Raw genomic sequence first — 57671 nt, 5'->3', positions numbered from 1 at the left:
TCCCAGGGATCCATGTAGTCGGGTGGGCCGCCGCCGGCGCTGTACTTGTACGCGTCCCAGGTGCCGGCGCCGGTGTTGAACTGCATGGGACCGTGACAGCAGCCGGAGCTGGGCCAGTCGGTGTCGAGGGGCTTCCAGGTGTTGCCGTTCTCGGTCAGGTAGATGGCCGCCAGATACGCGGGGTCGATGCTGAACTCGTCGCCGGCGGCGGTGAAGATCTCCGCCCACGGCTCCGGCACGTTCGCCAGCGTGGCGCCGCCGCTGCACACCTCGCCGCCGGGGGTCATCGTGCACTCGGCCAGCGGCGCGCGCTCGGTGAGCTCGCACCAGACGGCCATGACGGTCGCGACCGGGATGAACGCCAGGGACACCGCACCGGCCACACCGAGCAGCGTCACCAGCGCGATGCCGAGGACCCACTTCTTGAACCCGCTGGAGCCCTTGCCGCCCGGCGTGCGCGCGGGCTTCGCCTTCGTGCGTCTGGCGACGACGGCCCCACCGGCGGCGACCGAACCCTGTGCCATACCCCGCCCTCCATCCGGGCGTCCACCACGGCGGCCGGAGGTGGACACCTGTGTAGGTCGGCGCGGGGGTGGTTCTGTGACAGCTGCTAGCGGGTCCACTCCGGCTCGGGCCGGCGCCGGTCGATCAGCGACGAGGTCGCGTACATCGCGCCGACGTGCCCGGCCCAGGCCAGGGCGACCAGGCCGAAGAGCCAGCGTTCCCCCGTCGTCGCGATGTCCCAGTACGCGAGCGGCCAGGACAGCACCGCGACGGCGACCGGGGCGTAGAGCAGCTCCAGGCCGCTGCGGTGCCCGATCGAGATGTAGGCGAGATAGCCGTAGGCGGCCACGACGACCGCGACGGCGACCGGATAGCGCAGTGCGACGTCGAGCGCGTCGGGTCCGGCCGCCGCCGGCCGGATCAGCCCGTGCGCCGCGACCAGCACCACGGCCAGGAACAGGAAGGTCGCGCCGATGACGACGTAGCCGGCCCGGACCGCGCGGGCGCCGGCCTCACCGCGGGCCCACTGCGTCACGTCGCTGACGCCGGACGTGCCGGAGGTCTGCTCGAACATCCGCGCCTCGTCCCACCGCCCGAGAGCCGAGGCCAGGGCCACGAGCACGCCGTTGTACCCGAGCCAGGCGAGCACGCCGAGCAGGTACGTCCACCGCTCGGCGCCGGAGGCGAGGTCCCAGTAGGCGATCGGCCAGACCAGGAGCAGGAGCACGGTGCACACCGCGTGGACGACGACGAGCCCCTGGACGACTCCCGTCCGCGCCGACCAGAGCAGCACGACGTAGCCGAGCGTCGCCGCCAGGCGCGGCACCGGCTGCCGGTCCCACCAGCCGATCAGGTCCGAGCCGGCCTCGCCCGGCCGCAGGAACCCCGGGTCGTAGAGCACGACGAGGGCGCCGAGGACGAAGAAGACGGCCGTGGCGGCGAGAAGCGTCACCAGGGTCACGCGCCGCGGCCGGCGGCGGCGCCACATCTCGGTGTCGGCGAGCGACGGCTCCGGCCGGCCCTCGGCGGCGGTCCACCTGGTCTCCTGGCCCCAGTCCGCCTCCGCGTCACCCGGGTCGTCCGGCGTGACGCCGGGCTCGTCGTGCCAGCCGTCCGCGGGCTCACCGGCTCGGCCGAGCGTCGCGTCGTAGGCGGCCCGCCGGTCCGGATCGCTCAGCGTCTCGTACGCGACGGTGATCAGCCGGAACATGCCGCTGGTGCCGCCGACGTCGGGATGCGCGGTCCGCACGGCCCGGCGATAGGCCTCCCTGATCTCCGCCGCCGTCGCCGTGGCCGGGACGTCGAGCAGGTCGTAGTAGTCGAGGTCGGTCACGGGTCAGCCGATCTGCCGGCGGCCGCCTCGCGCGCCGGGACCGTCCAGCGCCGTCCCGTCACCGCCGAGCAGCCGCGCCTCCGACCGGCCGAGGGCCGCCGTCAACGCGTGCACCTGCCACGGCGTGGCCGCCAGCGCCGCCGCCGCGGCCGCCGCGTCCTGACCGCGGGCCGGTGTGATCGCCCGGGTCGCGACCACCGCGATGACGATCCGGGCGGTGGCGCGGACCAGGCAGACCTCCTCCTCGACCGGCCGCCCGCGCTCGGACGTCTGGACCAGGCGCTCGTCCTCGAAGTCCGGGTCGGGGACGGTGGTGAGGAGCTGCCGGCGCACCGGCGCGGGCAGCACGTCGAGCGCCCCGGGGTCGTCCGGCCCGGCGGCCGCCGGTCCACGCCTGCCGGTGGGCGCGTCCGGCGCGACCGTGCCCCGGCGCTCCTTCACCTGGCCGGCGAACGGATGCCGGTAGGTCGTGAGCCGCCACGGCCCGCGGCCGCGCGCGTCGAGCGGACGGACGGCGTCGACGACGGTCAGCGCGGTGTGGTCGACCGTCCAGGCGTGGCCCAGTTCGACCTCGACGCCGTCGCGCACCGCGGGTTCTGGCGGCACGGCGCCGGACGCGAACGCCCGCTCACCGGCGTGGCCGGCCCGGTCGAGGACGGCCCGGACGTCGATGGGCAGGTAGCGCCAGCTGGACCAGTCGCCGGCTGCGCTGGCCACGAAGTCGACGTCGAGCGTCGAGCCGGACGGACCGGTGTCGACCTCCGCCCGCGACGTGCGGCGCCGCTGCGGCACGGACCCGCCGCCGCGTTCCAGTTCCGACATCTGCTCCGCCCCGTCCCGCTCCTGACGTGCTCAGACACACCCTAGGTCGATCAAGGTCGGGCTGTCACTCGGTCTCGTCCAGGTCGTCGCCGCCGAGCAGCCGGGCGTCGGGGAAGGTGACCTCGGCCGCGTCGAACACCGCGAGGCTCGCGATGATGCCGGTGTTGACGGCGAGCTCGACCCGGTCGACGTCCGGCTCGGCGCCGAGGTCGGCCGTGAACTCGCCGTGCAGGCCGAGCCACCCCTCGTCGTCGGGCAGCACGAACACCTTCGGCCAGACGTGCTCGGCGTTCCACTCGTTCGCGAAGAGGACCGCCTCCTTGAACCGCTGGTCCGGCAGCATCCGCTCCCACGACCCGTGCACCTGCAGCACCTCGGCGCGGCCCTCGTCGTCGGGCAGGACGCTGAAGTCGAAGATGCCGTTCTCCCAGGCCCCGACCAGGTCGTCGCCGTCCACGTCGTAGACCGCGGCCATGCCGTCGAGCACCTCGCGGACCAGTTGCGGCAGCCGGCCGGACGGCTGGGCCGGCAGCGCGGGCGGCTGGCTCACCGCCGGGCGGGCGCGCAGCCGGTCCAGTTGGCTCGCGGGTGCGTTCTGCCGTAGGCCGGCGCCGTCGGATCGATCGTTCATCAGGACTTGCCCTTCCTCGGGCGGCGGATCCGCCGCTCCTTCTCCTGATCCTCCCTGATCCGCTGCCATTGGATCCGGTGCGCCTCGCGGCGATCGCGCTCGTAGGCCTCGCGCCGCTCCCACGGACTGAGCCGGCTGCGTTCGGCCTGGTGCCGCCGGCCGTACGCCTGGGCCCGGGTCTGGCGGGCGCGCTGCATGTCGGCGACGAGGCGGCTCCGGCCGGCCGGCGCGTTGTTCACCCGCTCGGCGCCGTAGCGTCCGCGGGTCAGCCGGGCCAGCCGCTCGGCCCGGCGCGTCCCGCCGTCGTACCGGCTCAGCCGAGCCTGGTCGGCGCGGTCGGCGCGGGCCATCTCGGAGCCGCGGATGCGGCTGTTGATGCGGTTGACGGCCGCGTGGTCGCCCCGGCGCAGGTAGTGCTGGACGCGTTGCCGCCGGGCGAACTGGACGGTACGGCCGGCGCCGTTCGCCATCGCGTTCCGGGCCGCCCGCCCGGCGCCCCGGACGGCGGCGCTCTTGGCGGCCACCGCGCCGCCCTTGACGGCGAGGGAGCCGCCGCCGGTGGCCCAGGCGAGGCCGGCCTGGCCGACCAGGCCGGATGTGCGCCGGATGATGCCCTGCAGGCGGCCGGACCCGCCGACCACGCCGGAGTTGCGTGCGGCATCGCTGACCATGTTGAAGTTGCCGGTCATGCGCTTCAGGGCGGCGCCACCACCGCCGGTCGGGGCCAGCGGCGAGCCACCGAAGCCGCCGCCTCCGCCACCACCGCCGCCGGCGCCGAACTTGGAGGCCATGGCGGCGGCGACCCGGTCCTTCGTCTGATGCACCGCGCCCCGGCCGCGCCAGAACAGGACGATGCCGGCGATCAGCAACAGGTCGATGAGCAGGAACTTGCCGATCTCGGCCCACCGGATCGAACGGTCGTCGGGGTTGCCGGTGGGTGCGCGGCCGGCCGCCATGACGTCGGTGATCACGTGCAGGAACACGCCCAGGAAGACGATGCAGAACATCAGCATGAGGACCGTGGCGAACAGCTGGCCGATGTTGCGCCACAGCGTGGTTCTGGCCCCGCCGGGCAGGATCGCCAGCAGCAGCGTGACCAGCAGCTTGATGCACTGGAGGAGTGCGGACAGGCCGGCGATGAAGACGACTCCGGCGATGATGAGGATGAGCACCGCGAGGATCGTGACGGCGGGCTGGATCGCGAACTGCGCCATCCAGCTGTCCGGCCGGGCCATCTTGGCGAACGTGTCCACCTCGTCGTTGAGGCAGCTGCCGACGACCTTCCAGACCTCTGGGTCGTAGTCGACCGGCTCGTCGCCGGTGCCGCCCCACCAGGTGCCCGGGTCGGTCAGCTCGGACCCGGTGTCGACGCCCTCGGCGGCCGAGCCCTCGCCGGCGAGGTCGCGATCGTTCAGGTCGTCCTTGAGGTCGTCCTTCGACGTGTTGTTGCCGGCGTGCGACAGCGCGACGACGTAGGCCTCCTCGCAGTCGCCGTCGAGGATGTAGCCGAAGTTCACCAGCATCGCCGGGTGGTACAGGAACGTGTTGAGGATGCTCTCGCCGGGACTGACCTGCTGGTTCTCGGGGTTCGTCAGGTCGTCGAGATAGTCGTCGTCGTTGACGATCTGGCCGACCAGGTACTGGGACGTGTCGCGGGCGTCGTAGAGCAGGCCGTCCTGAGCGTCGTTGTCGCCGATGAGCCAGCTGATCGGGTTGATCGGCGCGAGGTTGTTGTCGGGATGCTGGCTGTCGTAGCTGATCGTCGCCACCGCGTAGTTCGCGATGACCAGTGAGAGGAAGAGTTGCGCGAGCCCCTTCCCCCACATGCCTCTGGCCATCCAGAGCATGCAGACGAACGCGGTGATCGTCAGCATCGCGACGTAGATGTTGAGGTTGGACAGCATGCCGGCGATGGAGTCCTGGAAGTCGCCGGCGATGCCGGTGAACCAGTCCAGCCAGGTCATGCCGAGCACGAAGTCGGTGATCCACGCCAGCGCGATCACCTGGAACTGGTAGATCGCCCAGGTGATCGTCATGAGCACCTTGAAGATCAGGTGGAACGGGTCGGTGATGCCGCCGGCCAGCGACAGTTGCACGTGAAACGCCGACAGCTCGCAGTTGCCGGTCGGGTTGATGAACTGGTCGCCCAGGCCGTCGCCGCCGGCGACCTGGCAGGCCTCGGCGGCGATCGTGACGGCGCCGGCGGCGAGGCTCATGCGGGCCTCGACCCGACGGTCCGGTCGGTGCGGCCGGCGGTCAGCTCCGGCGGGCCGTCGACGGCCTCGAGCTCGGCGACGCCGGTCCGGGCCGGGATGCCGGCGCGCGCCGGCCCGCCCGGACGGCCACCGATCAGGACCTCCGGCGGCGACGTCTTCATCGCCTCGAACCGTTCCGGCCGCGACGGCGGCATGACCTTGATGCGGGCGACGTTGCCCAGCGCGTCGCGCATGAGCGCCTCGCCGCGCCGCATCTCGGGCACGCCGTCGGGGCCGACCGGGCTGGTGTGCTCGGTGATCAGGGCGACCAGCGCCTCGTCGTCGGGGTCGAGGTCGAGCCACTTGAGGCCGCGTTTGGCCAGCGTCTTGTCGCGGTGCCGCATGAGGATGCGGGTCGGGATCAGGCCGCGCAGCGTGGCGTCGCCGAAGTCGCTCTCGGGATCGTGGCTGCCCAGCGCGACCGCGGCCTGGTGCTTGCGGCCGTCGCGGACGAACACGGTGATCTCGCGCTCGCCCTCCGGCGAGGCGGTGACGTGGTGCGCCTCGTCGACGATGAACAGCGCCAGCTCGGAGCGGTCGCCGAAGCAGACCTGCCGGCCCATGCTCGCCATCAGCGCGTACATCGCCCGGCCGAAGATCTTCTCCAGCTTCAGCTGCTCGAACAGGTGCGCGTGCTGCAGCTCGTCGCGGTCGGGCAGCTCCAGTGTGCGGGTCCAGAACACGATCGCGCGGTCGCTCAGCTCCACCGGCGGCAGCGACGTGTCGAAGATGACCCGGCCGAACTCCTTGCGGGCGAACACGTTCATCACGCGGCCGAGCTCGTAGGCGCCGTCGAGGGTGCAGCTCTCCAGCAGGTGCTTGGTGAGGTCGCCCAGGCCGCGGATGCCGTGCCGGGCCAGGTAGCCGACCTCCAGCACCTCCGACAGCAGCACGCCCCGCTCTGACGTCGGCGAGACGTTGAGCAGCGGGGTGAGGAACGACTGCGCGACGCGGGAGCCGGTGTGCCGGTCGAAGACCCGGAGCGGGTCCATGCTCATGGTGGGGTCGACGACGGAGACGATGGTCGGCGTGGTGAGCGCGCGGGCCATCGTCACCCACTCGCCCGACTCGGTGCGGTCCAGCGCGATGAACCGGCCGCCGCGGTCGACGGTGTCGGCGGCGATCTTCTTCAGCGCGACCGACTTGCCGGCGCCCAGCTCACCGGCGATGGCCAGCGAGCCGGAGACGTCCAGCCGGGTCGTGGCGCCGGCCGGGTCGTGGTGGACGACGCCGGTCTGGCCGGTGGAGATGTTCAGGCCCAGCAGGGTGCCCTTGTTGTCGCCGACGTCGCAGGTGACCACCGGTACCGCCGCGGAGAAGGAGTGCGACGTGGTGATCTGCGCGAACTCGCGGACCGACTTGGACAGCGGCGTACCGGGCAGCATCGCCCACCAGAGGTCCTCCTGGTTGCCCAGCGGGTGCGTCAGCTTGAAGCCGGAGCCGCCGTAGAACGCCTGCAGCTCCTTGGCCTGCTCCATGACGTGCTCCCCGGTGGGGCCGGCGACGCAGAAGATGACCGTCGCCTCGACCTCGACCTCCAGGTCGTCGGCCGACAGCAGCGCCTCGTACTCGGCGAGGTCGCGGGCGGACCGCTCGATGGCGTGCATGCCGGTGCTGAGCTGGCCCTCCTGCTGGAGGAACTGGTCGTTGAGGTTGGCGACGGCGCGGCGGTTGCGCGCGATGACCTCCTCGCGGGTCCGGGTGTGCAGCCGAACCGCCCAGTCGACGTCGAGGCCGGCGTCGTCGACCCGGCCGAGGTACTCGCCGCCGGGGAACACCATGCCGTCGGCCGGGGTGTCGGCCAGCGCCAGCAGTCCCTGGTAGGACACGGCGTCGGGCTGGTCCGGCTGGGTGATCTTGACGTACTTGCGCCGCAGCGGGTTCCAGCTCTTGAGCTGCCGGCGGTCCAGCTCGGACTGGCCGCCCTCGTCGATCAGCGCGTCGGGCCACAGCACGCCGTGACGGGGCACGACGGCGGCCTCGTGGTCGGCTCGCGTCTCGGGCAGGTCCATGTCGGCGAACAGGCCGCGCTGCAGCGTGTGCTGGTAGAGCCACACCAGCTGGGCGACGGTGGCCTGACGCGGCCGGAACACCGCGGGGATTCCGACCTCGACCTTGTGCGCCTGGTCGGTCCGGATCTTCAGCTCGGCCGGCGAGATGCCGTGACGCGGCAACGCCAGGTGGTCGCGGAAGTCGTCGAGGCCGGCCCGGAAGGACTCGCCGAGGTTGCCGAACCGACCGCCGTTGCGCAGCGGGACGCTGAGCCAGAAGGTCCGCTGACCCAGCGCGAGCTCGTCGAGCGTGTCGAGGGTCGCCTCGCACTCGGCCGCCCACTCGGGGCAGTGCTCCAGCGGGATGCCGGTGATCATCCGCTCGACGATCGCCGCCGGGTCGAGTGCCGCGCAGGCGCCGACCAACAGCGCCTCACCGGGCAACGCCCGCAGCAGCGCCTGGTGCGCCGCGCGCACGCCGTGCTTGTCCTTGTCGGGACGGAAGCCGTACGGCAGCGCGTTCAGCCGCCACGTCGCCCACACCGTCCCGCCCCGCGACCACAGCAGATGGCCGGCCATGGCCCGCGCCGGACTACGCATCGTCCTCACCCCACGAATCGCTGACCGCGCCGCTCCCGTGCCGGAGGGCGGTGCGCTGCTGGCCCCGCGGACGCGGCGCCGGGCGCCGTCCGTTCGCGGGCTGATCCTGCTGGTCGGCCGGGAGCAGGGCCAGCAACGCCTGCACCCCGCTCAGTGGCCGCCCGGCCGGCGCCGCTGCCGGTTCGGGTATCGCGACCGGTTCTGCCGCGGGTGGCGCGGCCGGCGTGCGCTCCAGGCGCTGGCGCAACCCGTCGGGCAGCTCCGCCACCGCCGCGGCGAGCACGCCCGGTTCGAGCTCGGCCCACGGATCGGTGCCGGGGAGCGGGCCGAGATAGACGGTCGTCCGGTGCCGGATGCGGCGCGGCCGGCGGAACCGCACCGGCCGGCCCTGGTAGCGGCCCGATGCGGGCGCGTTCAGGCTGCGGTACAGGCCGATCAGCGCGTAGAGCGGGTTGCGGCCGTTCATCGGCAGCCGGCCGATGAGGAAGACCGCGGCGAACGCCGTCCCGAACAGCAGCGCGATGTTGCCGAAGACCCCGAAGACGCCCCAGGTGTCGATCGTCAGCCCGCCGACGACGATGATGAGGATCGCCGCGATGAGTTGCTGGACCGTGTACGGCCCGCCGGGGATCTTGGTGCCGTCGGGCATCCGCCCGAGCAGCTGCGGGAACTTGCGCGCCCGCGTGTAGTACTTGACCGTCTCCAGCTGCTCCGGATCCTCGGCCATCGATCGTCACCTCCGCCCTGGGGTCTCGTGGTCTTCCGGCTTGCCGCGCGGCTAGGTCAGATCGACGTGCTGTGACACCGGCGCCGACCCGGGCAGGTCCTCGCCGACGGTGTCGCGCAGCGCCGTGACGTTGTAGACGATCCAGATGAAGACGCCCGCCGCCAGCGCGGAGACGATGATCGTGCCGATGGCGAACTTCGACTGGACCGCCTTGTAAACGACGAACACGATCGCCACCGTGATGGCGACGACGCGCAGGACCGTCTGCAGGCTCGACGCGGTGTCGGTGGTCCAGTCGAGCAGACCGGCCTGGATGGTGATGGACGAGCTGGCGAGGTCGGGCGCCGCCGCCGTGAGTCCGGTGATGAGGCTCATGGCTCCTTCTCCTTGTGAACGGCCGCGTGAATGCGGGTTGGGCTACGGGTCAGGGGGTCTCGGTGGTCGAGCCCTCGGGTGCGTCGGTTCCGGCCTCCCTCGTCGGTTCCGTGGAGGGTGGGCCCTGGGACGAGGAGGTGCTCGTCCCAGGAGTCGGTGTGGTGACCGGCGCCGGCTCGGGCAGCGGGACCGGCTCGGCCAGCGCGGGCGACGTGCGCAGCCGCGCGACCTCCCACCGTCCCTCGCGGGCCTGGAGCGCCAGCGCGTACTGGGCGCCGATCTGCTCGCCGTTGGAGCCGCTGAGCGTGACGTTCGCCTGCACCTCGACGGTCTCGCCGTCGGACGGCTCCGCGCTGGGCGCCTCGCCGCCGGCGGCGACGATCGTGTCGACGCGGACCGCCGCGTACGGCACCGGGTTCAGCACCCGGAACGACGTGCCCGGGCTGCTGTACGCCTCGAGCGAGGCCTGGTCGCCGCTGACGAGCATGGCGCTGAGGAAGTTGGCTACCCGGGCGAACGCCGGGTGGTCGGCGGCCAGTCCGTGGTCGTAGGCCGAGGCCAGCTGATCGAACTCGGCCGGCGCCGGCACCGGCGCGGGCAGCGCCTGCGCGATCATCTGGCCGTCGACGTAGAGGACCGGGAGCTGGAAGTAGAGCCGGCCCGACGTGATGCGCTGGACCGGCGTCGCCTCGGCGTCACCGTCCTCGCCGCTCTCGTCCGTCTCCGCCGCCGGCGTCTCGGTGGCCGCCGGGGTCTCCGCGGTCTCCGGCGTCTCCGCGGGCGCGGCGTCGGGCGGCGGCGTCCCCTCGGCGGCGTCGACGCCCACCGTCACCGACCACAGGCCGGTGTCGTCCTTGACGATCTCCGCGACGGCCGACCCGGAGGTGGTCCACGGGATGTCGGGGCGGCTCTGGCCGAGGTCGCCGAAGTAGGCGCGCAACAGGTCGGACTGCTCGCCCGGCGTCTCGAGCCAGGCGACGACGGCGCGCTCGGCGAACTCGCTGACCGCGGCCGCCTCGCCGATGCGGTCGACGTAGCCGTCCTGGCGGACCACGGGCCGGCTCTCGGGCACCAGCACCTGGAGTGCCAGCGCCAGCGGGCCGGCGATCAGCGCGGCCCAGAGCAGCCCGACGACGACCCTGGTGGCGAGCTGGGAGCCGCCGGTCCACGTGTGCTGCTCCGAGTTCGACTCACCGCCGGGCGCGGTGTCGCGTCCGCCGCCCTTCTCCCCGGGTTCCTTGGGCGGGCCGAAGCCCCAGTTGATCTTCATGGCGCCGGTTCCTCGTGGGTCGCGTCGTACCGGTGCGGGCTCGAGGACGGCGGAGCCACCTCACCGTTCGAGCCCGCACCGGGGTCGGTGCCGAGCTCCCAGGGCTCGCGCAGCTCCGTCACGTGCACGAGGCGCTCGAGCGCCTCTTGCGCGCGGTCCGCGTTGGCGCCCACCGCGTCGTGCAGCCGCTTGGCCGCGTCGCGGTCGAAGGGGTCGGCGATCAGGTGCGCCAGCTCCCGGTCGATGGCCCGCCGCGCTGCCAGCACCGTGGCCGCGTCCATCAGCGACTGCCGGTTGCTGAAGCGCTCTGTCATGTCGGGCTCCTCGGTCGGCGGGTCGGTTGTCTGCGTAGGTGCCGGCGGGCGGCGTCTTGTGACGGGGCGATCGGCGCGGGTTGCGGCGAAGATCGGGCATTCGTGTCATCACGGTCAGTGGGCAAGCCGCTGACCTGCACACTCCGCGTCAGGGCAAGAAGTTTCTCCGGCGTCGGACCGCTCCGGGCAAGAAGCCGGGCAAGCCCCGGCGGCGACGGTGGACGGGTCGATCCACCCCGGAGGAGCAACCCCGATGCCGATCCCAGCCACCACCGCCCAGGACGTCACCTGCACCGGCGCCCGGCGCCGCGCCGACGACAGTCTCGTGGGCCGGTTGAACGCCGAGTGGGCCCGGCTGCGCGCCGACCCGCGCACCGAGTCCGCCGTCGCCCACTGGGCCGGCCGGCACCCCGAACTGGCCGGCTGCCTCGCCCTCGAGGACGTCGAGCTGGCGGTCGCGGCGGCTGACGCGGAGCAGGCCGACCGGATCCTGCTCGCGCTGCTGCGCCTCGCCCGCGCCGGCGACTCTCTGGCCGGGCGGACGGTGCTGCAGCTGATGCTCGGCAAGGCCGTCCGCATCGCCATGACGCGCGCCGGCCGCGACACGAAGCCGGCGCTGGAGCACACCGCCGTCGCGGCCCTGTGGACGATCGTCGCGACGTACCCGATCGAGCGCCGGCCGGCGAAGGTCGCGGCGAACATCGCGATGGAGACCCTGCGCGCCGTCACCGGCGAGCTCACCCATCAGCTCAGCGAGACGCCCACCCCGCCCGACATCCTGGCCGCCGATCTCGTGCCGCCGGCCGCGTCCGGGCGGACCACCGCCGACCACGAGCTGCTGAACCTGCTCACCTGGGCGGTCGACGAGGGCACGATCACCGCGGCTGACGCGACGCTGGTCCTCGACATCTACTCGCCGGCGCCCGGCAGCGAGGGCGGCGCCGCGGCGGCGGAGCGGCACGGCCTCAGCTGGCCGGCCGCGCGGCAGCGGGCCAGCCGGGCCATCCGCAAGGTGGCGCGCCAGGTCCGCGCCGACGTCCCCGCGGCAGCGTGACCCGGCGACGCAGGGGGCGACGCGTACAACGATGCGGCCGGCGACGGCTGCACATCGAGATCAGGACGAGGTGCCGGCTTCCGGCCCGGCGCCGCACGGAGGCCGGCCACCGCTGCCGCCGCCCGAGGTGAGCCGACGCCGGACCGTGTGCGACCGTCGTCTGTGGGCGGACGCGAGCGCGCGACGCGATCCGCGAAGCTCGCGGGCTTGGCACGCTCCAGCGGCGTGCTCGGCACGCTGGAGGCGACCAGGAGCGCCCGAAATGCCGCGTTTGTGGAACACTCCGGCGTGCCAAGGCTGGGCACGTCGCGCGGCGGGGACGACGCCGCTCGGCCCTGCGGCCTGACTCGTCGCGCGGGTACATCGCCCCCGGCGCGCCGGATGGCCGTCGCCGTCGGTGATCATGCGGTGCTGACGCGGGTGAGGTACCTCCGGCGCACGTGGGGGCACCCGCCGCACGTGCGGCCAGATCACGTCGCCGCGTGGGATGCCACGCTGGATCCGGACCACGGCAGCAGACGCCGGGAGCGTGCCCGCCCGCGCCCCCTGGCAGCTGCCCGATCCTGGTCCGCGGCGCAGCACGCTTGGCACGCTCCAGCGTCGTGCTCGGCACGCCGCAGGTCACCTGGCACGCCCGAAATGCCGTGATTGTGGAGCACTCCGGCGTGCCAAGGCCGCCCAACACACCACCGCAGGAGCGGATGCACCCACGCCAGCGCGGCGGCGGCGGTTGCCGGAGGCCGCAGAGCACTCAGCCAAGCGCGGCAGCGGCCTGGGCACCCACCCCAGCGCGGCGGCGGCGGTTGCCGGAGGCGGCGTAAGAAGTCCGCCCGGACACAGCACCCCAATCCCAGGCCAGCGCAGCCGCCGTAGGCAACCGCCGCCGCCGCGCGACCCCACAGCACCCGCTTTCGCCGCACGAGGCCCGTCGTCGCGGCACCAGATGCCCGTATCACGGGCATCCCGGCTCACATCGTTCACGTCCGCCACTTGGGCCACTCCGTGATCCTCCAACTGACCGATTCGGCTTGCGCAGCCGCAGGTCAGCGGTGAAGATCGGCTGAATGGCCGAGCCGGCAGGGCGGTTCGGGCCACCCCGGATGGAGCCCATACATGGGTCATACAGTCACCAGACGCTCGCCAAGTCTTAACCATGCACGCTCTATGCAGGTGTGGCGGCGGTCACCTACCCTCATGCCACGAGATCGCCCGTGCAGGGCGCGGTCTCGCACCTGAGGCGAGGAGGCCGGCGTTGACCGAGAGCACTCCGACCACTGAGTTCCTGCAACGGAGCACGACCCCAGTGGTGGACACAGCGGACCTGGACACCGTCCTGGCCCGCCGCTCGGTCGGGTCCGGCACCGTCGCCGACGACGCGCCGGTCATCAAGCCGAGCGTGGTGCACGTCCCGTCGTCGCTGCTGTCGCTGGTGGCGGCGGAGCGGCAGCGGTCCGGCCGGTCGAACGGCCAGATCCTCATCGACGCGATCGAGGCCGGACACGAGCACCTGACACAACTCCACAACCAGTCCAGCAGCATCGGAGGCCGCCTCTTCACCGCCCGCACGGCGAAGCCCCAGCTTCCCGTGGCCGAGCCGCTCTCACCCCTCAACGTCCGCCTGTACGAGCAGGACTACGAGGTACTGGACCGGCTCGTCACCGAGCTCGGCGCGGGTTCCCGCAGCCGGCTGGCCACCCTGGCCCTCGCGCACTACCTCGACAGCACCACCTGAGCGACCAGCCCTCAGCACCATTCCCCGGAACAACGCAGGACGGCAGCGATGAGTTCGCCCCCCACCCATCAGCCGGCGCCCGACCACCTCGACGACGAGTTCGACATCGCCGAGGCGAAGCTCGAGCCCGCCGTCGCAGCACCGCCGAAGCAGCGCCGCCGACCGGCGTTGATCGGCCTCGGCGTGGCCCTGGTCGCGCTCGGCGGCCTGGGCGCGGCCTGGCTGGCGACAAGCATGAGCGACACGGTTCGGGTCGTCGCCGTCCGCGAGGACGTCGCCCGCGGCGAGCAGATCACCGAGGACGACCTGACGACGGCGAACATCAACACCGATCCGGCGCTGGATCCGATCCCGGCGGCGCGGCAGAGCGAGATCGTCGGCCAGTACGCGTCGGTCGATCTACCGGCTGGCACGCTGGTCACCGAGGGCTCGTACAGCAGCGACGTCCGGCCCGGCGAAGGCGAGGCGATGGTCGGCGTGGCGGTCACCGCCGCCCAGCTGCCGGGCGAGGCGCTGCGCCCGGGCGACATCGTCCGCATCGTCGACACCCCGAACCCGCAGGACGACCCGCCCGGCTCGACGCCGGACTCGATCGAGGCGACCGTCGTGTCCACGACGACCGACGAGGAGTCCGGCCAGCACATGGTCAACGTCATCGTCCCGGAGGTCCGCGCGCCCGACCTCGCCGCCCGCGTCGCCACCACCCGGATCGTCGTCGTCCTGATGTCGCGCGCGGGAGGCCAGTGATGGCGGTCGTCGCGCTCACCTCGGCCCGGGGCGCCCCCGGCGTCACGACCACGGCGCTGGCCATGGCCATGCTGTGGCCGCGGCCGGTCGTGCTGGTCGAGGCCGACGTCGCCGGCAGCAGCAGCATCCTCGCGGGCTACCTGCGCGGCACCGTTCCGCCGGACCGCGGGCTGGTCAGCCTGGCGGTCGCGCACCGGCGCGGCGTGCTGGACAAGAAGTTCTACGACCAGACCATCGCGCTCATCGAGGACCGCGTCCGGCTGGTGCCCGGCCTGGTCAACGCGCAGCAGGCGGCCAGCATGGACAAGCTGTGGTCACCGCTGAGCATCGTGCTGGCCAACCTGGAGCGCACCGGCACCGACGTCATCGTCGACGCCGGGCGGCTGGGCATGCGGCACGGGCCGATGCCGCTGCTGCGCTCCGCCGACGCCGTCCTGCTGGTGACGCGGACGACGCTGCCCGCCGTCAGCGCGGCCCGGGCCCGGGTCAACGTCCTGCGCGAGGACCTCGTCGAGCTCGGGCAGGGCGACGACACGCTGGCGATGCTGCTGATCGGCGAGGGCCAGCCGTACCGGGCCCGCGAGATCCACTCCGCGCTCGGCGCGCCGGTGCTGGCCTCGATGGCATGGGACCAGGCGGCGTCCGACTCGCTGAGCGTCGGGGCGCCGTACGGACGGCGGTTCGCGGCGGCTCCGCTGTTCCGCAGCACGCGGGTCGTCATCGGCGCCGTGCACGAGCTGATCGACCGCCATCGCACCCGGCTGGCCCCGGTCGCCGAGTCCATGATGGAGGAGACCTATGGCTGACCCCACGAACGCCGCGGCGAGCCTGGAGAACCTGCCGCTGTTCGCCGAGCCCGACGGCGGCAACGGCGCCGGCGACGAGTGGGGCGACGGGCACTCGCTGAGCGGGCCGGCCGGCCAGAGCGACCTGCGCCGGTCGCTGCAGGCGCGGCTCGCGTCGGCACAGCGGGGCCCCGGCGGCAGCGGGCAGCACGCCCGGCGCGCCGAGGTCCTCACCGCGCTGGAGCGCAACGGCGACACCTTGCGTACCGCGCCCAACGGCGAGGTCGACTGGGGCCTGGTCCGCGCCTACCGCGAGCAGGCCGCCGACCAGCTGGCGCACGCGCTGCGCACCCGCGAGGGCCTCGACGATGCCGGCCGGCGCGAGCTGGGCCGCAGCATCGTCGTCGAACTGCTGGCCGACCACGCCGAGCGGGCGCTCACCAAGGGCCTGCCGATCATCACGCCGGACGAGCAGATCCAGCTGGCCGAGGCGATCATGGCCGCGCTGTTCGGCCTGGGCCGGCTGCAGCCGCTGGTCGACGACCCCGGCATCGAGAACATCGAGATCAACGGCCACGACAACGTCCACCTGATCTACCACGACGGGCGCATCGTCGAGGGCCCGGCGGTGGCCGACAGCGACGAGGAGCTGATCGAGACGCTGTCGTTCCTGGCCACCCGCACGGGCACCAACGAGCGGCCGTTCTCGCCGTCGAACCCGCGGCTGCACCTGCGGCTGCGCGACGGGTCCCGGCTCGCGGCCACCGCGTGGATCACCCCGCGGCCGGTCGCCGTCATCCGCAAGCACCGGCTGACCGACATCGGCATCAAGGAGCTCGTCGATCTCGACATGCTCAGCCCGGCCGCGGCGGCGTTCCTGGCGACGGCCGTCCGCGCCCGCAAGAGTCTCGTCGTGTCCGGAGCGCAGGGCGCGGGGAAGACGACCCTGGTCCGGGCCCTGACGAACGAGCTCGATCCGATGGAGCGCATCGGCACCATCGAGACCGAGTACGAGTTGCACCTGCACGACATGCCCGAACGGCACAAGCGGATCGTGGCCTGGGAGGCCCGGCCGGGCAGCGGCGAGCGCGGTCCCGACGGCCGAGCGGTCGGCGAGATCACGCTCGACGACCTCGTCTTCGACTCGCTGCGGATGAACCTGTCACGGCTGATCGTCGGCGAGGTGCGCGGGCGCGAAGTGCTGCCGATGTTCAAGGCGATGCAGTCCGGCGCCGGCTCGTTGTCGACGACGCACGCGCATTCCGCCCGGGCGGCGATCGAGCGTCTGGTCACCTGCGCCATGGAGGCCGGTCAGCACGTCACCGAGTCGTTCGCGTACCGGCAGATCGCCGAGCACATCGACCTGATCGTCCAGATCGAGCTGGTCGACAACAGCCACTCCGGCGGCAAGCGCTACCGCTATATCAGCGAGATCATCGCGCTCGAGCCCGGCGAGCACGGCCTGCCCGCCGTCACCGACGTGTTCCAGCCCGGGCCCGACGGCCGCGCCGTCCCCGGCACGCCGCCGATCTGGCTGCCGGACCTGGAACGGGTCGGCTTCAACCCGCGGCTGCTCGACCACGGCGGTGTGCCATGACCCCGTTCGCCGCGGCGCTCGCGGCGATCCTCGTGCTGGGCGGGATCCTGCTGGTCGTGCTCGGGCTGGTCCCGCAGCCGGTGCGGGCCCGTCCGGCCACGTCCGGGCAGCGGATCAAGGCCCGGTTCGTCAGCATGACCGGCGGTCGCAACCCAGCCGCCCGGCAGCTGCGCATCCTGCTCGGCATCGGCATCGCCGGCGGCCTGGTCGCCTGGCTGCTCACCGGCTGGCTCATCCTCGTCCTGCTGGTGCCGGCCGCGCTGATCGGCCTGCCCGCCCTGCTCGCGCCGCCGCCGACGGCCACACCTGTCGCCAAGCTCGAGGCGATGGAGGAGTGGACGCGGTCGCTGGCCGGCGTGCTCACCGTCGGCGTCGGGCTGGAGCAGGCCATCACCGCCACCATGAAGTCGACCCCCGATGCGCTGCGTTCGGAGGTGACGACGCTGGTGGCCCGGCTGCGGGCGCGCTGGCCCACGGTCGCGGCGCTGCGCGCGTTCGCCGACGACCTCGGCGACGCCACGGGCGACCTGATCGCGTCGTCGCTGATCCTGGGCGCGACGCGGCGCGGCGCCGGGCTCGCGGCGGTGCTGGAGGGGCTGGCCGCGACGGTGGCGCAGGACGTCCAGGTGCGGCGCAAGATCGAGGCGGACCGGTCCAAGCCCCGCACGACGGCGCGGATGGTCACGATCATCACCCTGGTCGTGCTCGGCTTCATGACGTTCAACAGCTCCTACATCGAGCCGTACGGCTCGGCCATCGGCCAGATCGTGCTGATCGTGCTGCTCAGCTGCTACGTGCTCTGCCTGCTGTGGATGCGCCAGATCACCAAGCCCCGGCCGCTGCCGCGGATCATGGGCTGGGACCTGCGCTCGTCCGCCGGACCGACCCGGGCGGAGGCGCGATGATCTGGGAGCTCGGCATCCTCGCCGGCGCGCTGGCCGGCCTCGGACTGGCACTGGTCGTGCGCGAACTGGTCCCGGCGCAGCCGCACCTGCGGGCCACGCTGGTCCGGCTGCACGACACCGGCACCGAGTCGACCCGGTCGCTGGAGCCGCAGACGACGCAGTCCGGCTCGCTGTTCCAGGACCGTCTCGGCCGGTTCCTGGAACAGCGGTTGCCGACGCTGGTCGGCTTCCGGCTGCCGCGCCAGGAGCTGGACCTGCTGCGCATCCCCGCCTACCGCTACTACGGCGAGAAGGCGCTGTGGGCGCTGCTCGGCCTGGCGTTCCCGGCGATCCTGACGCTGACGCTGGCCATCACCGGCGTCTCGCTGCCGTTCACGGTGCCGGCCTTCGTCGGCCTGATCCTCGCCGTCGTCATGTGGTTCCTGCCCGACATCGAGACCCGGTCGAAGGCCGGTAGCGCCCGCGAGGAGTTCACCCGGGCGCTCGGCGCCTACATCGACCTCGTCGCGCTGGAACGCGCCGGCGGCGCCGGGTCCACGCAGGCGCTGGAGAACGCCGCCGAGGTGGGCGACTCCTGGGTGTTCCAGCGGCTGCGCGAGGAGCTGGCCCGGGCCCGGTGGTCCGGCACGACCCCCTGGGAGGGGCTGCACACGCTGTCGGTGCAGCTCGGCCTCAGCGACCTGGACGACCTCGCCGACATCATGCGGCTGTCCGGTGAGGAGGGCGCCACGGTCTACGAGAGCCTGCGCGCCCGCGCCAGCGGACTACGCGACGCCACCCTGTCGGCCGAGCACGCTCGCGCCAACGCCGACAGCGAACGAATGGTCATGCCCGTCGCACTTCTGGGCGTGGTTTTCATGGCTCTACTCGCGGCTCCCACGGTGATGCGTATGCTCGAATAGCCAATTGTCCGTAATTTCCTCAGTCAGGAATTCCCCCGACCCTGACGCGTCACAAAAGGCTCCCCCGACATGCCTACAGCTGTGACGGGTCGGGACCAGCCCGCACCCCCGAGAGGAACACGACAATGCTGCAACTCCAGACATGGATGACGGTCCTGTCCGCAGAGCTGCGCGACCGCTTCTCCGAACTGGCCGGCCGTCGCCGCGAGCAGGGCGCCACGACGCTCGAGTACGTCGTGATCGCCGCCGCGGTGTTCGTCGCCGCCGTCGCGCTGGTGGGCATCATCATCGGCGTCATCAACCGCGAACAAGCGAAGATCCAGTAGGCCATGAGCCGCCGGCCACGTGACGGGCAGCGGCGTCGTCCCCGGCGCCGCCTCCCCGGACGTCCCGAACGAGGCGCGGCGACGCTGGAGCTCGTTGTCCTGTTCCCGGTCGTCCTGCTCATCACGTTCGGCGTCATCGAGGGCGCGCTGTGGTACCACGCGCGCAACGTCGCCCTCGCCGCCGCCGAGGAAGGCGTGCGCGTGGCCACCGGCAACGGCTCGACGCTCGCCGACGGCCTCACCGAGGCGCGCTCGTTCGCCGCGGAGGCCGGCGCCGACGGCGTGCTCAGCGCCGTCACCGTCACCGGCAGCGGTGGCGAGGTCGAGATCACCATCACCGTCGAGGGCTCGTCGCAGAGCCTGTTCCCCGGCTGGTCCGGGCACCAGGTCTCGCAGACGGCCAGCGGCCCCGTCGAGCGCTTCACCGGGCCGGGCTGACATGGCCACCCGGACACGCAGGGAGCGTGGGTCGGCCACCGTCGAGCTGGCGGTGGTCGCGCCCGGCCTGCTGATGATCGTCGCCCTGCTCGTGCTGGGCGGCCGCATCACCATCGCCGGCGGCTCGGTCGAGCACGCGGCGGCGGAGGCGGCGCGGACGGCGTCCATCGCCCGGAGCGCGAGCGACGCGGCGATCCAGGGCCGCGACGCCGCCGAGGCGTCGCTGGCGCAGCAGGACCTGCTGTGCGTCGGCGGGCCGAGCATTCAGATCGACACCAGCCAGTTCAGCCGCCCGCCGGGTGAGCCGGCCACCGTCACGGCGACAGTCACGTGCCGGGTCCAGCTCTCCGACGTCGCCATCCCCGGGCTGCCCGGCTCGCGGGAGATCACCGAGACGGTGCAGAGCCCGCTCGACACCTACCGGATGCGCGGATGACGGCCCGGCGGCACCGGGGGCTCCGGCGCGACGGTGAACAGGGCGCCGTCGCGGTGTTCGTCGTGGTCATCGTCATGGCGTTGTTCCTGGCCATCGGGCTCGTCGTCGACGGCGGCGCGAAGGTCCGGGCCATGCAGCGGGCCAACGCGATGGCCGCCGAGGCCGCCCGCACGGCCGCCCAGGCGGTCATCATCGACGGCAACGGCGCCGGCCACCCGACCATCGACTTCACCCGGGCCTGCTCGGCGGCCGCCAGCTACGTCACGGCGGCGGGCGGGCAGGCCACCGACTGCCGCCGGGTCGACGACACGACGGTGGAGGTCGACACCACCGTCACCTACGACCACGTCTTCCTTTCGCTGATCGGTCCCCCGACCGCTCAGGCCACCGGCAGCGCACAGGCCCGGCTCGCACGCGGCGTCGGCACGGAACAGTGAGGAGTACTCCAGTGCCTCGAACTCATCGCAGCACCCGCTCCCGGCGCACGATCGGCTCGGTCCTGCGCGGCCTCGGCGCGCTGGTCGTGATCCTCGCGGTCCTGGTGGGCATCCCGCTCGCGCTGCTCGCCGTCGCCGGCAACCCGCTGCCCGACTCCATGCCCAGCTGGGACGACGTCAGCAGCGCGCTCACCGAGCCCGACGACGGCTCGCTGTTCCTGCAGGCGCTGGTGTGGATCGGCTGGCTGGGCTGGATCAGCTTCGCCGTCGGCCTGGTCGTCGAGATCCCGGCCGCGCTGAGCGGACGCAAGGCGCCACGGCTGCCCGCGCTGCGGTTCCAGCAGCGCGCCGCCGCCGGCCTGGTCGCCGCCGTGGCCGCGGTGTTCGTCGTCGGCCCGGTCGGCGTCGCCACCGCCGCGGAGCCCGTTCAGGCGCCGGCACCACCCCCGGCCCCCGCCCCGGCGACGACGGCCGAGGCCGCGCCCGTCGCGGAGGCCGAGACGGCGCCCGCGGCCGAGGCCGCGCAGCCGGCGATGGTGCAGCGAACGCACATCGTCCAGCGCGGCGAGTCGCTGTGGCGGATCGCCGAGCAGGAGCTGGGCGACGGCATGCGCTGGCCGGAGATCGCCGAGCTCAACTACGGCACGCCGCAGCCCGGCGGCCGGTCGCTGGACAACACCCACTGGATCGACCCGGGTTGGCAGCTGCTGCTGCCGCCGGAGCCCGCGCCGGCCGAGCCGGTCGCCGACACCGGTGCGACCACGCACGTCGTCGTCGAGGGCGACACGCTGTGGGGCATCGCCGAGCAGCGGCTGGGCGACGGCGCCCGGTACCCGGAGCTGGTCGAGGCCTCGCGCGACACCGTCCAGCCCGACGGCGCCCGCCTCACCGACCCGGACCTGATCCGGCCCGGCTGGACCATCACGGTGCCGGGGACGGCGGGCGAGCCGCCGGTCGTCGGCGACCCGGTGGCACACGACCCGGCTCCGCCACCCGCCGAGGAGCCGGCGCCACCCGCGGAGCAGCCGGCTCCGCCGGCGGAGGAGCCCGTGCAGCCGCCCGCGGAGGAGGCTCCGCAGGAGCAGCCGCCGGCCGAGGAACCGGTGCAACCGCCGGCGGCCGAGCAGCCCGGCGACTCCGAGGCGGGTGACGCAGCCACTCAGGCCGTCGGCGACGACCTGCCCGTCCGCACCGCGGCCGGTGTCGGCGCGCTGATGGCGGCCGGTGTGCTGGCGTTCCTCGCCGTCCGGCGACGGGGTCAGCAGCGGCGACGCGAGCCGGGCGAGCGGATCGCGATGCCCGAGGGCGCCCTGGCCGGCGCCGAGCAGGAGCTGCGCGGCGTCGCCGACCCGATGAGCGTCGAGCTGGTCGACCTCGCGCTGCGTGGGCTGGCCGCCGACTGCGCCGCCCGCGGCGTCTCGCTGCCGCCGCTGCGCATCGGCCGGCTGACGTCGGAGCAGTTCGAGCTGTACCTCGCCGACGAGTCGGAGCTGCCGCCGCCGTTCGTCGCGACCGACCAGGGCCACGTGTGGCTGCTGCCGGCCGCCGCCGCGCAGGGCTACGACGCCGAAGCGCTGCGCGAGGTGCCGGCGCCGTACCCGAGCCTCGTCACGGTCGGGCACGGACCGGAGAACGGTCACCTGCTGCTGGACCTGGAACGGCTCGGCACGCTCGCCGTGGTCGGCGAGCGGGAGGCGTCGCGCGAGGTGATGGCCGCGCTCGCCGTCGAGCTGGCCACCAGCCCGTGGGCCGACGACCTGCAGGTCACGCTGGTCGGCACCTGCCCCGAGCTGGCCGGTGGGCTGGACACCGGGCGGATCCGGTACCTGCCGACGATCGGCAGCCTGCTCGGCGAGCTCAGCAACCGCGCCCGGCACGACCGAGCGGCGATGGCCGAGTCCGGCGCCTACTCGCTCGACGACGCGCGTGCCCGCGGTGTGGCCGTCGCGGCCTGGACGCCGGAGATCGTGCTGCTCGGCGAGCCGCTCGGCCCGGATCAGGACGCGCAGCTGGCCGAGCTGGTGCAGTCACTCCCCCGCGTCGCCGTCGCGGCGGTGACGAGCGGGACCGGCGCCGTCGGCCAGTGGTCGCTGGAGCTGGGCGACGCCGCGGTGCTGCAGCCCGTCGGCGTCGACGTGCAGCCGCAACGCCTGGACCAGCACCAGTACCACCAGATCCTGGAGCTGCTGGGCATCACGACGCAGCCGGCCCGGCCGTGGGCCGACGCCGGGTCGCCGGCCGTCGAGCCGCCGCCCGAGGACGCCGACGCCGACCTGCTGGAGAGCCTGGAGGCCGAACTCGACCCGGTGCCGCCGCCGCCCGCCGCCGACGCCGTCCCCGAGACGTCGCCCGCGCCGGCGCCCGACGGTCCGACCATCCTGCTGCTCGGACCGGTCGAGGTCGAAGACGCCGAGGGACCGGTCGAGCAGTCCAAGTACCGGCAGCTCACCGAGATCGCGGCGTTCATCGCGCTGCACCCAGGCCGCGGGCACGCCGCCCTCGACGACGCGATGTGGCCGGGCAGCCGGGTCACGCAGAACACCCGGAACACGGCGATCTCGAAGCTGCGCCGCTGGTTCGGCAGCGACGCCGCCGGCGAGGACTACTTGCCCCGGGTCGACTCCGGCTACCGCTTCCAGCCCGGCGTCACCACCGACTGGGACGAGTGGCGCTCCCTCGTCGGCGACGACCCGGCGCTGGCCGGCACCCAGCAGCTGGTGGCGGCGCTCGAACTGGTCCGCGGCCAGCCGTTCACCGGCGTGAATCCGCGCCGCTACGGCTGGGCCGAGCACCTCAAGCAGGAGATGATCTCGGCCATCGTCGACGCCGCGCACGAGCTGGCCCAGCGCGCCCTCCGCGCCGGCGACGCCCACCTCGCCCGCAAGGCGTCGACCATCGGCCTGCAGGTCGAGCCCGGCATGGAGCTGCTCTGGCGGGACCGGATCAAGGCCGAGCACCTGGCCGGCAACCGGCCCGGCATCGACGACGCCATCGCCCGCATGACCGCCATCAGCGCCGACCTCGGCGACGACCTGGAGGACACGACGGTGCAGCTGATCGCAGAGCTCACCAGCCCGGCGCCGCAGCACTCCGGCGTGCCGGAGCGGCTCTAGCCGACCACACAAAGGGCGCCGCTCCGGGATGGCCGGGGGCGGCGCCCTTCGTCTGTGCCGACGTGCTCAGCGGTTCTGCACCAGCGCCTGGATCTCGCCGACCGGGATGACGGTGCCGTTCCACGGGCTCTCCAGAGTCTCCGGCACGCCCGGCAGGTCCACCTCGGCGCCGCTCATGGTGAACGTGACGTCGTAGACGAGGCGGGCCTGGGCGGGGAAGCCCGGGCGGCCGTCGATGTCGAGCGACGTCTGCTCGTGCGACATCAGCAGGTAGACGTGCTCACAGGCGTTCGTCCGCAGGTCCGGCCGGCATTCGATGGTCGGGGACCCGTCGGCCGGGTCGATCTCGACGTGGCTGAGGGTGCCGGTGGCCTGTAGCGGACCGGCGACGCTGCCGATGATCTCACCGTCGCCGATGCCGTCGATGAGGAACCGGGTGTCGGCGCCGACGTAGGTCATGCCGGCCGGCTCGAAGCTCATCGTGAACGCGGGTGTCTGCAGCCGGCCCAGCGCCTGCCAGCCCAGTTCGGGAAGTGCACCGTCGTACGGCTTGATCCACCGCCACCGCTCATAGAGCTCCTCCTGACCGGGCACACGGCACCGGACGAACGTGAAGATGTAGTCCGGCCCGGGCATGGTCTCTTCCGGCGGCCACTTCGACTCGTCCAGCGGCGACGGGATGTCGGCCTGGCATGCCTTGATGCCGAGACAGAACTCGTTGTACGGCTCCTCGGTCAGGTCGCAGCGCGGCCCGCCGCCACCGCCACCGTTGCTGCCACCGTCCTCCTCGTCGGGATCCGGGCAGATGTTGACGTACTCGAACTCGCCCGGGCGAACCTCGAGCGACACCCAGCAGGGGTCGGACGCCGGCTCGGCCGCCTGGCTCGACGCGACCGCTCCGAAGAGGCCGGCCAGCAGGACGGCCACAGCCAGCAGGACCTGGGACATGCGTCGGGGGGTCAGCATGTGATGGTGCCTCCAGGCTCGATCGGATCGCCGACGAGCCAGGACCCGTCGGACTGGACCATCTCGTAGACCACGGGGTGCGGCTCCAGCTGCTCGGGCGCGGGTGGGATCTCCTCGCCGCTGGTGAGCTGGGGCAGCCACTCCGACTCGTCCATGCAGGCGCTGACGACGCCGGAGCGGTCGACGACCTGCACGTTGACATCGGTGATGACCGGGGCGCCGACTCGGACGATGCCCTGGGCGGCATAGCGGCTGGCAATGCCGGCGTTGACCTCGATCGTCGACTCGGTGGCCAGGCCCTCGAAGAGCGCGGCAGGGTCGTCGGAGGCGCCGCTCTGTGCCTCGACCACCGCGTCCACATATCGCTCGAACACCGTTCGAATCTCCTCTTCATCCTGCGAAGCGGTGGTCTCCGAGACGGATGCCGTCGGCTCCGGGGCCGCCGGGTCGGTGGCGTCGTCGTCACCACTGCACGCGGCGACGATGGTGATGCACGCCAGACCGATCACGAGGCGCCGGCCCGTCCGGGGAAACGAGCCGCTCATGCAGGGACAATAGCGATCAAGACGTGACAGTGGCAACACGAACAGCATGAACGGCAGGCGTCATTTCCGCTGGCCGCGCCGGGAAACCCGGTCCGGACACGGGGCGGTTGGAGCCGCCCGCTGTGGGTAGAATCGGGCGCGACACTGCCAGGAAGGAACCACCCCCGGATGACCTCGCTTCGTTACCAGTTGGGTGATACCGGCCCGGCAATCGCGGAGATCCGCTCCAAGCTCACGCAGCTCGGACTCCTCGACGACACCGCGCCCGGCCCCCACACGTTCGACGAGGACGTCACCCAGGCGGTCCGGCAGTTCCAGCAGGAACGCGGCCTCACCGCGACCGGGGTCGTCGACGCGACGACCTACCGGGTGCTCGACGAGGCCCGCTGGCGGCTGGGCGACCGGCTGCTGTCCTACGTGGTGGGCAACCCGCAGGCCGGCGACGACGTCATCGCGCTGCAGCGACGGCTGTCCGAGCTGGGCTTCGACGTCGGCCGCATCGACGGCGTGTTCGGCGCGCGCACCGGCGATGCGCTGCGCGACTTCCAGCGCAACATCGGCCTGCCCGCCGACGGCACCTGCGGGCCCAGCACGTTCAAGGCGCTGGGCCGGCTGGCCCCGATCGTCACCGGCGGCCGGCCCGAGAGCCTGCGCGCCGTCGAGGCGCTGCGCCGGGCCGGCAAGCGGCTGCCTGGCAAGGTCGTCGTCATCGACCCGGGCCACGGCGGCGCCGACCGCGGCCACCAGGCAAATGGGCTCGACGAGGCCGCCGTCGTCGAGGACCTCGCCGCCCGCATCGAGGGCCGGCTGACCGCCACCGGCGTCCAGACGTACCTGACCCGCGGCCCCGGCGCCGACGGCTCGCCCACCGAGGCCGAGCGCGCTGCGTTCGCCAACGACTCCGGCGCCAACCTGCTGATCTCGCTGCACGTCGACTCCCACCCGAACCCCGAGGCGGCCGGCGTCGCCACCTACTTCTACGGCAGCCACGAGCCGGGCACCGCGAGCGCCATCGGCGAGCAGTTCGCCGGTCTGGTCCAGCGCGAGATCGTCGCCCGCACCGACCTCGTCGACTGCCGGGCGCATCCGAAGACGTGGGACCTGCTGCGGCACACCCGGATGGCCGCGGTGCGGGTCGAGCTCGGCTACATCACCAACGACGGCGACGCCGCCCGGCTGGCCGACCCCGACTTCCGTGACGTCGTGGCCGAGGCCATCGTCGTCGCCATCCAGCGGGTGTACCTGCCCTCCGGCGAGGACGCCGCCACCGGCGTGCTGCGGTTCCACGATCTGGCCGCGAACTGACCGAATCGCGGGCAATCGATTCGCCACCACCTGCCCCGATGAGGCACAGTTGACCCTGGGGTATCGGAGCTGTCCGGCCCCGTCGTCTGTGTCGGTCCGTTTCCGGGAGGTGTGTACGTGAGCCAGCAGTCCAGCCCGCACCGGAAGACGACCGACGCAGCAGCCGCCACCGGCTCACGTCTGGACTCATACGTCGACCGCTACGCCACCCGCACGCACGGCATGACGGCGTCGGAGACGCGCTCGCTGTTCGCGGTGGCCTCCCGGCCCGAGGTCGTGTCGCTGGCCGGGGGCATGCCGAACATCTCCGGCCTGCCGCTCGACGTCGTCGGCTCGATGATGAACGACCTGGTCACCAAGCGCGGCATGACGGCGCTGCAGTACGGCTCCGGCCAGGGCGATCCCACACTGCGCGAGCAGATCTGCGACGTCATGCGCCCGGCCGGCATCAACGCCCACCCCGACGACGTCACCGTCACGGTCGGCTCTCAGCAGGCCCTCGACCTGCTGACCCGCATCTTCATCGACCCGGGCGACGTCATCCTGGCCGAGGCGCCGTCCTACGTCGTGGCGCTGGGGACGTTCCGGTCGTACCAGGCCGACATCGTGCACGTCGAGATGGACGACCACGGCCTGGTCCCCGAGCGGCTGCGCGAGGCCATCGCCGCGGTGCGAGCCGCCGGAAAGACCATCAAGTTCCTCTACACCATCCCGAGCTACCACAATCCGGCCGGCGTGACGCTGCCACAGCAGCGCCGGGCCGAGGTGCTGGAGATCTGCCGCCAGGCCGACGTCCTGATCGTCGAGGACGACCCGTACGGCCTGCTCGGGTTCGACGGCGAGGTGCCGCGCGCCATCCGGGCCGACGACGCCGAGCAGGTCGTCTACGTCGGCTCGTTCTCGAAGACGTTCGCGCCGGGCTTCCGGGTCGGCTGGGCGCTCGCGCCGCACGCCGTCCGCGAGAAGCTGGTGCTCGCGTCGGAGAACAGCGTGCTCTGCCCGCCGGCGTTCAGCCAGCTGGCCGTCTCGGAGTACCTGTCCGGCCACGACTGGATGGCGCAGGTCAAGGACTTCCGCGAGATGTACCGCGAACGGCGCGACGCCATGCTCGAGGCGCTGGACGACCTCATGCCGGCCGGCGCGCACTGGACCCGGCCCACGGGCGGGTTCTACGTGTGGCTGACGCTGCCGGAGGGCATCGACGCGAAGGCGATGCTGCCCCGCGCCGTCACCAACCGGGTCGCCTACGTCCCCGGCACGGCGTTCTTCGCCGACGGTTTCGGCGCGCGCTCGATGCGGCTGTCGTACTGTTACCCGACACCCGAGCGCATCCGCGAGGGCGTGCGCCGGCTGGCCCAGGTCATCGAGCAGGAGATGGAGCTGCGGGCCACGTTCGGAGCGTGGGGCTCCGCACAGCGGCCCGGCCTCGACGCGCCGGCGCCGGACCAGAGTTGAGGGGTTTCGTTCCAGCATGAGTGATCTCGGCCGCGTCCTCGTCCTCGCCGGCGGCCTGTCGCACGAGCGCGACGTCTCGCTGCGCTCGGGGCGGCGGGTGGCCGAGGCCCTGCGTGAGGTCGGTCTCGACGTGGAACAGCGCGACGCCGACGCCGACCTGCTCGCGTCTCTGCGCCAGGATCCCCCGCACGTCGTGTTCCCGCTGCTGCACGGCGTCTCCGGCGAGGACGGCGCGATCCAGGAGGTGCTGTCGCTGGCCGGGCTGCCGTACGTGGGCTCGGCGCCGGCGGCGTGCCGGCTGGCCTTCGACAAGCCGGTCGCGAAGGCGATCGTGCGCCGGGCCGGCATCGCCACCCCGGAGTCGACGGTGCTGTCGCAGTCGACGTTCCGCGAGCTGGGCGCCGGCGTGCTGCTGGACGCGCTGGTCGCCCGGCTCGGGCTGCCGCTGGTGGTGAAGCCGGCTCGCGGCGGCTCCGCGCTGGGCACGACGGTGGTCCGCTCGGCAGCCGAACTGCCCGCGGCCATGGTGGAGTGCTTCGCCTACGGCGAGCGGGCGCTGATCGAGCGCTGGGTCGACGGCACCGAGGTCGCCGTGTCCGTGCTCGACACCGGCGACGGGCCGCGCGCGCTGCCGGCGGTCGAGATCGTGCCTGAGTCCGGGACGTACGACTACCACGCCCGCTACACGGCCGGCGCGACGGAGTTCTTCGTGCCGGCCCGGCTCGACGAGGTCGCGGCGAGGGCCGTGGCGGAGGTCGCGGTGGCGGCGCACCAGACGCTGGGCCTCAGCGACCTGTCCCGCACCGACCTCATCGTCGATCGCGACGGCGTGCCGTGGTTGCTGGACGTCAACGTCGCACCGGGCATGACGGAGACCTCACTGCTGCCGCAGTCGGTCCAGGCGGCCGGGCTCGACCTCGGCGTCCTGGCCCACGAGCTGCTCGCTTCTGCCGTTTCTCGCCGACACGACGGCTGACCGCAAGCCGACAGACCAGCCAGGTCGGCGGGCGGGGATGCCGTCAGGGGTAGGCGCGGGCGTCCGAGCGAGGAACGAGCGAGGCGGGCGGGGACGGCATCCCCGCCCGCCGACCGGACGTCAGTCGGACGCGGTAGCGCCGTCGGCGTCGCGGACGGCCTTCGCCATCCGGGGGTCAATGGTGCTCACGATGCGCTCGAGGTCGTCGAGGCTGGCGAACTCGATGGTCACCTTGCCCTTCGAGCGGCCGAGGTCGACCTTCACCCGGGTGTCCAGCCGCTCGGAGAGGGCGGCGGCGATGTCGCCGAGCCGTGGCGCGACCGGGCGGGCGGAACGACGAGCGCGTGACTTGGGCGTCTCGGCGTCGTCCAGCGAGACGATCTCCTCGACGGAGCGGACGCTGAGGCCCTCGGCGACGATCCGCTGGGCGAGCCGCTCCTGCGCCGCGCCGTCGCCGAGACCGAGCAGAGCGCGTGCATGCCCAGCCGAGAGGATGCCGGCGGCGACCCGGCGCTGCACCAGGGGCGGCAGCTTCAGCAGCCGCAGCGTGTTGGAGATCTGCGGCCGGCTGCGCTTGATGCGCACCGCGAGCTCGTCGTGCGTGCAGCCGAAGTCGTCCAGCAGCTGCTGGTAGGCGGCCGCCTCCTCCAGCGGGTTGAGCTGGCTGCGGTGCAGGTTCTCCAGCAGCGCGTCGCGCAGCATGTCGTCGTCGCGGGTGGTGCGGACGATCGCCGGGATGGTCGGGAAGCCGGCCTCTTTGGTGGCCCGCCACCGTCGCTCACCCATGACCAGCTCGTAGCGGCCGGTCTCCAGCTGCCGGACGACGATCGGCTGCAGCAGGCCGACCTCCTGGATGGACGACACCAGCTCGGCCAGCGCGTCCTCGTCGAAGATCTGCCGCGGCTGCCGCAGGTTCGGCACGATCGAGTCGACCGGGATCTCCGCGAACGTGGCGCCGTCGACGGGGAGCAGGTCCCCACCGTCGTCGTCCGTCGTTTCACGTGAAACGACGGACGAGCCGTTGCTGGGGAAGAAGACGTCCACCGGCGCCTTGCGCAGCGCGTCGCCGCTTGCCGGGTCCCCCGTCGGGATCAGGGCGCCGAGACCGCGCCCCAACCCCCGCCTCTTCTCAGCCATCACTCGTCTCCCCAGATGTACTGCCCGATGCTCCCCGCTCCGCGATCTCGCGCGCGGCTTCCAGATACGACAGCGCGCCACTGGACGCGGCGTCGTACGTCATCACGGTCTGACCGTAGCTCGGCGCCTCGCTGATGCGGACCGAGCGCGGGATCGCCGTCCGCAGCACGGTGTCACCGAAGTGCCGGCGGACCTCGTCCGCCACCTGCGCGGCCAGCCGGGTGCGGCCGTCGTACATGGTGAGCAGGATCGTCGAGACCGCGAGCTCGCGGTTGAGGTGGGCGCGGACCATGTCGATGTTCTTGAGCAGTTGGCTCAGGCCCTCCAGCGCGTAGTACTCGCACTGGATCGGAATCAGGACTTCGTCGCCGCCGACCAGCGCGTTCACCGTGAGCAACCCGAGCGACGGCGGGCAGTCGATGAACACGTAGTCGTACTCGACGCCGGGCGTCTGCAGGTGCTGGTCGAGAGCTTTCCGCATGCGCGACTCGCGGGCCACCATCGAGACCAGCTCGATCTCGGCGCCGGCGAGGTCGATGGTGGCGGGCACGCACCAGAGGCCGTCGATCTCCTCGACCTTCTGCACGACGTCGCCGATGGGGGTCTCCTCCACCATGACGTCGTAGATGCTGGGGATCTCGGCGTGGTGGTCGATGCCCAGGGCCGTCGACGCGTTGCCCTGCGGGTCGAGGTCGATGACGAGCACGCGCAGCCCGCTGACGGCGAGCGCGGCGGCCAGGTTCACCGTCGTCGTGGTCTTGCCGACGCCGCCCTTCTGGTTCGCGACGACCATGATGCGCAGCTGGTCCGGCTGCGGCATCGGTGCCGTCCGCCGTCCGACCGCCATGAGTGCGACCGCCGCCTCACGGGCGATCGGGGTGTCCAGGTCGGCCAGCGAGCCTGACATCGCGAACTCCGCCAGATCTGCCGTCGAACGTACGTGGGTGCTCGCGGCCGGTTCGGCCGGTCGGTCGCCCGCATTCACCGAAATCTCACGCTCCAGGTTCGACGGTCCGCCCGTCGTATCTATGGTCCCACTGAGCCGCGGCCAGCCGTTGGCCGACCGCCGTTCCCCCGTAGCGCTGTCGACTGCGACGACCCCACCGGCTGCGGGCCAGCCCAGGCCCGCCACGACGGTGGTATCGGTCATCTCTTCGTCCTCCGTTGTCGTACGTCCTTCTTCGGCCCCGTCCCCGAACTGCCGGCGACCACGACGGCCACCCGCGTCACCGGGTCGACCACACCTGCACCGGCCTCCTCAACTCTCCACGACGCCGCGCCCATTCTCGCCAATGACGCGGCGGAATCGGCCAACTCTTCGGAAACCGACCGGCCCTTGAGCGCCAGCAGCACGCCGCCGGGCCGCAGCAGCGGCAGCGTCCAACCGGCCAGCCGATCCATCGGCGCGACCGCGCGGGCCGTCACGACGTCGAACCGGGCTCGTGGCCGGACGTCCTCCGAGCGCGAGCGCAGAACGCTCACGCCGTCCAGCCCGAGCGCGGCGACGGTCTCCGTCAGGAACTCACTGCGCCGCAGCAGGGGCTCGATCAGCACGACCTCGAGATCGGGTCGGGCGATCGCCAGAGGTATACCCGGCAGCCCCGCACCGGAACCCACGTCCGCGACGACGCGGCCCTCGTCGACGAGCTCGGCGACAACGGCCGAGTTCAGGATGTGCCGATCCCAGATCCGCGGGACCTCCCGCGGGCCGAGCAGGCCGCGTTCGATGCCGGCGCCGGCGAGCTGTGCGGCGTACGCCACCGCCAGCTCCAGCCGGTCCCCGAACACGGCGGAGGCCGAGTCCGGCACGGCGAGAACGTCGTCCAAGACTCGGCCTCCAGAGAGTTTCAATCGTGTTGTTTCACGTGAAACACGCACCACTAGGCGGGCATCACCACGACGTAGCGCCGGGGCTCCTCGCCCTCCGACTCGCTGCGCAGGCCCGCGTCGGCGACGGCGTCATGGACGACCTTCCGCTCGAACGGGGACATCGCGCCCAGCGACTCCGGCTCGCCGGACGTCCGGACCGCCTCGATCACCCGCTTCGCCAGCTCCAGCACCTCGGCCCGCCGGTTGGCCCGGAAGCCACCGACGTCGAGCATGAGCCGGCTGCGCTCGCCGGTCTCGCGGACCACCGCCAGCCGGGTCAGCTCCTGCAGCGCCTCGAGCACCTTGCCGTCCTCGCCGATCAGCGCGTCGAGGCCGTCACCGACGATCGAGACGACCGCGCGGTCGCCCTCGACGTCCATGTCGATGTCGCCGTCGAGGTCGGCGATGTCGAGCAGTTCCTCCAGGTAGTCCGCCGCGATGTCGCCCTCGCGTTCGAGCCGCTTCGCCGTGCCCTCCCCGGCCTCGGTCTCGCGTTCCTGCGCCACATCCAGCTCCGTGCCAGCGTCGCTCACCATCGACTCCTTCTACTTCTTCTTGCGCTGCGAGCGCGAGGTCTTCTTGGGTTGCCGCCGGACCACCTGCGTGTTCTCCGGCTCCTGCTCGGTCTCGCCGGTGTCGGGTGTCGGCAGTGCGACGCCCTTCTTGCGGGCCTTCTCCTCAAGCCGTCGCTGATGCGCCTTCTCGGCCTCCGTGCCGGGCGCCGGCATCCGCCGGATGACGTACAGCTGCTGGCCCATGGTCCAGAGGTTCGACGTGAGCCAGTAGAGGACGGTGCCGAGCGGGAAGTAGACGCCGGAGAACGCGAACACCAGCGGCAGCACGTACAGCAGGATCTTCTGCTGCTGCGCGAACGGGCCCTCCAGGGCCTCCTTCGGCATGTTCTTGCGCATGATCTGGCGCTGCGTGATGAACTGCGTGACGACCATCAGCACGACCATCACCGCGGCGATGATCCGGGTGTTGATGGTGTCGGCGTTCAGGAAGGTGTCGGCGAGCCGGGCGCCGAAGATCTCGGCCTGGCCGGCGGACTCGAACAGCTCCGGCTGGCTGGTGAAGGCGCCGCGCTCGTGCCCCTTCGCGACACCGTCGAGCACCCGGAACAGGGCGAACAGGAACGGCGCCTGGAGCAGGATGGGCAGGCAGGACGAGAACGGGTTGGTCCCGGTGTCCTTGTAGAGCTTCATCATCTCCTGCTGGAGACGCTCGCGATCGCCCTTGTACTTCTTCCGCAGCTCGCGCAGCTGCGGCTGGAGGATCTGCATGCGCCGCTGCGACTTGATCTGCCGCACGAACAGCGGGATGAGCAGGATGCGGATGACCACCACAAGGCCGATGATGGCCAGCGCCCAGTTGGCGCCGTCGTGGCTGATGCCGAGCAGCTCTGAGAAGAGCCAGTGCCAGCCGATCATGATCCAGCTGACCAGGTAGTACAACGGCGCGAGGATGGTATCCACGGGTGTATCAGACTCCTCGGAGAGAGGTCGGTGCGCCTGGCGGCAGGTCCGCCCGCGGCGCGGAAGCTCGATGCGACGGGGCCGCGTGCGGCTCGTCGTCGCCGTCAGTCCCGGCGGCCCGGCCCCACCAGCGGTAGTTCTCGCGGGTGGGCACGAGGTCGACGCCGCCGGCGCACCAGGGGTGGCAGCGGCCGAGCCGGCGCAGGGTCAGCCAGCTTCCGCGCAGGGCACCGTGCCGCTCCACCGAGCTCAAGGCGTACGCCGAGCAGGACGGGTAGTAGCGGCAGGTCTGCCCGTACAGCGGGCTGATGACGAGGCGATAGCCCTTGAGCAGGGCCACCAGGATGGTCTTCATCGCCGTTGCTCCGCCCGGGTCACGGCGCGGTCGATGGCCGCGTCGAGCTCACGCGCGAGTGCGGAGCTGGGAGCGCCGGCGATACCGGGCAGCGCGCGGACGACGAGCTTGGAGCCGGTGGGGAGCCGGTCGACTCGCTCGGCGAGGAGGTGGCGCAGCCGGCGTCGCACGGTGTTCCGCACCACTGCACCCCCAACCGTGCGCCCGACGACCAGACCCACCGACGCGGGGCCGGCATCGGCCGCGGCGGCGGAATCGCCGGCCGGCAGCAGATGCACGACCATGGTCGGCCGCCCGACGCGGACACCGCGGCGCACGATCACCCGGAAATCGGCTGAGCGCCGGAGCCGGTGTTCGGCCTTCAGCACCTCTGATCGTCGAGCGAGCGCAAGCGTGCCGGCCGGATCAGGCGGACAGCTTGGCACGGCCCTTGCTGCGGCGGGCGGCGAGGATGGCACGGCCGGCGCGCGTACGCATACGCAGCCGGAAGCCGTGAGTCTTCGCACGACGGCGGGTGTTCGGCTGGAAGGTGCGCTTGACCACGTCCGGGCTCCTGTGTCGTTCGATGAGAGATGTGCGTGCTTCGGGGTGCCGTGCGGGATCCGATCATCCACGGGTAGCTAACGCCCGGGCATGACAAAAGGAGCCCTCGTCGGACCGATTTACGGTACGCGGTGGCCGCGTCTCAGGTCAAACTCGGTGGCCCGGGCCTGACCGGACGGCCGCAACCGCCCATCATGGCACCCGCGATTACCACGAGTCCGGCAACGACACGCCGGTATCTGGGGGCAACCTGTGGACATCAGTTGAAGCGCTGGCCGCATGTTGTTAGCGTCACGTGCTCCAGCACGCTGTCCGTCCGGTCCGGCAGGCCCGAACCGGCTCCGCGTTCGCGCAGGTCACAATGGAGCGGATGGAGACAAAACGCACGTGTCGACACCCTCCACACCCTGTGGACGACCGTGTGGACAACGACAACGGGGGTGGCCAGCCAGTTGCCGCCAGTTTGGAGTGAACTGTGGCAGACGAGGCCGGAACCGACTTCGCCACCGCCTGGGCCAAGGCGCTGACCGACCTGGAGTCGATCGAGATCGGGCCGCAGCAACGGGCCTTCCTGTCGCAGGCCCGGCCGGTCACGCTCGTCGAGGGCACCGCGGTCATCTCGGTCCCCAGCGACTTCGCCCGCGCCCAGGTCGAGCAGCGGCTGCGCTCGCACATCATCGACGCCCTGTCGGCGGTGATCGGCCGTCCGGTCGGCCTCGCCGTGAGCGTCAGCCCGCCGCCCGACGGGGTCCCCGGCGCGCTGCTCGACCCCGTCCCGCCGCCGCCCCCGCTCGGTGGCACCGACCCGGGCCCGTCGTCCTCGGTCGACACCGAGGAGATCCCGCTGGTCAGCGCCGCCATCGAGGCGCCGTTCCCGCCGCCGCGGTCGCAGCCCGACGTCACCCGGCGCGGTGACGTCGAGCCGCACCTCAACCCGCGGTACACCTTCGACACGTTCGTCATCGGCTCGAGCAACCGGTTCGCGCACGCCGCCACCGTCGCCGTCGCCGAGGCGCCCGGCAAGGCGTACAACCCGCTGCACGTCTACGGCGAGTCCGGCCTGGGCAAGACCCACCTGCTGCACGCGATCGGGCACTACACGCGGACGATGTACCCCGGCACCCGGGTGCGCTACGTGAGCTCGGAGGAGTTCACCAACGACTTCATCAACTCCATCCGCGACGACAAGGCCTCGGCCTTCCAGCGCCGCTACCGCGACGTCGACGTCCTGCTCATCGATGACATCCAGTTCCTCGAGGGCAAGATCCAGACGCAGGAGGAGTTCTTCCACACGTTCAACACGCTGCACAACGCGAACAAGCAGATCGTCATCACGTCCGACCGGCCGCCGAAGCAGCTGTCGGCGCTGGAGGACCGCCTGCGCAACCGGTTCGAGTGGGGCCTGACGTGCGACGTGCAGCCGCCGGACCTCGAGACCCGCATCGCGATCCTGTCCAAGAAGGCCACCCAGGATCACCTCAACGTCTCGCCGGACGTGCTGGAGTACATCGCCAGCCGCATCGCCACGAACATCCGTGAGCTCGAGGGCGCGCTGATCCGGGTCACGGCGTTCGCCAGCCTCAACCGGCAGCCGGTCGACCTCTCGCTGGCCGAGATCGTGCTGCGCGACCTGGTGCCGACCGACTCCGGGCCGGAGATCACCGCCGCCACGATCATGGCGCAGACGTCGGCCTACTTCGGCCTGACCATCGAGGACCTACAGGGCACCAGCCGCAGCCGCGTGCTCGTCACGGCCCGGCAGATCGCGATGTACCTGTGCCGTGAGCTGACCGAGCTGTCGCTGCCGAAGATCGGCCAGCACTTCGGCGGCCGCGACCACACGACGGTCATGCACGCCGAGCGGAAGATCCGGACGCTGATGGCCGAGCGGCGCAGCGTCTTCAATCAGGTCACCGAACTGACCAACCGGATCAAGCAGCAGGCCCGGCAGTCGTGATCCACTTCTCACAGGCTGTGGACAAGTTTGTGGACATGAGTGCCACCGCCGTGGACCGGCACGGGGAAAGTGTCACCCATCGGTGGACAACCTCGGACCGTCCACGTCACCCACTGGCCGTGCCCACAGCCTCCGTGGACAACGGTAGCGGCGCTCACCTGCGACGTTCATGGTTTTCCACACTTTCCACCAACGCTATGAACCTGACTGACCTATCCATGGATCAATGGGCAGCGCACAAGCCTGGCGGGCCGGTTCCTGTGGATCGTGTGATTCACGGCCGGCGTTTGACGCCTCTGGCAGTCACTGTCGGCGGCCCGTGGAAGGATGACGTCGAACCACAACGACCCGGGCTGGCGCCCGAGGGGAGGACGGACCGGTGAAGTTCCGGCTCGATCGCGATGTACTGGCGGAGGCGGTGGCCTGGACGGCCCGCACCCTGCCCAACCGGCCGACGGTGCCGGTCCTGGCCGGCCTGCGCATCGACGCGTCCGACACCCAAGTGACGTTCTCGTCGTTCGACTACGAGGTGTCCGGGCGGGTGTCCGTCGACGCCGACGTCGCCGACGGTGGCACCGTCCTGGTGTCCGGCCGGCTGCTGGCCGACATCGCGAGGTCGCTGCCGAACAAGCCGGTCGACCTCAACGCCGACGGCTCGAAGGTCACCATCACCTGTGGCAGCGCCCGGTTCACCCTGCTCACGCTGCCGGTCGAGGAGTACCCCGACCTGCCGGTCATGCCCGCGGCCTCCGGCACCGTCGACGGCGCGGTCCTCGCCGAAGCTGTCACCCAGGTCGCCGTCGCCGCCGGCCGCGACGACATGCTGCCCACGCTCACCGGCATCCGCATCGAGATCGAGGGCGAGACCGTCACCCTGGGTGCCACCGACCGGTACCGGCTGGCCGTCAAGGAGTTCACCTGGAACCCGGGCACGCCCGACCTCTCCGCGGTCGCGTTGGTGCCGGCCCGCACGCTGGTCGACGCCGCCAAGACGCTGGGCCCGGCCGGCGAGGTCACGCTGGCGCTGGGTACCGGCACGCAGGACAGCCTGCTCGGCCTGGCCGCCGGCGGCCGCCACACCACCAGCCGGCTGATCGACGGCGAGTGGGTGCCCAATTACCGCCGCCTGTTCCCGGCCGAGACCGCCACCGTCGCCCGGGTGGAGATCTCGGCGCTGGTCGAGTCGGTCAAGCGCGTTGCGCTGGTGGCCGAGCGCAACACCCCGGTCCGGCTGGCCTTCGACGAGGGCCAGGTCGTGCTCGAGGCCGGCAGCGGCGAGGACGCGCAGGCCTCCGAGGCGCTGCCCGCCGACGTCCAGGGTCCGGCCATCGCCACCGGCTTCAACCCGACGTACCTGCTCGACGGCCTGCAGGCGCTGGGCACCCCGTTCGTGCACCTGTCCTTCACCGACACCCCGCTGAAGCCGGTGGTCATCCAGGGCGTCGACAGCGCCGAGGCCGAGCCCGGCGGCGGCTACCGCTACCTCGCCATGCCGATCCGGCTGTCCGGCTGACGACCGTTCGGCGGCACCCGGTCGCGGACCGCGAGTCCGGCGAGCGAGGATGGTGACATCGCGACGGGGAGGAACTCTGGTGGCCACGGAAGGAAACGTCATGGAGCTCGGGCTGGTGGGTCTCGGCCGTATGGGCGGCAACATGCGCGAGCGACTGCGCCGGGCCGGCCACACGGTGGTGGGCTACGACCGCAACCCTGACGTCAGCGACGTCGCCAGCCTCAAGGAACTGGTCGGGCGGCTGTCCGCGCCGCGGGCGGTGTGGGTCATGGTGCCGGCCGGCGAGCCGACCCGGGCTACCGTCCAGGAGCTGGGCGAGCTGCTCGACGAGGGCGACATCGTCATCGACGGCGGCAACTCCCGCTTCACCGACGACCGCGCGCACGCCGACATCCTGGCCGCTCAGGGCATCGGGTACGTCGACTGCGGCGTGTCCGGCGGCATCTGGGGCCTCGACGTCGGCTACGGGCTGATGGCCGGCGGCGACAAGCAGCACGTCGAGCACCTGATGCCGATCTTCGACGCGCTGCGGCCCGAGGGCCCGCGCGACGAGGGCTTCGTGCACGCCGGCGGCGTCGGCGCCGGTCACTACGCCAAGATGGTCCACAACGGCATCGAGTACGGCCTCATGCAGGCCTACGGCGAGGGCTACGAGCTGCTCGCGGCCTCCGGCGTCGTCGAGGACATCCACGGCACGCTCAAGGCGTGGTCGCGCGGCACCGTCGTCCGCTCCTGGCTGCTCGACCTGCTGGTCCGAGCCCTGGAGCAGGATCCCGCGCTGGCCGAGATCGAGGGCTACGTCGAGGACTCCGGCGAGGGCCGCTGGACGGTCGAGGAGTCCATCCGCAACTCCGTGCCGGCGCCGGTCATCACGGCCGCGCTGTTCGCCCGGTTCGAGTCCCGGCAGGACGACTCCCCCGCCATGAAGGCGGTGGCGGCGCTGCGCAACCAGTTCGGCGGGCACGCCGTCAAGGCGGCCGAGGCCGGGCCGACGTCCGGGGCCGGCGACACCCGCTCCTGACGCGCGATGCACGTCGCCCATCTGTCCCTGGCCGACTTCCGGTCCTATGCCGAGGTCGAGCTGCCGCTGCGGCCGGGGGTCACCGCCTTCGTCGGGCCCAACGGCCAGGGCAAGACCAACCTGGTCGAGGCGCTGAACTACCTCGCGACGCTGGGCAGCCACCGGGTCGCGCAGGACGCTCCCCTGGTCCGGCTCGGCGCCGAGCGGGCGGTCGTGCGCGGCAGCGTCGTCGAGACCGTGGGCGGCGAGGACCGCAGCACGCTGCTGGAGATCGAGATCACGCCGGGCCGGGCCAACCGGGCCCGGCTGAACCGGTCCCCCGTCCCGCGGCCGCGCGAACTGCTCGGCGTGCTGACCACGGTGCTCTTCGCGCCGGAGGACCTCGCGCTGGTGAAGGGTGACCCGTCCGAGCGGCGCCGGTTCATGGACGAGCTGCTGGTCGCGCGGGCGCCCCGGTTCGCCGGCGTCCGGTCCGACTACGAGCGGGTGCTGAAGCAGCGCAACGCCCTGCTCAAGTCCGCCGGCATGGCCATGCGGGCGAGCCGCGGCGGCGGGTCGTCGCGCGGCCCGGACCTCAGCACGCTCGATGTCTGGGACACCCACCTGGCGCAGGCCGGCGCCGAGCTGCTCGCCGCCCGCCTGGACCTGGTCGAGGCGCTGCGGCCACTGGTCGCGAAGGCGTACGACGCGGTGGCCGGCGGCTCGGGCACGTCCGGCGACCGCGAGGCCCGGCTCACGTACAAGTCCTCGCTCGGCCCGGACGCCGAGCTGCCGCCGTCGCGCGAGGCGCTGGCACCGGTGCTGCTGGAGGCGCTGGCCGGGGTCCGGCGCGACGAGCTGGACCGCGGCGTGTCACTGATCGGGCCGCACCGCGACGACCTCGTGCTCACCCTGGGTCCGATGCCGGCGAAGGGGTACGCCAGCCACGGCGAGTCGTGGTCGTTCGCGCTGGCGCTGCGGCTGGCGTCCTATGAGCTGCTGCGTTCCACCGGCAGCGACCCTGTACTCATCCTCGACGACGTCTTCGCCGAGCTCGACGGCGGCCGGCGCGACCGGCTGGCCGAGCTGACGGCCGACGCGGAGCAGGTGCTGGTCACCGCCGCGGTCGCGGCCGACGTGCCGCCGGGGTTGTCCGGCGACCGGGTCGACGTGCTCGGCGGCGAGGTCCGGCGGGTCTAGGCTGGGTGTGGCGGGAGGGGTGACGACGGTCCATGAGTGACGACGACGATGTCACCGTCCCGGCGCCCGGCGTCGATCTGCCGGCGCCGGCCACAGCCCCCGTCGGGCCGGCAGACGGTTTCACGTGGAACCCCGACGGCGAGGACCTGGCCCAGGCGCTGGTCGCGCGGGCGAAGGCGGCCGGGCGCAAGGGCGGCCGTGCACCTGCCCGCAAGGGTGGCCGCTCGGGCACCGGGACCTGGTCGTCCCGCTACCGTGCACCCGGGGCCGGCTGGAGCGGCCCGGGCAAGGACGACCGCGACCCGCAGGCCGTCGGCTCGGCCGTCGACCGGCTGATCGGCGAGCACGGCTGGGCCGAGGACCTGGCGGTGCACGGCGCGGTGGCCCGCTGGGACCAGATCGTCGGGCCGGAGGTCGCGGCGCACGTGCAGCCGGAGCACTACGAGGACGGCGTGCTGACCGTCCGGGCCGACTCCACCGCGTGGGCCACCCAGGTGCGGCTGTTCGCGGCCGAGCTGGTGCGCCGGTTCAGCACCGAGATCGGCGACGGCTCCGTCACCAGGGTCGACGTGCGCGGACCACAGGCGCCGAGCTGGCGGCGGGGGCCCCGGAGCGTACCCGGCCGCGGTCCGCGCGACACCTACGGCTGACCGAAATCTGTCGATCCGCTCCGCGGCGCCAGACGGCCCTCAGTGTGCCCGCGGCGCCCGGTGCGGGTATGGGGACACAGGCGAACCGGTCTGTGCGGCTCCACGGGGCATTCAGGGCCGCAGAACGCGCATTCTCGCGTCGGCACAAGGTAGACTGAGTGCTGTCCATCCAGGCCGCACGGTCTCCTGGGCCTCTGAAGCGGCCTGCAGGGGCATGGTGCGGCCTGATCCCTGGCAGGAGGTCCACCGCTCGTGACGGACACTACGTCCTACGACGCCAGCGCCATCACCGTACTCGAAGGTCTCGAAGCGGTACGCAAGCGTCCCGGCATGTACATCGGCTCCACCGGCGAGCGAGGCCTGCACCACCTGGTCTACGAGGTCGTCGACAACTCCGTCGACGAAGCCCTGGCAGGGGTCTGCGATCTCATCGACATCACCCTGCTGCCCGGCGACAACGGCGACGGCGTGCGCGTCATCGACAACGGCCGCGGCATCCCTGTCGACATGCACGCGATCGAGAAGCGGCCGGCGGTCGAGGTCGTCATGACGGTCCTGCATGCCGGCGGCAAGTTCGGCGGTGGCGGCTACAAGGTCTCCGGCGGCCTGCACGGTGTCGGCGTCTCGGTCGTCAACGCGCTCTCCCGCAAGGTCGACCTCGAGATCCACCGCGACGGCTATCGGTGGACCCAGTCCTACTCGCTGGGCGTGCCCGACGCCCCGCTCGAACGGCACGAGGAGTCCACCCGCACCGGCACCACCACGACCTTCTGGGCCAGTCCCGACATCTTCGAGACCACCGAGTACGACTTCGAGACGCTGTCCACCCGCTTCCGCGAGATGGCGTTCCTCAACAAGGGCCTCACCATCGTCCTGCGCGACGAACGGCCCGAGGGCATCGACGCCGGCGCCGACGAAGACGTCGACGCCGAGCAGAGCTCCGAGCCGCGCGAGGTCCGCTACAAGTACGACCTCGGGCTGGTCGACTACGTCCAGCACCTCAACAACACCAAGTCGCCGGTGCACCGCACCGTCATCGACTTCGAGGCCGAGTCCGAGGACGGCGACGGCCAGGCCATGAGCCTCGAGGTCGCGATGCAGTGGAACGACCAGTTCACCGAGTCGGTGCACACGTTCGCCAACACCATCAACACCCACGAGGGCGGCGCGCACGAAGAGGGATTCCGGGCGGCGCTGACCACGCTGGTCAACCGGTTCGCCCGCGAGTGGGGCGTGCTGAAGGAGAAGGACCCGAACCTCTCCGGCGAGGACGTCCGCGAGGGCCTCACCGCGATCATCAGCATCAAGCTGGCCGAGCCGCAGTTCGAGGGCCAGACGAAGACCAAGCTCGGCAACACCGAAGCCAAGAGCTTCGTCCAGAAGGTCGTCAACAACGAGCTCGGCGCGTGGTTCGAGCAGAATCCCACTGAGGGCAAGCTGATCGCCCGCAAGGCGCAGAGCGCCGCCATCGCCCGGGTGGCCGCCCGCAAGGCGCGCGACGCCGCCCGCAGCCGGAAGGGACTCATGGGCGGCGCCGGCCTGCCCGGCAAGCTGGCCGACTGCCAGTCCACCGACCCGGAGGAGTGCGAGCTCTTCATCGTCGAGGGCGACTCCGCCGGCGGCCCGGCCAAGCAGGGCCGCGACTCCCGGGTGCAGGCGATCCTGCCGATCCGCGGCAAGATCCTCAACGTCGAGAAGGCGCGCATCGACCGGATCCTGCAGAACCAGGAGGTCCAGGCGATCGTCAACGCCCTGGGCACCGGGGTGCAGGAGGAGCTCGACCTCAACCGGCTGCGCTACCACAAGGTCGTCCTGATGGCCGACGCCGACGTCGACGGCCAGCACATCCGCACCCTGCTGCTGACGCTGCTGTTCCGGTTCATGCGCCCGGTCATCGAGCAGGGCCACGTCTTCCTGGCCCAGCCGCCGCTGTACAAGATCAAGTGGACCGGCAAGGACACCCCGGCCGAGTACGCGTACTCCGACCGCGAGCGGGACGCGCTGCTGCGAGCGGGCCAGGACGCGGGCAAGCGGGTGCCCAAGGAGAACGGCATCCAGCGCTACAAGGGTCTCGGCGAGATGAACGACGACGAGCTGTGGGAGACCACCATGGATCCCTCGCAGCGGCTGCTGCTGCAGGCGACGCTCGACGACGCCGCGCACGCCGACGAGGTGTTCTCCACGCTCATGGGCGAGGACGTCGAGAGCCGGCGCAAGTTCATCCAGCGCAACGCCCGCGACGTCCGCTTCCTGGACATCTGATCACGCATCACGTGAAACACAACGGGGGCGAGGACAACCGGAAGGCTGTCCCGCGCGTCATACCTGATGTGCGGCCGGCAGGTCGCACCTGGAGGAACCACTCGTGACGAACGACATCACCACGGCCGGCGACGGGGTCGGGCCCGGTGGACGCATCGAACCGGTCGACCTGCAGGTCGAGATGCAGCGCAGCTATCTCGACTACGCGATGGCGGTCATCGTCGGCCGCGCGCTGCCCGACGTCCGCGACGGCCTCAAGCCGGTGCACCGCCGCGTCCTCTACGCGATGTTCGACGGCGGCTTCCGTCCCGACCGCGGGTTCTACAAGTGCTCGCGTGTGGTCGGCGAGGTGATGAGCAACTACCACCCGCACGGTGACACCGCCATCTACGACACCCTGGTCCGGCTCGGCCAGTGGTGGTCCATGCGGTACCCGCTGGTCAAGGGCCAGGGCAACTTCGGTTCGCGCGGCGACGACAAGCAGGCCGCCATGCGCTACACCGAGTGCCGCATGGAGCCGCTCGCCATGGAGATGGTGCGCGACATCGAGGAAGAGACCGTCGACTTCTCGCCCAACTACGACGGTCGCAGCGACGAGCCCGACGTCCTGCCGGCGCGGTTCCCCAACCTGCTGGTCAACGGCTCCGGCGGCATCGCGGTCGGCATGGCCACCAACATCCCGCCGCACAACCTGCGCGAGGTGGCCGCCGGCGTCGACTGGTATCTCGACAACCCCGAGGCCGACAGCGAGCAGCTCCTCGACGCGCTGCTCGAGCGGATCAAGGGACCGGACTTCCCCACCAGCGCCCTTATTGTCGGCACCACCGGCATCGAGCAGGCCTACCGCACCGGCCGCGGCTCGGTCATCATGCGCGCCGTCGTCGACGTCGAAGAGGACAGCCGCGGCCGCGCCATCCTGGCCATCACCGAGCTGCCGTACCAGGTCAACCCCGACGCGCTGCTGCGCAAGATCGCCGAGCTCGCCGACACCGGCAAGGTCCCCGGCATCGCCGACCTCAAGGACAACTCGTCGTCGCGCACGGGCATGCGCATCGAGGTCGTGCTCAAGCGTGATGCCGTCGCCTCGGTCGTCCGCAACAACCTCTACAAGCACACCCAGCTGCAGGACACCTTCGGCTGCAACATGGTCGCCCTGGTCGACGGCGTCCCGCGCACCCTGCCGCTCGACGGGTTCGTCCGGCACTGGGTCACGCACCAGATCGAGGTCATCCGCCGTCGGACCGAGTTCCGGCTGCGCAAGAAGCGCGAGCGCCTGCACATCGTCCTGGGCCTGCTCAAGGCCATCGACGCCATCGACGAGGTCATCGCGCTGATCCGCCGGTCGTCCGACGCCGACGAGGCGCAGACCGGCCTGATGCAGCTGCTCGACATCGACGAGCTGCAGGCCCGGGCCATCCTCGACATGCAGCTGCGCCGGCTCACCGCGCTGTCGCGCGACGAGCTGCAGAACGAGCACGACACCCTGGTCGCCGACATCGTCGACCTCGAGGACATCCTGAGCTCCGAGCAGCGCAAGCGGACCATCATCCGCGAGGAGCTGGCCGAGATCGTCGAGAAGTACGGCGACGAGCGCCGCAGCCGCATCATCCCGGCCATGGGCGACATGACCGCCGAGGACCTCATCCCCGAGGAGCCCGTGGTCGTCACGATCACCCGCGGCGGCTACGCCAAGCGCACCAAGGCCGACCTCTACCGCTCGCAGAAGCGCGGCGGCAAGGGTGTTCGCGGCGCCCAGCTGCGCGAGGACGACGTCGTCGACCAGTTCTTCGTGACCACCACGCACCACTGGATCCTGTTCTTCACCAACCGCGGCCGGGTCTATCGCGCCAAGGCGTACGAGCTGCCCGAGCTGGCCCGCGACGCCAAGGGCCAGCACGTGGCCAACCTGCTGGCGTTCCAGCCCGACGAGAAGATCGCCCGGGTGCTCACGCTCAAGGACTACGAGCAGTCGCCGTACCTCGTGCTGGCCACCAAGCACGGCATGGTCAAGAAGACCAAGCTCACCGAGTACGACTCCAACCGCTCCGGCGGCGTCATCGCGGTCCTGTTCCGCGAGGAGGACGACGAGCTGATCGGCGCCGAGCTGGTCAGCGCCGAGGACGACATCCTGCTGGTGTCGCGCAAGGCGCAGGCCATCCGGTTCACCGCGACCGACGACCAGCTGCGCCCGATGGGCCGGGCCACCGGCGGCGTCGTGGGCATGAAGTTCCGCGACGGGGACGAACTGCTCTCGATGTCCGTTGTGCGTGATGGAACCGACTCGTACGTCTTTACCGTCACAGATGGTGGATTCGCCAAACGAACCGTCGTCGAGGAATATCGTGTTCAGGGACGCGGGGGTTTGGGTATCAAGGCGATGAAGATCAATGAGGACAGAGGCTCTCTCGTGGGTGCATTGGTCGTCGGCGACGGCGACGAGGTGCTCGCCATCAGGTCGTCCGGTGGCGTGACGCGTAGTCCTGTGGCGGACGTTCCCGCCAAGGGTCGTGACACCATGGGGGTCAAGTACGTTGCGCTGGGCGCTGACGATGTCGTCGTCGCCATCGCGCACAGTGCCGAAGACGATTCGGTGGAGGAGGCCGTCGAGGACGTCGGCTCCGAGATCGACGCGGAAGGTGATGGCTCGTGACGAGCAACGGCGCGACCGGGCGTCCGGGACCCGACCAGGACGCGCGTAACACGAGCGCGCCCGCGCCGGACCGGCAGGACCAGCAGGCCAACGCCGCGAAGTCCGGGAGTCCCGGCGGCAACGGGTCGCCCAACGGGCAGCGCACGGCGGACCCGGCGGTCGACAACCGGCGCCAGCAGGGCGGTGGGCAGCAGGCTGCGCAACCGCGCGGTGCCGCCGCCGCCCGCGTCGCGACCCGCAACCGCTCCCGCGAGGACACGACGCCGCGCTCGTCGGAGTCCACTCAGAACCCGTGGGCCCGGCCGGCCGACCAGCCGGGTCAGAACGGCAACGGCGGGCAGCAGAACGGGGTCGCGCAGAACGGCCAGCGCCCGGCCGGCCAGGCCAACCCGGGCGCGGCCGCGCCTGCGCCGGCCGCGCCCGGCGCCCCGGCGTCGCCGAACGGCGGGCCGGGTCAGGCCGCGACGCAGCCGCAGGGCCCGGTGCCCCCGCCGTCGCTGGTCGCCCAGCAGGGTGGCGCCGCGCCGACGGTGTTCCCGGCCGCGCCGCCCGCGCCCGGTGCCGTCCCGTCCGCGCCCATCCCGCCGTCGGCCACGACCGCCGACACGCAGGCCAGCCTCGAGGCGGTGCCAGCGGCGCCGCGCACGTCCAACCCGGCGAAGAAGTCGTCGTCGGCGCCGAGCTCGGCGCGGTCCACCAGCTCGCGCCGTCCCGGCCGGGTCCGCAAGGCCCGGCTCCGGCTGCTGCGGGTCGACCCGTGGTCGGTCATGAAGACGGCGTTCCTGCTCTCCGTCGCGCTCGGCATCACGATGTTCGTCGCGGTCGCCGTGCTCTGGTCGGTCCTCGACGCCGCCGGCGTGTTCAGCTCGATCGACGACGTCGTCACCGACATGACCGCGTCGGACAGCAACTCCGGCATCGACATCAACCAGTACGTGGAGCTGTCCCGGGTGCTCGGCTTCACCACCCTCATCGCGGTGGTCGACGTCGTGCTGCTGACCGCGCTGGCCACCCTGGGCGCGTTCCTCTACAACCTCTCCGCCAGCCTCCTCGGCGGCATCGAGCTGACGCTCGCCGAGGACGACTGAGCCGCTGCTCGCGGCGGCGGTCAGCCGGTTTGGGTTGGCCGCCGAGGGTGAGGTACGCTGCTGCGGCGCACTCAGTGCGAATCCCCCGGGCCTATAGCTCAGACGGTTAGAGCGCTTCCCTGATAAGGAAGAGGTCACAGGTTCAAGTCCTGTTAGGCCCACCCAGCCAGCCCGAAGGCCCTGCCGATGTGATCGGCGGGGCCTTTTCCGAGGTCGCCCTGCTGCCGCCGGGATCTCTGCGTTAACCTCACACGAGAGTCGACCACCGTCTGGAGGCGGACCATCGTGTTCAACAAGAAGATCCTGTTCGGAGCGGTGCTGGCGGTGCTGGGGTACCTCGGTTACCGCCGCTACCAGTCCGGCCGGGCCGAGCAGGACCTGTGGGCCGAGGCCACGGATCCGATCCCGCCGGCCGATCCCCGCTGACACCACCCGCGCTGACCATCCCGGACGCCACGTGTGCCCTCGCCCGTCGCGGCGAGGACCGCGTGGCCGTTCGCTGTGAGCGGTCCGGTAAGAATTCGCTGCGCAGCGCGGTGACGCGCTATCGTGGTCGGCGCGGTCCGGCCCCGCGCCCTCGAGGCGCGGCGCCGCTCCGCACCACGGGGACGTAGCTCAATTGGCAGAGCACTGCCTTTGCAAGGCAGGGGTTAGGGGTTCGATTCCCCTCGTCTCCACCACTCGGCCCCGCACCACTCGACGGTGCGGGGCCGTTGCCTTACGCCCGGCCCGCTCGGTCCGGCCGCACCGTCGACCCGACGATGCGCATGTCGTACTGGTCGACGACGAACGCGGTGTGCCGCTGGGCGTCGGAATGGTCGCGCGCCGCCGCGTCGGCCGTGCTGTAGCGGATGAACGGCCGCCCGATCCACGAGCAGTCGGCGCAGCGTCCCCGGTACCGCAGCTGACCCTGAGCCTGGAGCATGCCCTCAGATTAACCGGCGGCAATGCACCCTGACCTCAGTAGCGGCTACTGCTCTCTGGCATCTCAGCTCGGCACGGAGACGGACGGGGCGACGTTGAAGTTGTGGCGGAAGACGTTGCCCGGGTCGTAGCGGTCCTTGAGCTCGCGCAGCCGCCCCAGCGTCGCCGGCGGGAACGCCGCGGCCAGTGCCTCCGGCGTCTGGTCGGTCTCGAAGCTGAGATAGAGGCCGGAGAAGAACGGCCGCAACGTGTCCCACACCTCGTCCATCCGCCGCACGTTCCCGCCCATCGCCGCCACCGCGAAGTTCGCCGACCGGTGCGCGTACGCCGTCGCGTCGGCGGGGACGTCGGCGACGGCGCCACCGACGGCGCGGAGCTGGAAGAACTGGATCGCACCGCTCTCCAGCGCCCGGGCGGCCGCCGCGGCGAACTCGGGCGTGACGTGCTCGATCAGGCCGCTGTGCGAGTGCGGCTCACCGGTCGCGACGTGCGCCGGGCCGGCCGCGTTCTGCATGATCCCGGCGTACGACGTCATCGACACCTCCTGGTCGTAGAGCGGCGCGATCGACGCGATCTCCTGCAGCCGGGCCACGACGACGTCGGGGTCGGACGACTCGACGACCGAGCGGGACTGCGCCACCGCGGGCTGTCCGTTCCGGGGCGGGCCGACGACGACGAAGCTGGTGAGGTCGCGCGGCGCGTTCTCGACCGTGGCGCCCCAGCGGACCAGGTAGTCGGCGATGTCGTCGGTGACCTGGGTGAGGAAACCCCAGCCCACCTCGCCCACCTCGTCGGCGACGAAGTCGAACGACGTGACGATGCCGTAGTTGCCGCCCGCCCCCCGCACCGCCCAGAACAGGTCCGGATGCGACGTCTCGTCGGCCCGGACCACCGACCCGTCCGCCAGCACGATCTCCACCGCCCGCAGCCGGTCGATCGTCAGCCCGTGCGACCGCGACAGGTACCCGATCCCGCCGGCCGTCGCGAGGCCGCCGACGCCGACGCCACCGTAGTCGCCGGACGACAGCGCCCAGCCGTGCGGCGCCAGCGCCGTCGCCACGTCCATCCAGCGTGCACCGGCGCCGACGCGCACCAGCCGCTGCTCGGCGTCGAGCACCTCGATCCGGTCCAGCTTGCCGAGGTCGATGACCAGTCCTCCGTCGTTCGTCGACCGTCCGCTGATCCCGTGCCCGCCGCTGCGCACGCCCAGCGGCAGCTCCGGGTGCTCCCGGGCGAACGCCAGCGCCTCCACCACCTCGGCCGTCGACGACGGGCGCAGCACCAGCCCGGGCGACCCGCCGCGCAGGTAGCCGCCGCGCACCGTCCGGTACTCCGGGTCGCCCGGCTCGACCGCCGAGCCGGCCAGGGAGGCCGGCACACCGTCGTAGTCGATGCCGTCGCGCCGGGCCGCCAGCGCCGCCGCCGGCCGGACCCGCTCGCCCGCCGAGCCGGCCGGCACGGCCGCGTCGACGGCGGCCCGCAGCGCCGGCATGACCTCCTCGGCGAACTGCTGCATGGTGCGCGGGTCGTCGCCGGTGAGGATGAACGTGCCGATGCCGTCCTCGACGACGAGCGGCAGCAGGTCGTCGACCCAGTCCTGGCTGGTGCCCTGCAGGAAGCCGGTGCGCGACGAGCCGAACCGGCCGCCGACGTTGAGCAGCCGGCGGATCTCCCGCGGATCCCGTCCGGCCTCGCGCGCCGCCTCGTCGATGATCGCGTTGCCGCGCTGCAGGTCGCCGGGCTGCAGGTACGGCAGGCTGGGCAGCCAGCCGTCGCCCTTCTTGCCGATGAGCCGAAGCATGCGCGGCTTCAGCGCGCCGATCCACAGGGGGATGGGGTGCTTGGGCGCGGGGCCGCGCTTGGCGCCGTCGAGCCGGTAGAACTCGCCGCCGACCCGGGCGCCGCCGCGCGTGTCCACGTCCCACAGCGCGCGGATCACGTCGATCGCCTCGCTGAGCGCCTGGACCGCCTCGCCGGGAGCCAACCGCCGGCCGCCCATCGCCTCGATCGCGTCCCAGAAGCCGCCGGCGCCGAGGCCGAGCTCGGCCCGTCCGTCGGAGAGGAGGTCGAGGCTGGCGGCCGCCCGGGCGAGGACGGCGGGCGTGCGCAGCGGGATGCTGTGCACGTTGGCGGACACCCGGATCCGCGACGTCTGCGCCGCGACCCAGGTGAGCAGCGTCCACGTGTCGAGGAACGCGGGCTGGTACGGGTGGTCCTGGAACGTCACCACGTCGAAGCCGAGCTGCTCGCTGAGCTGGGCGAGCGCGACCGGGGTCTGCGACGACTGGTTGGTAGGCGTGATGAAGGTGCCGAACTCGAGACGGTGGCCGTAGTTCACAGTCCCCAGTTTCCGGATCGGGACGGCCGTTCGCCAACCAGCCGTTAGCGACTTATTATGAGTAAGTGGCTATCGACAGCAGACTCGCACCGAACCCGCCGGAGACGGGGTTCGAGCACATCGACGACGAGAAGTGCCGGCTCTTCACCGGCTACCTTGAGATCATCGGCAAGAAGTGGAGCAGCGGCATCATGCTGGCCGCGGCCCGCGGCGCCACCCGCTTCGTCGAGTACCGCGCCGCCGTCCGGGGCATCTCCGACCGGCTGCTCAACCAGCGGCTCAAGGAGCTCGAGGCCGAGGGCCTGATCGCGCGGACCGTCGTGCCGACGACGCCGGTGCTGGTCCAGTACCGGCCGACGGAGCGCGGCCTGAGCCTGATGCGCGCGCTCCAGCCATTGGTCGCCTGGGGTGTCGAGGACCACGAGCGTCGCCAGCGCGCGGCTCGGCACGGCTGAAGGTGCGCGCGGCCGGGCGCTGCCTACGATGAGGCATGCGCCTGGCGTCCATCCTCGTCGACGACGTGCCGCGGGCCGCCGTCGTCCACCCGACGAAGGGTGTCGCGGTCGTCGCGGACCTGCTGCCGGAGTTCACCGGCGACGTGATGTCGCTGATCGCCGACCGTCGGATGGACGAGGTCGAGGAGGCCGCCGCGGCCGCCGGCGCCGGGGGCTTCCGGCCGGCGGACGAGGTGATCTACACGGCGCCGTACCGCCATCCGCCGAAGATCTGGGGCATCGGCCTCAACTACGTCGACCACGCGACCGACCTGGCCGAGGTGGTACCGGACGAGCCGGCGTCGTTCATCAAGGCGAACCACACGATCATCGGCCCGGGCGACCCGATCCCGCTGCCGGTGCAGAGCGAGCGGGTCACCGCCGAGGCCGAGGTCGGCCTGGTCATCGGGCGGTACTGCCGCAACGTCGAGGAGGCCACCGCGCTGGACCACGTGTTCGGCCTGTGCGCGATCCTCGACCAGACCGCCGAGGACATCCTGCAGCGCAACCCGCGGTTCCTGACCCGGGCGAAGAACTTCCCCGGCTTCTTCTCCTTCGGCCCGCACATCGTGCCGCTGGCCGAGGCGCTGGCCGCGCAGCCGGGCGGCCCGGACCTCGCCGACATCGAGGTCAGCACCGTCGTCAACGGCGACCGGCACCGCAGCAACGTCGTCGGCCGGATGCGCTTCTCGCCGGCGTTCCTGGTCAGCTTCCACAGCAAGGTGATGCCGCTCTATCCCGGCGACATCATCTCGACGGGCACGCCCGGCGCCGTGGTGGTCGGGCCGGGCGACGTCGCACGGTGCGAGGTGTCCGGACTGGCGCCGCTGGTCAACCCGGTGGTGGGCCCGGAGTGAACGAGCTCGTCGCGGCGCTGCGGTCCCGCGGCATCGGCGACGTCGACGCGACGGCGCTGCGGCGGGCCGAGTACTCCACCGACGCCTCGAACTACCGGGTGCCGCCGCAGGTCGTGGTGTTCCCCCGCGACGTCGACGAGATCGTGGCCGTGGTCGACGTCGCGCGGGAGCAGGGCGTCGCGGTGACGGCGCGCGGCGGCGGCACGTCGGTGGCAGGCAACGCCGTCGGGCCGGGCATCGTCATGGACCTCTCGGCGCACCTGAACCGGATCGAGCTCGTCGACCCCGGCGAGCGCATCGCCGTCGTCGAGCCCGGCGTCGTGCTGGGCTCTCTGCAGGCGGCCGCGGCGCCGCACGGGCTGCGGTTCGGGCCGGATCCGTCGACGTGGTCGCGGTGCACGGTCGGCGGCATGATCGGCAACAACGCGTGCGGACCGCGCGCGCTCGCCTACGGCCGCACCGCCGACAACGTGATCGAGCTGGACGTCGTGGACGGCGCCGGCCGCCGGTTCACCGCGGGCCGCGACCTCGACGTCGTCCCCGGACTGCCGGCGTTGGTCAGCGCGAACCTCGACGTCATCCGCACCGAGCTGGGCCGGTTCGAACGGCAGATCTCCGGCTACTCGCTGGAGCACCTGCTGCCCGAGCGCGGCCACGACCTCGCCAAGGCGCTCGTCGGCACCGAGGGCACCTGTGCGGTCGTGCTGAAGGCGACGCTGCGGCTGGTCGAGGCGCCGCAGCGGCCGTGGCTGGTCGTGCTCGGCTACCCGGACATGCCGGCGGCCGCCGACGCCGTCACCGCGCTGCTGCCGCACCGGCCGCTGGCGATCGAAGGGCTGGACCGCCGCATCGTCGAGACCGTCCGGCGGCTTCGCGGCCCGGGCGCGGTGCCGCCGCTCCCCGACGGGAACGGCTGGCTGCTGGTGGAGGTCGGTACGGCGAACGACCCGCATGCCCTGGCCCGGGCCGCCGGCGGCGCCGCGGTGCGGGTGCTGCCGGACGGGCCGGAGGCGCGGGCGATCTGGCGGATCCGCGAGGACGGCGCCGGGCTGGCCGGGCGCACGCTGGACGGGGCGCAGGCGTGGCCCGGGCTGGAGGACGCCGCCGTACCGGTCGAGCACCTGGGCGCGTACCTGCGCGACCTCGACGCGCTGCTGACCGAGCACGGGCTGGCCGGGTCGCCGTACGGGCACTTCGGCGACGGCTGCGTGCACGTGCGCGTCGACGTGCCGCTGCACGCCGGCGGCGCGGCGCTGCGGTCGCTGATGACCGACGCGGCCGCGCTGATCGGCGGCTACGGCGGCTCGCTGTCCGGCGAGCACGGCGACGGGCGGGCCCGGAGCGAGCTGCTGCCGTCGCTCTACTCCGACCGGATGATCGGTGTGTTCGAGCAGTTCAAGGGCCTGTTCGACCCGTCGGACCGGCTGAACCCGGAGGTCGTGGTCCGGCCGGCGCCGCTGGACCGCGACCTGCGCCGGCCGGCCGCGGCACCCATGCCGGCGGCCGACGGGTTCGCGTTCGCCCACGACGGCGGCGACGTGACGAACGCGGCGCACCGCTGCGTCGGCGTGGGCAAGTGCCGGGCCGACCTCACGGCCAGTGGCGGCTTCATGTGCCCGTCGTTCGTGGCGGTCGGCGACGAGACGACGTCCACCCGCGGCCGGGCCCGGGTGCTGCAGGAGATGCTCAACGGCTCGCTGGTCGCCCGCGACTGGCGCGCGCCGGAGGTGCACGAGGCGCTGGACCTGTGCCTGTCCTGCAAGGCGTGCAGCACCGACTGCCCGGCCGGCGTCGACATGGCGACGTACAAGTCCGAGGTCCTGCACCGCGCCTACGCCGGGCGCCGTCGGCCGTGGACGCACTACACGCTGGGCCGGCTGCCGCGCTGGGCCGGGCTGGCGTCGCGGTTCGCCCGGCCGCTGAACGCGCTGCTCTCCGTCCGCCCGATCGAACGGCTGGCGCTGCGGCTCGGTGGCATGGACACACGGCGTTCGATCCCCCGGTTCGCCCCGCTGACGTTCCACCGGTGGTGGAAACGCCGGGTGTCAGTGCCCGCCCGTAGGGTGGGATCCCTCCCTACCGGGGCGGGGTCCGCCTACCAGAAGCCACGAGTGCTGCTCTGGGTGGACACGTTCACCGATCTGCTCTCGCCGTCCATCGGGATGGCAGCCGTCGAACTGCTGGAGTCGGCCGGCTACGAGGTGCTGACGCCGCCGCCGGGTGTGTGCTGCGGGCTGACCTGGATCACGACCGGCCAGCTCACCGCCGCGAAGGCGCGGCTCACGGCGCTGGTCGCCGCGCTGGCGCCGTACGCCGAGCAGGACGTGCCGATCGTCGGGCTGGAGCCGTCGTGCACCGCGGTACTCCGGTCCGACCTCACCGACCTGCTGCCGGACGACCCGCGCGCGGCCGCCGTCGCCGCCGGCACCGTCACGCTGGCCGAGCTGCTCACCAGCGCCGAGCAGTGGGAACGGCCGGACCTGACCGGGCTCGACGTCATCGTCCAGCCGCACTGCCACCAGCACTCGGTCATGGGCTTCGGCCCGGACCGGGCACTGCTGCGCGAGCTCGGCGCGACGACCACCGTGCTGGCCGGCTGCTGCGGGCTGGCCGGCAACTTCGGCATGGAGCGCGGCCACTACGACGTCTCCGTGGCGGTGGCCGAGAACGCGCTGCTCCCGGCGCTGCGGGCGGCCGCGCCCGGCGCCGTCCTGCTGGCCGACGGGCTGTCGTGCCGGACGCAGGCCGAGCAGCTGGCCGGGGTCCGCGGCCTGCACCTGGCCGAACTGCTCGTCACATCCGGGGCCCGCCACACGTCACCCTGATGACGGACCGACACGGGAGTATGCGACAGATGAGCGATGAGGACTGGCTGGCCCAGCGGTTCGAGGAGAATCGGCCGCGACTGCGATCGGTGGCCTACCGGATGCTCGGCTCGGCCGCCGAGGCCGACGACGCGGTGCAGGAGGCGTGGTTCCGGCTGAGCCGCACCGACGCCGCCGAGCTGCACAATCTCGGCGGCTGGCTCACGACCGTCGTGTCGAGGGTGGCGCTGGACATGCTGCGGTCGCGGACGTCGCGGCGCGAGGACCCGCTCGGCGACGACGGCGAGCTCACCGCCGGCGAGGCCGCGGCCGACCCGGAGCACGAGGCGCTCCTGGCCGACGCGGTCGGGCCGGCGCTGCTGGTCGTGCTCGACTCGCTGGCGCCGGCCGAGCGGCTGGCGTTCGTCCTGCACGACCTGTTCGCGATGCCGTTCGACGAGATCGCCGTGATCCTCGAACGCACGCCGGCCGCCACCCGGCAACTGGCCAGCCGGGCCCGTCGCCGCGTCCAGGGCGCCCGCACCCCGTCCGCCGACCCGGCCCGGCAGCGCCTGGTCGTCGACGCGTTCCTGGCCGCCTCGCGCAACGGCCAGTTCGAGGACCTGATCGCGCTGCTCGACCCCGAGGTCGTGCTGCACGCCGACGACACCTCGGTCGCGAACGCACGGGCCGGTCAGGCAGCCGGCGCGCCGCAGCTGATCAGCCGGTTGCGTGGCGCGACCGCCGTCGCACAGGTGTTCTCCGGCCGCGCGGCGCACGCCGAGACCGTCCTCGTCGACGGCGTCCCGGCGGCCGCGTGGGCGCCGGACGGACGGCCGCGGGCGCTGTTCCGATTCACCTTCGACGGCGACCGGATCACCGCGATCGACATGGTCGGCGACCCCGACCGCCTCGGTGAGCTGGAGGTCACGCTGCTGCGTGGCTGAACAGGCGATAGGATCGCAATGCCCGGGCTCCGGTCCGGGTGCGACGAGTGTCTGCGAAGTCCGGTTCGATCCCGGCGCTGTCCCGCAACTGTGAAGCCGCCCGCCTGCCGCGGACGGACAAGCCAGGTCGCCAGCCTCGTGGCCCGGATTCGTCCTCGGTAGAAGGGCGGTTCGCAGCTGGCACCCAGCCACTGCGCCCCTTTACCGTCGTGAAGGAGGCGCACGTTGCGATCCATCCGTCCCGCCCGGCTCGCCCTGCTGGCCGCCGCGCTCCCACTTGTACTCGTGGCCTGCGGCGACGACGGCGGCAACGACTCGGCCGCGCCGAGCGAGGCGCCGTCGTCGGCCGCGGCCGAGGGCGACTTCCCGGTCACCGTCGACACCGGCAGCGGCCCGGTCGAGATCGCCGAGCAGCCGCAGAGCATCGTCTCGCTGTCGCCGACGGCCACCGAGATGCTGTTCGCCATCGGCGCCGGTGAGGCCGTCGTCGCCGCCGACTCGTTCTCCAACTACCCGGCCGACGCGCCGACCACGGACCTGTCAGGGTTCGAGCCGAACGTCGAGGCGATCGTCGGCTACCAGCCCGATCTCGTCGTCGCGTCCAGCGACCCGGGCGAGCTGGTCTCCGGCCTCGACGCCGTCGGCGTGCCGACGATCGTCCTGGCCCCCGCGGTCACGCTCGACGACACGTACGCGCAGCTGGAGCAGCTCGGTGCCGTCACCGGTCACGTCGGCGACGCCGCGGAGCTGGTCGGCCAGCTGCAGGCCGAGATCGACGAGCTGGTCGCGCAGGTGCCCGCCGCCGCGCCGCCGGTGACGTACTACCACGAGCTCGACCCGAACTACTTCACCGTCACCAGCGACACGTTCATCGGCCAGATCTACTCGCTGGCCGGCCTGACCAGCGTCGCCGACGAGGCGCCGGACGCCGCCGGGGGTTACCCCCAGCTGTCGCCGGAGTTCCTCGTCACCGCGAACCCCGAGGTGATCTTCTTCGCCGACGGCGGCGTGGGCGGCGTCACCGCCGCCGACATCGCCGGCCGGCCTGGCTTCGACCAGATCGCCGCCGTCCAGCAGGACCGGATCGTCGAGGTCGACCCCGACATCGCCAGCCGCTGGGGTCCGCGCGTCGTCGAGTTCCTGCGCATCATCGTCGAGGAGCGGACGGCGCTCGCGCCGGTCGACTGACGTCGTGAGCAGGGCCACCGGCATCGATCAGGACACCGCGACGCAGCCGTTGCGGCCGGTCCGGCTGTCCGGCCGCTGGCTGGCCGGGTCGCTGGCGGTGCTCGTCGCGGTGGCCCTGCTCGGTCTCGCCGTCGGCCCGGCCGGGCTGCCGCTGCGCGGCGTGCTCACCGAGATCGTCAACCTGGTGCCCGGCGTCGAGCTCGGCGGCGGCCTGGACGAGCAGCAGGCGGCGGTGCTGTGGCAGCTGCGGGCGCCGCGGGTCGTGCTCGGCCTGATGGTCGGCGCGATGCTGGCCATCGCCGGCGCCGGCTACCAGGGCGTGTTCCGCAACCCGCTGGCCGATCCGTACCTGCTGGGCGTCGCGGCCGGCGCCGGGCTGGGCGCGACGTTCGCGATCGTCTCCGGCGGCAGCCGGCTGCTGGTGGCGCCGGCCGCGTTCGCCGGCGGCGTGCTCGGCGTGGCCGCGACGTACGCGCTGGGCCGGACCGTCGGCGGCCGGAGCACCAACTCGCTGATCCTCGCCGGCGTTGCCGTCTCGGCCTTTCTGACCTCAGTGCAGACGTACGCCAACCAGCGGCACTCGGACACGTTGCGCGAGGTGTACGGCTGGATCCTCGGCCGGCTGCTCACCGCCGGCTGGGACGAGGTGCTGACGGTGCTGCCGTACATCGCCGTGTCGACGATCGTGCTGCTGGCGCACCGGCGGCTGCTGGACGTGCTCAGCGTCGGCCCGGACGAGGCCGGCACGCTCGGCGTCCCGGCGGCCCGGGTCCGGCTGATCGTGGTGCTCGCGGCGACGCTCGGCACGGCCGCCGCGGTGTCGGTCAGCGGCCTGATCGGGTTCGTCGGCATCGTCGTGCCGCACCTGGTTCGGATGCTGGCCGGCTCGTCGTACCGGATCGTGCTGCCGCTGGCCGCGATCGCCGGCGCGACGTTCCTCGTGGTCGCCGACCTCGTCGCCCGGACCGTCGTCTCGCCCGGCGAGCTGCCGGTCGGCGTGGTGACGGCGTTCGTCGGCGCACCGTTCTTCACGCTGGTGCTGCGCAGCGCGCGGAGGGCCTGGTGACCGCGCTGAGCGCCGCCGGCGTCGGCGTCACGCTGCTGGAGCGCCGCGTCGTCGACGACGTCAGCCTGTCGGTGCCCGCGGGGACCTGGTTGACGCTGGTCGGGCCGAACGGCGCCGGGAAGTCGACGCTGCTGCGCGCGGTGTCCGGCGCGGTCGCCTTCGACGGCTCGATCGCGTTCGACGGCGTCGAGCTGGCCCGGCTGCGCATGCGCGAGCGGGCCCGCCTGGTCGCCGTCGTCCCGCAGGACCCGGCCCGTCCCGAGGGCATGACGGTGCTCGACTACGTGCTGCTCGGCCGCACGCCGTACGTCCCCTACCTGGGGACGGAGTCGGCCGAGGACCTCGCGGTGGCGCGGGAGCTGCTGGAGACGCTGGAGCTGCGGTCGCTGTCCGGCCGGCTGGTCACTGCGCTGTCCGGCGGGGAGTTCCAGCGCGCCGTGCTGGCCCGGGCGCTGGCCCAGCAGGCGCCGGTGCTGCTGCTGGACGAGCCGACCAGCTCGCTGGACCTCGGCCACGCCCAGCAGGTGCTCGAGCTGGTCGACGAGCTGCGGGCGTCACGCGGGCTGACGGTGGTCAGCGCGCTGCACGACCTCACCACGGCCGGCCAGTTCGCCGACCACCTGGTGCTGCTGGTCGAGGGCCGGGTCGTAGCGCAGGGGTCGGCGCAGGAGGTGCTGACCGAGGAGCTGATCCGCGAGCACTACGGCGCCCGGGTGCGCGTCGTCAGCGATCCGGAGGGCGGCGTGGTCGTGGTGCCGTTGCGGCCGCGCCGTGCCGGCGCTCGGCGGGACGTCGGCGGGGTCGCGTGAGCGC

53 protein-coding genes and 2 tRNA genes (1 of these 55 running past the window's edge) are annotated in these 57671 nt (G+C 72.3%); 33 read left to right on the top strand and 22 right to left on the bottom strand.

Features of this window, described 5'->3' with window-relative positions; translation table 11 throughout:
- From C1I92_RS15480 to C1I92_RS15435, 10 genes are all read right to left on the bottom strand, one after another.
- A protein-coding gene (locus C1I92_RS15480; protein ID WP_111255552.1) for a CHAP domain-containing protein crosses the window boundary here: on the bottom strand, positions 1–524 show its beginning. Its footprint begins 850 nt before the window's first position; 524 of the gene's 1374 nt are visible here — the first part of the coding sequence; the start codon lies at positions 522–524; its stop codon lies off the left edge, out of view.
- Between the two features lie 86 nt (positions 525–610).
- Positions 611–1837 (bottom strand): J domain-containing protein, encoded by a 1227-nt coding sequence (locus tag C1I92_RS15475; protein WP_111255551.1) that lies wholly within the window; start codon positions 1835–1837, stop codon positions 611–613.
- Between the two features lie 3 nt (positions 1838–1840).
- The gene (locus tag C1I92_RS15470) at positions 1841–2659 is read right to left on the bottom strand and encodes a hypothetical protein (RefSeq protein WP_111255550.1); all 819 of its coding nucleotides are present in this window, start codon (positions 2657–2659) and stop codon (positions 1841–1843) included.
- Between the two features lie 64 nt (positions 2660–2723).
- Positions 2724–3290: a type III secretion system chaperone family protein gene (locus tag C1I92_RS15465; RefSeq protein ID WP_158564142.1), complete on the bottom strand. Its 567-nt coding sequence runs from the start codon at positions 3288–3290 to the stop codon at positions 2724–2726.
- Positions 3290–5506 carry a hypothetical protein gene (locus C1I92_RS35300; protein ID WP_111255548.1) on the bottom strand — a complete coding sequence of 739 codons (2217 nt, stop codon included), beginning with the start codon at positions 5504–5506 and terminating at the stop codon, positions 3290–3292. Before C1I92_RS35300 ends, C1I92_RS15465 begins: the two co-directional genes overlap by 1 nt.
- Positions 5503–8136 (bottom strand): ATP-binding protein, encoded by a 2634-nt coding sequence (locus tag C1I92_RS15455; RefSeq protein WP_111255547.1) that lies wholly within the window; start codon positions 8134–8136, stop codon positions 5503–5505. Before C1I92_RS15455 ends, C1I92_RS35300 begins: the two co-directional genes overlap by 4 nt.
- Complete coding sequence (locus tag C1I92_RS15450) at positions 8129–8863, bottom strand: hypothetical protein (RefSeq protein ID WP_111255546.1); 735 nt, start codon at positions 8861–8863, stop codon at positions 8129–8131. Before C1I92_RS15450 ends, C1I92_RS15455 begins: the two co-directional genes overlap by 8 nt.
- A 51-nt stretch (positions 8864–8914) precedes the next feature.
- A complete protein-coding gene (locus tag C1I92_RS15445) occupies positions 8915–9238 on the bottom strand; it encodes a hypothetical protein (protein ID WP_111255545.1) in 324 nt (107 codons plus the stop codon).
- 49 nt (positions 9239–9287) lie between these two features.
- Positions 9288–10508 carry a conjugal transfer protein gene (locus C1I92_RS15440; RefSeq protein ID WP_111255544.1) on the bottom strand — a complete coding sequence of 407 codons (1221 nt, stop codon included), beginning with the start codon at positions 10506–10508 and terminating at the stop codon, positions 9288–9290.
- The gene (locus tag C1I92_RS15435; protein ID WP_111255543.1) at positions 10505–10822 is read right to left on the bottom strand and encodes a hypothetical protein; all 318 of its coding nucleotides are present in this window, start codon (positions 10820–10822) and stop codon (positions 10505–10507) included. Before C1I92_RS15435 ends, C1I92_RS15440 begins: the two co-directional genes overlap by 4 nt.
- A 253-nt stretch (positions 10823–11075) precedes the next feature.
- Between C1I92_RS15435 and C1I92_RS15430 the strand changes: the two genes are divergently transcribed.
- The 12 genes from C1I92_RS15430 (at position 11076) to C1I92_RS15370 (ending at position 23294) form a co-directional block, all read left to right on the top strand.
- The gene (locus tag C1I92_RS15430; RefSeq protein WP_111255542.1) at positions 11076–11876 is read left to right on the top strand and encodes a hypothetical protein; all 801 of its coding nucleotides are present in this window, start codon (positions 11076–11078) and stop codon (positions 11874–11876) included.
- A gap of 1306 nt (positions 11877–13182) precedes the next feature.
- Positions 13183–13608 carry a hypothetical protein gene (locus tag C1I92_RS15425; RefSeq protein WP_111255541.1) on the top strand — a complete coding sequence of 142 codons (426 nt, stop codon included), beginning with the start codon at positions 13183–13185 and terminating at the stop codon, positions 13606–13608.
- A 48-nt stretch (positions 13609–13656) separates the two neighbouring features.
- On the top strand, positions 13657–14355 hold the full coding sequence (locus C1I92_RS15420) for an SAF domain-containing protein (protein ID WP_111255540.1): 699 nt from the start codon (positions 13657–13659) through the stop codon (positions 14353–14355).
- A complete protein-coding gene (locus tag C1I92_RS15415; protein WP_111255539.1) occupies positions 14355–15161 on the top strand; it encodes a CpaE/TadZ family protein in 807 nt (268 codons plus the stop codon). The genes C1I92_RS15420 and C1I92_RS15415 overlap by 1 nt, the downstream gene beginning before the upstream one ends.
- A complete protein-coding gene (locus tag C1I92_RS15410; RefSeq protein ID WP_111255538.1) occupies positions 15154–16737 on the top strand; it encodes a TadA family conjugal transfer-associated ATPase in 1584 nt (527 codons plus the stop codon). The genes C1I92_RS15415 and C1I92_RS15410 overlap by 8 nt, the downstream gene beginning before the upstream one ends.
- The gene (locus C1I92_RS15405; RefSeq protein ID WP_111255537.1) at positions 16734–17642 is read left to right on the top strand and encodes a type II secretion system F family protein; all 909 of its coding nucleotides are present in this window, start codon (positions 16734–16736) and stop codon (positions 17640–17642) included. The genes C1I92_RS15410 and C1I92_RS15405 overlap by 4 nt, the downstream gene beginning before the upstream one ends.
- Entirely contained in the window at positions 17639–18544 is a 906-nt protein-coding gene (locus tag C1I92_RS15400) for a type II secretion system F family protein (protein ID WP_111255536.1), read from the top strand. The genes C1I92_RS15405 and C1I92_RS15400 overlap by 4 nt, the downstream gene beginning before the upstream one ends.
- A 125-nt stretch (positions 18545–18669) precedes the next feature.
- Positions 18670–18870: a hypothetical protein gene (locus C1I92_RS15395; protein ID WP_146605151.1), complete on the top strand. Its 201-nt coding sequence runs from the start codon at positions 18670–18672 to the stop codon at positions 18868–18870.
- Positions 18871–18873: 3 nt separating this feature from the next.
- On the top strand, positions 18874–19308 hold the full coding sequence (locus C1I92_RS15390) for a TadE/TadG family type IV pilus assembly protein (RefSeq protein ID WP_111255534.1): 435 nt from the start codon (positions 18874–18876) through the stop codon (positions 19306–19308).
- A gap of 1 nt (position 19309) precedes the next feature.
- Positions 19310–19744 (top strand): TadE family protein, encoded by a 435-nt coding sequence (locus C1I92_RS15385; protein WP_111255533.1) that lies wholly within the window; start codon positions 19310–19312, stop codon positions 19742–19744.
- Positions 19741–20181 carry a hypothetical protein gene (locus C1I92_RS15380; RefSeq protein WP_111255532.1) on the top strand — a complete coding sequence of 147 codons (441 nt, stop codon included), beginning with the start codon at positions 19741–19743 and terminating at the stop codon, positions 20179–20181. Before C1I92_RS15385 ends, C1I92_RS15380 begins: the two co-directional genes overlap by 4 nt.
- A gap of 11 nt (positions 20182–20192) precedes the next feature.
- Complete coding sequence (locus C1I92_RS15370; RefSeq protein ID WP_158564141.1) at positions 20193–23294, top strand: LysM peptidoglycan-binding domain-containing protein; 3102 nt, start codon at positions 20193–20195, stop codon at positions 23292–23294.
- Positions 23295–23360: 66 nt separating this feature from the next.
- Here C1I92_RS15370 and C1I92_RS15365 read toward each other — a convergent pair whose 3' ends face one another.
- Positions 23361–24242 (bottom strand): hypothetical protein, encoded by an 882-nt coding sequence (locus tag C1I92_RS15365; protein WP_111255529.1) that lies wholly within the window; start codon positions 24240–24242, stop codon positions 23361–23363.
- A gap of 11 nt (positions 24243–24253) precedes the next feature.
- Complete coding sequence (locus C1I92_RS15360; protein ID WP_146605150.1) at positions 24254–24853, bottom strand: hypothetical protein; 600 nt, start codon at positions 24851–24853, stop codon at positions 24254–24256.
- Positions 24854–24973: 120 nt separating this feature from the next.
- Between C1I92_RS15360 and C1I92_RS15355 the strand changes: the two genes are divergently transcribed.
- From C1I92_RS15355 to C1I92_RS15345, 3 genes are all read left to right on the top strand, one after another.
- Positions 24974–26110, top strand: coding sequence for an N-acetylmuramoyl-L-alanine amidase (locus C1I92_RS15355; protein ID WP_111255527.1), 1137 nt, complete (start codon positions 24974–24976; stop codon positions 26108–26110).
- Between the two features lie 117 nt (positions 26111–26227).
- Entirely contained in the window at positions 26228–27565 is a 1338-nt protein-coding gene (locus C1I92_RS15350; RefSeq protein ID WP_233507014.1) for an aminotransferase-like domain-containing protein, read from the top strand.
- Positions 27566–27581: 16 nt separating this feature from the next.
- Positions 27582–28541 (top strand): D-alanine--D-alanine ligase family protein, encoded by a 960-nt coding sequence (locus C1I92_RS15345; protein ID WP_111255526.1) that lies wholly within the window; start codon positions 27582–27584, stop codon positions 28539–28541.
- A 120-nt stretch (positions 28542–28661) separates the two neighbouring features.
- Here C1I92_RS15345 and C1I92_RS15340 read toward each other — a convergent pair whose 3' ends face one another.
- From C1I92_RS15340 to rpmH, 8 genes are all read right to left on the bottom strand, one after another.
- On the bottom strand, positions 28662–29678 hold the full coding sequence (locus C1I92_RS15340) for a ParB/RepB/Spo0J family partition protein (RefSeq protein WP_111255525.1): 1017 nt from the start codon (positions 29676–29678) through the stop codon (positions 28662–28664).
- Complete coding sequence (locus C1I92_RS15335; protein WP_111255524.1) at positions 29671–30585, bottom strand: ParA family protein; 915 nt, start codon at positions 30583–30585, stop codon at positions 29671–29673. The genes C1I92_RS15340 and C1I92_RS15335 overlap by 8 nt, the downstream gene beginning before the upstream one ends.
- 239 nt (positions 30586–30824) lie before the next feature.
- Positions 30825–31505 carry a 16S rRNA (guanine(527)-N(7))-methyltransferase RsmG gene (gene rsmG / locus C1I92_RS15330; protein ID WP_199521268.1) on the bottom strand — a complete coding sequence of 227 codons (681 nt, stop codon included), beginning with the start codon at positions 31503–31505 and terminating at the stop codon, positions 30825–30827.
- A 53-nt stretch (positions 31506–31558) separates the two neighbouring features.
- Entirely contained in the window at positions 31559–32083 is a 525-nt protein-coding gene (locus C1I92_RS15325) for a Jag family protein (protein ID WP_111255522.1), read from the bottom strand.
- A gap of 9 nt (positions 32084–32092) precedes the next feature.
- Positions 32093–33022: a membrane protein insertase YidC gene (gene yidC / locus C1I92_RS15320; protein ID WP_199521267.1), complete on the bottom strand. Its 930-nt coding sequence runs from the start codon at positions 33020–33022 to the stop codon at positions 32093–32095.
- Positions 33023–33029: 7 nt separating this feature from the next.
- Positions 33030–33377 carry a membrane protein insertion efficiency factor YidD gene (gene yidD / locus C1I92_RS15315; protein WP_111255521.1) on the bottom strand — a complete coding sequence of 116 codons (348 nt, stop codon included), beginning with the start codon at positions 33375–33377 and terminating at the stop codon, positions 33030–33032.
- Positions 33374–33745 carry a ribonuclease P protein component gene (rnpA, locus tag C1I92_RS15310; RefSeq protein ID WP_111255520.1) on the bottom strand — a complete coding sequence of 124 codons (372 nt, stop codon included), beginning with the start codon at positions 33743–33745 and terminating at the stop codon, positions 33374–33376. Before rnpA ends, yidD begins: the two co-directional genes overlap by 4 nt.
- A gap of 37 nt (positions 33746–33782) precedes the next feature.
- Complete coding sequence (gene rpmH / locus C1I92_RS15305) at positions 33783–33920, bottom strand: 50S ribosomal protein L34 (RefSeq protein WP_053203721.1); 138 nt, start codon at positions 33918–33920, stop codon at positions 33783–33785.
- Positions 33921–34395: 475 nt separating this feature from the next.
- On the opposite strand from rpmH, the gene dnaA reads away from it, so the two are divergent.
- The 11 genes from dnaA (at position 34396) to C1I92_RS15255 (ending at position 46920) form a co-directional block, all read left to right on the top strand.
- Entirely contained in the window at positions 34396–35877 is a 1482-nt protein-coding gene (dnaA, locus tag C1I92_RS15300; protein WP_111255519.1) for a chromosomal replication initiator protein DnaA, read from the top strand.
- Between the two features lie 379 nt (positions 35878–36256).
- Positions 36257–37390, top strand: coding sequence for a DNA polymerase III subunit beta (gene dnaN / locus C1I92_RS15295; RefSeq protein WP_111255518.1), 1134 nt, complete (start codon positions 36257–36259; stop codon positions 37388–37390).
- 79 nt (positions 37391–37469) lie between these two features.
- On the top strand, positions 37470–38411 hold the full coding sequence (gnd, locus tag C1I92_RS15290) for a phosphogluconate dehydrogenase (NAD(+)-dependent, decarboxylating) (protein ID WP_233507012.1): 942 nt from the start codon (positions 37470–37472) through the stop codon (positions 38409–38411).
- A gap of 6 nt (positions 38412–38417) precedes the next feature.
- Positions 38418–39590, top strand: coding sequence for a DNA replication/repair protein RecF (recF, locus tag C1I92_RS15285; RefSeq protein WP_111255516.1), 1173 nt, complete (start codon positions 38418–38420; stop codon positions 39588–39590).
- A gap of 32 nt (positions 39591–39622) precedes the next feature.
- A complete protein-coding gene (locus tag C1I92_RS15280) occupies positions 39623–40240 on the top strand; it encodes a DciA family protein (protein WP_111255515.1) in 618 nt (205 codons plus the stop codon).
- 252 nt (positions 40241–40492) lie between these two features.
- A complete protein-coding gene (gene gyrB, locus C1I92_RS15275) occupies positions 40493–42502 on the top strand; it encodes a DNA topoisomerase (ATP-hydrolyzing) subunit B (protein ID WP_199521266.1) in 2010 nt (669 codons plus the stop codon).
- A gap of 181 nt (positions 42503–42683) precedes the next feature.
- Complete coding sequence (gene gyrA / locus C1I92_RS15270) at positions 42684–45152, top strand: DNA gyrase subunit A (protein ID WP_111255555.1); 2469 nt, start codon at positions 42684–42686, stop codon at positions 45150–45152.
- Positions 45149–46240, top strand: coding sequence for a DUF3566 domain-containing protein (locus C1I92_RS34905; protein WP_233507010.1), 1092 nt, complete (start codon positions 45149–45151; stop codon positions 46238–46240). The genes gyrA and C1I92_RS34905 overlap by 4 nt, the downstream gene beginning before the upstream one ends.
- An 87-nt stretch (positions 46241–46327) precedes the next feature.
- A tRNA-Ile gene (locus C1I92_RS15260) sits at positions 46328–46401 on the top strand.
- A gap of 124 nt (positions 46402–46525) precedes the next feature.
- Complete coding sequence (locus C1I92_RS34460; protein ID WP_199521265.1) at positions 46526–46666, top strand: DLW-39 family protein; 141 nt, start codon at positions 46526–46528, stop codon at positions 46664–46666.
- A gap of 178 nt (positions 46667–46844) precedes the next feature.
- A tRNA-Ala gene (locus C1I92_RS15255) sits at positions 46845–46920 on the top strand.
- A 38-nt stretch (positions 46921–46958) separates the two neighbouring features.
- Here C1I92_RS15255 and C1I92_RS15250 read toward each other — a convergent pair.
- Positions 46959–47165: a hypothetical protein gene (locus C1I92_RS15250; RefSeq protein ID WP_111255513.1), complete on the bottom strand. Its 207-nt coding sequence runs from the start codon at positions 47163–47165 to the stop codon at positions 46959–46961.
- Positions 47166–47228: 63 nt separating this feature from the next.
- Positions 47229–49502, bottom strand: coding sequence for an LLM class flavin-dependent oxidoreductase (locus tag C1I92_RS15245; protein WP_111255512.1), 2274 nt, complete (start codon positions 49500–49502; stop codon positions 47229–47231).
- Between the two features lie 65 nt (positions 49503–49567).
- Between C1I92_RS15245 and C1I92_RS15240 the strand changes: the two genes are divergently transcribed.
- The 7 genes from C1I92_RS15240 to C1I92_RS15215 all read left to right on the top strand — a co-directional run bounded on the left by C1I92_RS15240 (position 49568) and on the right by C1I92_RS15215 (position 57667).
- Positions 49568–49957: a winged helix-turn-helix transcriptional regulator gene (locus tag C1I92_RS15240; protein WP_111255511.1), complete on the top strand. Its 390-nt coding sequence runs from the start codon at positions 49568–49570 to the stop codon at positions 49955–49957.
- A gap of 35 nt (positions 49958–49992) precedes the next feature.
- Complete coding sequence (locus C1I92_RS34455) at positions 49993–50853, top strand: fumarylacetoacetate hydrolase family protein (RefSeq protein ID WP_199521264.1); 861 nt, start codon at positions 49993–49995, stop codon at positions 50851–50853.
- Positions 50850–53678 carry an FAD-binding and (Fe-S)-binding domain-containing protein gene (locus C1I92_RS15235; RefSeq protein ID WP_199521263.1) on the top strand — a complete coding sequence of 943 codons (2829 nt, stop codon included), beginning with the start codon at positions 50850–50852 and terminating at the stop codon, positions 53676–53678. Before C1I92_RS34455 ends, C1I92_RS15235 begins: the two co-directional genes overlap by 4 nt.
- Before the next feature lie 29 nt (positions 53679–53707).
- Entirely contained in the window at positions 53708–54604 is an 897-nt protein-coding gene (locus C1I92_RS15230; RefSeq protein WP_111255509.1) for a sigma-70 family RNA polymerase sigma factor, read from the top strand.
- Positions 54605–54838: 234 nt separating this feature from the next.
- Positions 54839–55792 carry an ABC transporter substrate-binding protein gene (locus C1I92_RS15225; RefSeq protein WP_499798369.1) on the top strand — a complete coding sequence of 318 codons (954 nt, stop codon included), beginning with the start codon at positions 54839–54841 and terminating at the stop codon, positions 55790–55792.
- A gap of 49 nt (positions 55793–55841) precedes the next feature.
- Positions 55842–56858: a FecCD family ABC transporter permease gene (locus C1I92_RS15220; protein ID WP_111255553.1), complete on the top strand. Its 1017-nt coding sequence runs from the start codon at positions 55842–55844 to the stop codon at positions 56856–56858.
- A gap of 5 nt (positions 56859–56863) precedes the next feature.
- Positions 56864–57667, top strand: coding sequence for an ABC transporter ATP-binding protein (locus tag C1I92_RS15215; protein ID WP_438940532.1), 804 nt, complete (start codon positions 56864–56866; stop codon positions 57665–57667).
- The last annotated feature ends 4 nt before the right edge of the window (positions 57668–57671 follow it).

This window comes from Jiangella anatolica, from assembly GCF_003236295.1.
In the GTDB taxonomy this organism is placed as follows: Bacteria; Actinomycetota; Actinomycetes; order Jiangellales; family Jiangellaceae; genus Jiangella; species Jiangella anatolica.
This window is presented reverse-complemented; position numbering and strand designations above follow the sequence as displayed.

What these genes read in the sequence shown, in the direction of transcription:
- C1I92_RS15400 (WP_111255536.1), top strand. Translation starts at nt 17,639, where the DNA reads ATGATCTGGGAGCTCGGCATCCTCGCCGGCGCGCTGGCCGGCCTCGGA.
- C1I92_RS15355 (WP_111255527.1), top strand. Translation starts at nt 24,974, where the DNA reads ATGACCTCGCTTCGTTACCAGTTGGGTGATACCGGCCCGGCAATCGCG.
- C1I92_RS15380 (WP_111255532.1), top strand. Translation starts at nt 19,741, where the DNA reads ATGACGGCCCGGCGGCACCGGGGGCTCCGGCGCGACGGTGAACAGGGC.
- C1I92_RS15435 (WP_111255543.1), bottom strand. Translation starts at nt 10,822, where the DNA reads ATGACAGAGCGCTTCAGCAACCGGCAGTCGCTGATGGACGCGGCCACG.
- gyrA (WP_111255555.1), top strand. Translation starts at nt 42,684, where the DNA reads ATGCAGCGCAGCTATCTCGACTACGCGATGGCGGTCATCGTCGGCCGC.
- C1I92_RS15410 (WP_111255538.1), top strand. Translation starts at nt 15,154, where the DNA reads ATGGCTGACCCCACGAACGCCGCGGCGAGCCTGGAGAACCTGCCGCTG.
- C1I92_RS15250 (WP_111255513.1), bottom strand. Translation starts at nt 47,165, where the DNA reads ATGCTCCAGGCTCAGGGTCAGCTGCGGTACCGGGGACGCTGCGCCGAC.
- C1I92_RS15390 (WP_111255534.1), top strand. Translation starts at nt 18,874, where the DNA reads ATGAGCCGCCGGCCACGTGACGGGCAGCGGCGTCGTCCCCGGCGCCGC.
- C1I92_RS15465 (WP_158564142.1), bottom strand. Translation starts at nt 3,290, where the DNA reads ATGAACGATCGATCCGACGGCGCCGGCCTACGGCAGAACGCACCCGCG.
- C1I92_RS15430 (WP_111255542.1), top strand. Translation starts at nt 11,076, where the DNA reads ATGCCGATCCCAGCCACCACCGCCCAGGACGTCACCTGCACCGGCGCC.
- C1I92_RS15365 (WP_111255529.1), bottom strand. Translation starts at nt 24,242, where the DNA reads ATGTCCCAGGTCCTGCTGGCTGTGGCCGTCCTGCTGGCCGGCCTCTTC.
- C1I92_RS15470 (WP_111255550.1), bottom strand. Translation starts at nt 2,659, where the DNA reads ATGTCGGAACTGGAACGCGGCGGCGGGTCCGTGCCGCAGCGGCGCCGC.
- C1I92_RS35300 (WP_111255548.1), bottom strand. Translation starts at nt 5,506, where the DNA reads ATGAGCCTCGCCGCCGGCGCCGTCACGATCGCCGCCGAGGCCTGCCAG.
- C1I92_RS15395 (WP_146605151.1), top strand. Translation starts at nt 18,670, where the DNA reads ATGCTGCAACTCCAGACATGGATGACGGTCCTGTCCGCAGAGCTGCGC.
- C1I92_RS15415 (WP_111255539.1), top strand. Translation starts at nt 14,355, where the DNA reads ATGGCGGTCGTCGCGCTCACCTCGGCCCGGGGCGCCCCCGGCGTCACG.
- C1I92_RS15280 (WP_111255515.1), top strand. Translation starts at nt 39,623, where the DNA reads ATGAGTGACGACGACGATGTCACCGTCCCGGCGCCCGGCGTCGATCTG.
- C1I92_RS15340 (WP_111255525.1), bottom strand. Translation starts at nt 29,678, where the DNA reads ATGGCTGAGAAGAGGCGGGGGTTGGGGCGCGGTCTCGGCGCCCTGATC.
- C1I92_RS15420 (WP_111255540.1), top strand. Translation starts at nt 13,657, where the DNA reads ATGAGTTCGCCCCCCACCCATCAGCCGGCGCCCGACCACCTCGACGAC.
- C1I92_RS15445 (WP_111255545.1), bottom strand. Translation starts at nt 9,238, where the DNA reads ATGAGCCTCATCACCGGACTCACGGCGGCGGCGCCCGACCTCGCCAGC.
- recF (WP_111255516.1), top strand. Translation starts at nt 38,418, where the DNA reads ATGCACGTCGCCCATCTGTCCCTGGCCGACTTCCGGTCCTATGCCGAG.
- C1I92_RS15385 (WP_111255533.1), top strand. Translation starts at nt 19,310, where the DNA reads ATGGCCACCCGGACACGCAGGGAGCGTGGGTCGGCCACCGTCGAGCTG.
- C1I92_RS15450 (WP_111255546.1), bottom strand. Translation starts at nt 8,863, where the DNA reads ATGGCCGAGGATCCGGAGCAGCTGGAGACGGTCAAGTACTACACGCGG.
- C1I92_RS34455 (WP_199521264.1), top strand. Translation starts at nt 49,993, where the DNA reads ATGCGCCTGGCGTCCATCCTCGTCGACGACGTGCCGCGGGCCGCCGTC.
- C1I92_RS15325 (WP_111255522.1), bottom strand. Translation starts at nt 32,083, where the DNA reads ATGGTGAGCGACGCTGGCACGGAGCTGGATGTGGCGCAGGAACGCGAG.
- C1I92_RS15440 (WP_111255544.1), bottom strand. Translation starts at nt 10,508, where the DNA reads ATGAAGATCAACTGGGGCTTCGGCCCGCCCAAGGAACCCGGGGAGAAG.
- C1I92_RS15335 (WP_111255524.1), bottom strand. Translation starts at nt 30,585, where the DNA reads ATGTCAGGCTCGCTGGCCGACCTGGACACCCCGATCGCCCGTGAGGCG.
- C1I92_RS15230 (WP_111255509.1), top strand. Translation starts at nt 53,708, where the DNA reads ATGAGCGATGAGGACTGGCTGGCCCAGCGGTTCGAGGAGAATCGGCCG.
- C1I92_RS15455 (WP_111255547.1), bottom strand. Translation starts at nt 8,136, where the DNA reads ATGCGTAGTCCGGCGCGGGCCATGGCCGGCCATCTGCTGTGGTCGCGG.
- yidD (WP_111255521.1), bottom strand. Translation starts at nt 33,377, where the DNA reads ATGAAGACCATCCTGGTGGCCCTGCTCAAGGGCTATCGCCTCGTCATC.
- C1I92_RS15360 (WP_146605150.1), bottom strand. Translation starts at nt 24,853, where the DNA reads ATGCTGTTCGTGTTGCCACTGTCACGTCTTGATCGCTATTGTCCCTGC.
- C1I92_RS15345 (WP_111255526.1), top strand. Translation starts at nt 27,582, where the DNA reads ATGAGTGATCTCGGCCGCGTCCTCGTCCTCGCCGGCGGCCTGTCGCAC.
- C1I92_RS15405 (WP_111255537.1), top strand. Translation starts at nt 16,734, where the DNA reads ATGACCCCGTTCGCCGCGGCGCTCGCGGCGATCCTCGTGCTGGGCGGG.